Annotated in this window: 54 protein-coding genes and 11 pseudogenes; 43 read left to right on the forward strand and 22 right to left on the reverse strand. The window is 41.7% G+C overall.

All coding sequences use genetic code 11. The features are described 5' to 3' along the window. Positions 1-188 precede the first annotated feature (188 nt). From PN838_RS22175 to PN838_RS22230, 12 genes are all read left to right on the forward strand, one after another. Positions 189-467 carry a hypothetical protein gene (locus PN838_RS22175; RefSeq protein WP_272181994.1) on the forward strand — a complete coding sequence of 93 codons (279 nt, stop codon included), beginning with the start codon at positions 189-191 and terminating at the stop codon, positions 465-467. Next, positions 454-972 carry a TonB-dependent receptor plug domain-containing protein gene (locus PN838_RS22180; protein WP_334313552.1) on the forward strand — a complete coding sequence of 173 codons (519 nt, stop codon included), beginning with the start codon at positions 454-456 and terminating at the stop codon, positions 970-972. The genes PN838_RS22175 and PN838_RS22180 overlap by 14 nt, the downstream gene beginning before the upstream one ends. Positions 973-1,174: 202 nt before the next feature. Further along, positions 1,175-3,103: a TonB-dependent receptor domain-containing protein gene (locus PN838_RS22185; protein WP_272181996.1), complete on the forward strand. Its 1,929-nt coding sequence runs from the start codon at positions 1,175-1,177 to the stop codon at positions 3,101-3,103. Between the two features lie 46 nt (positions 3,104-3,149). Next, positions 3,150-4,325 (forward strand): hypothetical protein, encoded by a 1,176-nt coding sequence (locus PN838_RS22190; RefSeq protein ID WP_272181997.1) that lies wholly within the window; start codon positions 3,150-3,152, stop codon positions 4,323-4,325. Then, entirely contained in the window at positions 4,298-5,002 is a 705-nt protein-coding gene (locus tag PN838_RS22195) for a hypothetical protein (protein WP_272181998.1), read from the forward strand. Before PN838_RS22190 ends, PN838_RS22195 begins: the two co-directional genes overlap by 28 nt. A gap of 347 nt (positions 5,003-5,349) precedes the next feature. Then, positions 5,350-5,619 (forward strand): hypothetical protein, encoded by a 270-nt coding sequence (locus PN838_RS22200; RefSeq protein ID WP_272181999.1) that lies wholly within the window; start codon positions 5,350-5,352, stop codon positions 5,617-5,619. Positions 5,620-5,621: 2 nt separating this feature from the next. Next, a complete protein-coding gene (locus PN838_RS22205) occupies positions 5,622-5,990 on the forward strand; it encodes a hypothetical protein (protein ID WP_272182000.1) in 369 nt (122 codons plus the stop codon). Beyond that, positions 5,960-8,935 carry a pectinesterase family protein gene (locus tag PN838_RS22210; RefSeq protein WP_272182001.1) on the forward strand — a complete coding sequence of 992 codons (2,976 nt, stop codon included), beginning with the start codon at positions 5,960-5,962 and terminating at the stop codon, positions 8,933-8,935. The genes PN838_RS22205 and PN838_RS22210 overlap by 31 nt, the downstream gene beginning before the upstream one ends. Continuing rightward, complete coding sequence (locus tag PN838_RS22215; RefSeq protein ID WP_272182002.1) at positions 8,919-10,559, forward strand: pectate lyase family protein; 1,641 nt, start codon at positions 8,919-8,921, stop codon at positions 10,557-10,559. Before PN838_RS22210 ends, PN838_RS22215 begins: the two co-directional genes overlap by 17 nt. Next, entirely contained in the window at positions 10,513-10,857 is a 345-nt protein-coding gene (locus PN838_RS22220) for a hypothetical protein (RefSeq protein ID WP_272182003.1), read from the forward strand. Before PN838_RS22215 ends, PN838_RS22220 begins: the two co-directional genes overlap by 47 nt. A gap of 328 nt (positions 10,858-11,185) precedes the next feature. Then, complete coding sequence (locus PN838_RS22225; RefSeq protein WP_272182004.1) at positions 11,186-11,476, forward strand: ssr3402 family protein; 291 nt, start codon at positions 11,186-11,188, stop codon at positions 11,474-11,476. 168 nt (positions 11,477-11,644) lie between these two features. Continuing rightward, the gene (locus tag PN838_RS22230; protein WP_272182005.1) at positions 11,645-11,860 is read left to right on the forward strand and encodes a hypothetical protein; all 216 of its coding nucleotides are present in this window, start codon (positions 11,645-11,647) and stop codon (positions 11,858-11,860) included. Positions 11,861-12,104: 244 nt separating this feature from the next. Here PN838_RS22230 and PN838_RS22235 read toward each other — a convergent pair whose 3' ends face one another. The 3 genes from PN838_RS22235 to PN838_RS22245 all read right to left on the reverse strand — a co-directional run bounded on the left by PN838_RS22235 (position 12,105) and on the right by PN838_RS22245 (position 14,843). Then, entirely contained in the window at positions 12,105-12,851 is a 747-nt protein-coding gene (locus tag PN838_RS22235) for a TonB-dependent receptor domain-containing protein (RefSeq protein WP_334313553.1), read from the reverse strand. Beyond that, the gene (locus tag PN838_RS22240; protein WP_272182006.1) at positions 12,832-13,842 is read right to left on the reverse strand and encodes a TonB-dependent receptor domain-containing protein; all 1,011 of its coding nucleotides are present in this window, start codon (positions 13,840-13,842) and stop codon (positions 12,832-12,834) included. Before PN838_RS22240 ends, PN838_RS22235 begins: the two co-directional genes overlap by 20 nt. A gap of 89 nt (positions 13,843-13,931) precedes the next feature. Continuing rightward, complete coding sequence (locus tag PN838_RS22245; protein WP_272182007.1) at positions 13,932-14,843, reverse strand: TonB-dependent receptor plug domain-containing protein; 912 nt, start codon at positions 14,841-14,843, stop codon at positions 13,932-13,934. Between the two features lie 569 nt (positions 14,844-15,412). Here PN838_RS22245 and PN838_RS22250 point away from each other — a divergent pair. From PN838_RS22250 to PN838_RS22285, 8 genes and pseudogenes are all read left to right on the forward strand, one after another. After that, positions 15,413-16,879, forward strand: a complete 1,467-nt coding sequence (locus PN838_RS22250; RefSeq protein WP_272182008.1) for a glycoside hydrolase family 28 protein — start codon at positions 15,413-15,415, stop codon at positions 16,877-16,879. 34 nt (positions 16,880-16,913) lie between these two features. Next, a pseudogene (uxaC, locus tag PN838_RS22255) lies at positions 16,914-18,353 on the forward strand (glucuronate isomerase). Positions 18,354-18,471: 118 nt separating this feature from the next. Beyond that, positions 18,472-18,891 carry a DUF4861 family protein gene (locus PN838_RS22260; RefSeq protein WP_272182009.1) on the forward strand — a complete coding sequence of 140 codons (420 nt, stop codon included), beginning with the start codon at positions 18,472-18,474 and terminating at the stop codon, positions 18,889-18,891. Next, positions 18,879-20,393, forward strand: coding sequence for a DUF4861 family protein (locus tag PN838_RS22265; protein WP_272182010.1), 1,515 nt, complete (start codon positions 18,879-18,881; stop codon positions 20,391-20,393). Before PN838_RS22260 ends, PN838_RS22265 begins: the two co-directional genes overlap by 13 nt. Beyond that, positions 20,332-20,892 (forward strand): glycoside hydrolase family 88 protein, encoded by a 561-nt coding sequence (locus PN838_RS22270; RefSeq protein ID WP_272182011.1) that lies wholly within the window; start codon positions 20,332-20,334, stop codon positions 20,890-20,892. Before PN838_RS22265 ends, PN838_RS22270 begins: the two co-directional genes overlap by 62 nt. 117 nt (positions 20,893-21,009) lie before the next feature. Beyond that, entirely contained in the window at positions 21,010-21,486 is a 477-nt protein-coding gene (locus tag PN838_RS22275; RefSeq protein ID WP_272182012.1) for an alpha/beta hydrolase, read from the forward strand. A 190-nt stretch (positions 21,487-21,676) separates the two neighbouring features. Next, the gene (locus tag PN838_RS22280) at positions 21,677-21,922 is read left to right on the forward strand and encodes a hypothetical protein (RefSeq protein ID WP_272182013.1); all 246 of its coding nucleotides are present in this window, start codon (positions 21,677-21,679) and stop codon (positions 21,920-21,922) included. A 440-nt stretch (positions 21,923-22,362) separates the two neighbouring features. Then, entirely contained in the window at positions 22,363-23,169 is an 807-nt protein-coding gene (locus tag PN838_RS22285) for a transporter substrate-binding domain-containing protein (RefSeq protein ID WP_272182014.1), read from the forward strand. A gap of 58 nt (positions 23,170-23,227) precedes the next feature. On the opposite strand, the gene PN838_RS22290 is transcribed toward PN838_RS22285, so the two are convergent. The 10 genes and pseudogenes from PN838_RS22290 to kduD form a co-directional block, all read right to left on the reverse strand. Next, a complete protein-coding gene (locus PN838_RS22290; protein ID WP_272182015.1) occupies positions 23,228-24,190 on the reverse strand; it encodes a family 43 glycosylhydrolase in 963 nt (320 codons plus the stop codon). 9 nt (positions 24,191-24,199) lie between these two features. Further along, positions 24,200-24,568, reverse strand: a complete 369-nt coding sequence (locus tag PN838_RS22295; RefSeq protein ID WP_272182016.1) for an SGNH/GDSL hydrolase family protein — start codon at positions 24,566-24,568, stop codon at positions 24,200-24,202. Further along, entirely contained in the window at positions 24,568-24,729 is a 162-nt protein-coding gene (locus PN838_RS22300; RefSeq protein ID WP_272182017.1) for an SGNH/GDSL hydrolase family protein, read from the reverse strand. Before PN838_RS22300 ends, PN838_RS22295 begins: the two co-directional genes overlap by 1 nt. A gap of 54 nt (positions 24,730-24,783) precedes the next feature. Further along, positions 24,784-25,038, reverse strand: a complete 255-nt coding sequence (locus PN838_RS22305) for a hypothetical protein (RefSeq protein ID WP_272182018.1) — start codon at positions 25,036-25,038, stop codon at positions 24,784-24,786. Beyond that, positions 25,026-26,054: a LacI family DNA-binding transcriptional regulator gene (locus tag PN838_RS22310; protein ID WP_215965016.1), complete on the reverse strand. Its 1,029-nt coding sequence runs from the start codon at positions 26,052-26,054 to the stop codon at positions 25,026-25,028. The genes PN838_RS22305 and PN838_RS22310 overlap by 13 nt, the downstream gene beginning before the upstream one ends. Positions 26,055-26,124: 70 nt before the next feature. Then, positions 26,125-27,425, reverse strand: a pseudogene (locus tag PN838_RS22315) (TRAP transporter large permease). Beyond that, entirely contained in the window at positions 27,425-27,907 is a 483-nt protein-coding gene (locus PN838_RS22320) for a TRAP transporter small permease (protein ID WP_215965014.1), read from the reverse strand. Before PN838_RS22320 ends, PN838_RS22315 begins: the two are co-directional and overlap by 1 nt. A gap of 10 nt (positions 27,908-27,917) precedes the next feature. After that, positions 27,918-28,855 (reverse strand): annotated as a pseudogene (locus tag PN838_RS22325) (TRAP transporter substrate-binding protein). 40 nt (positions 28,856-28,895) lie between these two features. Then, entirely contained in the window at positions 28,896-29,741 is an 846-nt protein-coding gene (gene kduI, locus PN838_RS22330) for a 5-dehydro-4-deoxy-D-glucuronate isomerase (RefSeq protein ID WP_272182019.1), read from the reverse strand. Between the two features lie 46 nt (positions 29,742-29,787). Continuing rightward, positions 29,788-30,557 (reverse strand): annotated as a pseudogene (gene kduD / locus PN838_RS22335) (2-dehydro-3-deoxy-D-gluconate 5-dehydrogenase KduD). Between the two features lie 167 nt (positions 30,558-30,724). On the opposite strand from kduD, the gene PN838_RS22340 reads away from it, so the two are divergent. The 11 genes and pseudogenes from PN838_RS22340 (at position 30,725) to PN838_RS22390 (ending at position 38,596) form a co-directional block, all read left to right on the forward strand. Next, positions 30,725-31,522, forward strand: a complete 798-nt coding sequence (locus PN838_RS22340; RefSeq protein ID WP_272182020.1) for a tagaturonate reductase — start codon at positions 30,725-30,727, stop codon at positions 31,520-31,522. Continuing rightward, positions 31,501-32,181 carry a mannitol dehydrogenase family protein gene (locus PN838_RS22345; protein WP_272182021.1) on the forward strand — a complete coding sequence of 227 codons (681 nt, stop codon included), beginning with the start codon at positions 31,501-31,503 and terminating at the stop codon, positions 32,179-32,181. The genes PN838_RS22340 and PN838_RS22345 overlap by 22 nt, the downstream gene beginning before the upstream one ends. Before the next feature lie 44 nt (positions 32,182-32,225). Beyond that, the gene (locus PN838_RS22350) at positions 32,226-33,413 is read left to right on the forward strand and encodes a UxaA family hydrolase (protein WP_272182022.1); all 1,188 of its coding nucleotides are present in this window, start codon (positions 32,226-32,228) and stop codon (positions 33,411-33,413) included. Next, a complete protein-coding gene (locus tag PN838_RS22355; RefSeq protein WP_272182023.1) occupies positions 33,403-33,717 on the forward strand; it encodes a UxaA family hydrolase in 315 nt (104 codons plus the stop codon). The genes PN838_RS22350 and PN838_RS22355 overlap by 11 nt, the downstream gene beginning before the upstream one ends. Further along, positions 33,717-33,902, forward strand: coding sequence for a hypothetical protein (locus PN838_RS22360; protein ID WP_272182024.1), 186 nt, complete (start codon positions 33,717-33,719; stop codon positions 33,900-33,902). Before PN838_RS22355 ends, PN838_RS22360 begins: the two co-directional genes overlap by 1 nt. A 43-nt stretch (positions 33,903-33,945) precedes the next feature. Beyond that, a complete protein-coding gene (locus PN838_RS22365; RefSeq protein ID WP_272182025.1) occupies positions 33,946-34,536 on the forward strand; it encodes a sugar kinase in 591 nt (196 codons plus the stop codon). Continuing rightward, a complete protein-coding gene (locus PN838_RS22370; RefSeq protein ID WP_272182026.1) occupies positions 34,521-34,646 on the forward strand; it encodes a hypothetical protein in 126 nt (41 codons plus the stop codon). The genes PN838_RS22365 and PN838_RS22370 overlap by 16 nt, the downstream gene beginning before the upstream one ends. Positions 34,647-34,657: 11 nt before the next feature. Next, complete coding sequence (locus PN838_RS22375; protein WP_272182027.1) at positions 34,658-35,737, forward strand: pectinesterase family protein; 1,080 nt, start codon at positions 34,658-34,660, stop codon at positions 35,735-35,737. A 168-nt stretch (positions 35,738-35,905) separates the two neighbouring features. Further along, positions 35,906-36,522, forward strand: a pseudogene (gene eda / locus PN838_RS22380) (bifunctional 4-hydroxy-2-oxoglutarate aldolase/2-dehydro-3-deoxy-phosphogluconate aldolase). A 13-nt stretch (positions 36,523-36,535) separates the two neighbouring features. Next, positions 36,536-37,617 (forward strand): annotated as a pseudogene (gene fbaA, locus PN838_RS22385) (class II fructose-bisphosphate aldolase). Further along, a complete protein-coding gene (locus tag PN838_RS22390) occupies positions 37,586-38,596 on the forward strand; it encodes a class 1 fructose-bisphosphatase (protein ID WP_272182028.1) in 1,011 nt (336 codons plus the stop codon). Before fbaA ends, PN838_RS22390 begins: the two are co-directional and overlap by 32 nt. A gap of 161 nt (positions 38,597-38,757) precedes the next feature. Here the strand turns inward: PN838_RS22390 and PN838_RS22395 are convergent, their stop codons facing one another. From PN838_RS22395 to PN838_RS22420, 7 genes and pseudogenes are all read right to left on the reverse strand, one after another. Beyond that, positions 38,758-39,390 (reverse strand): RpiB/LacA/LacB family sugar-phosphate isomerase, encoded by a 633-nt coding sequence (locus PN838_RS22395; RefSeq protein ID WP_272182029.1) that lies wholly within the window; start codon positions 39,388-39,390, stop codon positions 38,758-38,760. 230 nt (positions 39,391-39,620) lie between these two features. Then, positions 39,621-39,773: pseudogene (locus PN838_RS26705) on the reverse strand (molybdopterin molybdotransferase MoeA); the annotation flags it as partial. After that, positions 39,767-40,876: a molybdopterin molybdotransferase MoeA gene (gene moeA, locus PN838_RS22400; RefSeq protein WP_334313429.1), complete on the reverse strand. Its 1,110-nt coding sequence runs from the start codon at positions 40,874-40,876 to the stop codon at positions 39,767-39,769. The pseudogene PN838_RS26705 and the gene moeA, both read right to left, overlap by 7 nt. 391 nt (positions 40,877-41,267) lie before the next feature. Then, a complete protein-coding gene (locus tag PN838_RS22405) occupies positions 41,268-42,071 on the reverse strand; it encodes a DUF1338 domain-containing protein (protein WP_272182030.1) in 804 nt (267 codons plus the stop codon). Positions 42,072-42,114: 43 nt separating this feature from the next. Then, a pseudogene (gene astD, locus PN838_RS22410) lies at positions 42,115-43,582 on the reverse strand (succinylglutamate-semialdehyde dehydrogenase). A gap of 32 nt (positions 43,583-43,614) precedes the next feature. Then, positions 43,615-44,663 (reverse strand): annotated as a pseudogene (astA, locus tag PN838_RS22415) (arginine N-succinyltransferase). A 29-nt stretch (positions 44,664-44,692) separates the two neighbouring features. Further along, positions 44,693-45,900 (reverse strand): annotated as a pseudogene (locus PN838_RS22420) (aspartate aminotransferase family protein). A 153-nt stretch (positions 45,901-46,053) separates the two neighbouring features. Between PN838_RS22420 and PN838_RS22425 the strand changes: the two are divergent. The 12 genes and pseudogenes from PN838_RS22425 to PN838_RS26710 all read left to right on the forward strand — a co-directional run bounded on the left by PN838_RS22425 (position 46,054) and on the right by PN838_RS26710 (position 56,057). Beyond that, positions 46,054-46,482, forward strand: a complete 429-nt coding sequence (locus tag PN838_RS22425) for an Lrp/AsnC family transcriptional regulator (RefSeq protein ID WP_215965154.1) — start codon at positions 46,054-46,056, stop codon at positions 46,480-46,482. Between the two features lie 166 nt (positions 46,483-46,648). Further along, positions 46,649-48,139 carry an ABC transporter substrate-binding protein gene (locus PN838_RS22430; protein ID WP_272182031.1) on the forward strand — a complete coding sequence of 497 codons (1,491 nt, stop codon included), beginning with the start codon at positions 46,649-46,651 and terminating at the stop codon, positions 48,137-48,139. 2 nt (positions 48,140-48,141) lie between these two features. Beyond that, positions 48,142-48,876: an ATP-binding protein gene (locus PN838_RS22435; protein WP_272182690.1), complete on the forward strand. Its 735-nt coding sequence runs from the start codon at positions 48,142-48,144 to the stop codon at positions 48,874-48,876. 41 nt (positions 48,877-48,917) lie between these two features. Beyond that, positions 48,918-49,172, forward strand: a complete 255-nt coding sequence (locus PN838_RS22440; protein WP_272182032.1) for a hypothetical protein — start codon at positions 48,918-48,920, stop codon at positions 49,170-49,172. A 371-nt stretch (positions 49,173-49,543) separates the two neighbouring features. Further along, positions 49,544-50,779: an NADH:flavin oxidoreductase/NADH oxidase family protein gene (locus PN838_RS22445; RefSeq protein ID WP_272182033.1), complete on the forward strand. Its 1,236-nt coding sequence runs from the start codon at positions 49,544-49,546 to the stop codon at positions 50,777-50,779. Between the two features lie 227 nt (positions 50,780-51,006). Beyond that, positions 51,007-51,813 (forward strand): putative hydro-lyase, encoded by an 807-nt coding sequence (locus PN838_RS22450; RefSeq protein ID WP_272182034.1) that lies wholly within the window; start codon positions 51,007-51,009, stop codon positions 51,811-51,813. Positions 51,814-51,819: 6 nt separating this feature from the next. Then, positions 51,820-52,566, forward strand: a complete 747-nt coding sequence (locus tag PN838_RS22455) for a 5-oxoprolinase subunit PxpA (protein WP_272182035.1) — start codon at positions 51,820-51,822, stop codon at positions 52,564-52,566. A gap of 206 nt (positions 52,567-52,772) precedes the next feature. Next, a pseudogene (locus PN838_RS22460) lies at positions 52,773-53,356 on the forward strand (5-oxoprolinase subunit B family protein). Further along, on the forward strand, positions 53,353-54,321 hold the full coding sequence (locus tag PN838_RS22465; RefSeq protein ID WP_272182036.1) for a 5-oxoprolinase subunit C family protein: 969 nt from the start codon (positions 53,353-53,355) through the stop codon (positions 54,319-54,321). The pseudogene PN838_RS22460 and the gene PN838_RS22465 overlap by 4 nt, the downstream one beginning before the upstream one ends. Positions 54,322-54,371: 50 nt before the next feature. Then, the gene (locus tag PN838_RS22470; protein WP_272182037.1) at positions 54,372-55,190 is read left to right on the forward strand and encodes a glutamate cyclase domain-containing protein; all 819 of its coding nucleotides are present in this window, start codon (positions 54,372-54,374) and stop codon (positions 55,188-55,190) included. Next, positions 55,187-55,834 carry an aminotransferase class IV gene (locus tag PN838_RS22475; RefSeq protein ID WP_334313430.1) on the forward strand — a complete coding sequence of 216 codons (648 nt, stop codon included), beginning with the start codon at positions 55,187-55,189 and terminating at the stop codon, positions 55,832-55,834. The genes PN838_RS22470 and PN838_RS22475 overlap by 4 nt, the downstream gene beginning before the upstream one ends. Beyond that, on the forward strand, positions 55,824-56,057 hold the full coding sequence (locus PN838_RS26710) for a hypothetical protein (RefSeq protein WP_334313431.1): 234 nt from the start codon (positions 55,824-55,826) through the stop codon (positions 56,055-56,057). The genes PN838_RS22475 and PN838_RS26710 overlap by 11 nt, the downstream gene beginning before the upstream one ends. 435 nt (positions 56,058-56,492) lie before the next feature. Here the strand turns inward: PN838_RS26710 and PN838_RS22480 are convergent, their stop codons facing one another. Next, on the reverse strand, positions 56,493-56,687 hold the full coding sequence (locus PN838_RS22480; RefSeq protein WP_272182038.1) for a hypothetical protein: 195 nt from the start codon (positions 56,685-56,687) through the stop codon (positions 56,493-56,495). 222 nt (positions 56,688-56,909) lie between these two features. Then, positions 56,910-57,143, reverse strand: a complete 234-nt coding sequence (locus PN838_RS22485; protein ID WP_272182039.1) for a hypothetical protein — start codon at positions 57,141-57,143, stop codon at positions 56,910-56,912. Positions 57,144-57,671 lie beyond the last annotated feature (528 nt).

The following is a 57,671-nucleotide window of genomic DNA, read 5'->3' on the forward strand; positions in this document are numbered from 1 at the left end:
TTATGAAACATAATGCTAGTTTTTTATGCCACCGGTGGCATAAAGTTAATTTAACACTTAATTAGTGGTCCACGGTGTAATAACTTTTATAAAAATAAAACAGCAAGTGGCGCTAGGATTTGAGTCACTTTTTCTAACAGGTAATCAATTTTTCGGACCTCATTAAGTCCGGATAACGGGGAGCAGGCATGGCTAACTTTCCTTACAGAACGGTAGCGTTGTGTATGGCAGCTGCATTACAAAGTAATGCATATGCGGATGAAGACAATACAACAAAAGCGCAAGAAGACGTTGAAGTTATTGAAGTTCAAGGCGTAAGACAAACGGACTTAAAAGCTCGAGAGCTTGAGCGATTGAAAAAGGGTCTGAGTTCAATAATCGCCAGTGACGATTTGGGTAACTTTGTCGATCAAAACGTAGCTGAATCGCTACGACGTTTGTTAAGGTGTCACACTGCAACGCAGTGAAGGTGAAGGCAAATTTGTTTCAGTACGTGGATTAGGCCCAGGTTTTGTGTCGGTCAATATCAATGGTTCAGAAGCATCTGGTAGCGGCGACGAACGTAAAATCGGATTAGATGCGTTGCCAGCAGATATGCTTGGCACAATCGAAGTTCTAAAAACTTTAACCGCAGATCAAGATCTAAACTCAATTGGTGGTACGGTTAATGTTAAAACAATTTCCGCGTTTGACCGTGGCAAAACCAGCGCAAAAATTAAAGTTCAAGATTCTTACTCTGATCTTCGCGGTGAACACTCACCAAAGATCAGTTTTGACGCAACCCAATTTCTATTCGATAAAACGGTAGGGATTGGTTTTGCGGTTTCTCACGAAGAGCGTAAAACCCAAGTCGATGAAGACCGCCACCACAGCACTGGTGAAATGAAATTTTTGACACAAGACGCTGATGTCGATCCAAATCTAACGGCGGAAGAGAAAAAGCCGAGCTTGCTTCAAGACCTGAGATATTAACGCCACGTCAGTTAGAAGTTCGACGCGAACTTGCGGGAAGAAAACGCTCTGCAGCTTCATTAAATTTAGAGTTTAAACCAAGTGTAGAGAATCTATTTTATTTTCGAGGCAACTACACGCGTTTTACCGATGACGATGTTGCGCTTAGGGAGTTTTTGACTTCCAAGATGCAGGTTCTGTAGGTAGTGGTGAAATCGCCGCGGTGAATCCAAATAACTTTGAATTTGCTTTGACCGATATCGACGTTTTCCACCAGTATTTTATTCAAGAAAGTGAAACGGTTCGAACGTCATTTAGTGTCGGTGGTGAAAACTTAATTGCCGATACGTTTAACATTGCCTATGAATATGCTGAATCAAAGAGCGAAGACGAATCACTTGGTGACCGCAGAGTTCAATTCCGTGAACGTGACCTTGTGGTATATGGGCGCGGTTCTCGTGATGAAATCGTAGGATATCCTATCACGCCCGACAAAGCGGCTGAACTTGGTGGCTACGCTTATACCGACGGAATGTACGGGACTTCGGCATCGGGCGACGCGACGGACCTAAACAACTTTGAATTTGACAACTTGTTTTTAGAGGGCGGTACACGCACCGATGACATCAAAACGGGTAAGTTGGATGTCACCGCTTGGCTTGACCTCGACTTTTTAAGTTACATTAAAGTTGGCGCAATGGTAACTGAACGAGTACATGCTCGTGACAAAAACCGTTGGAGTTTTGATCCATCAGCTGAAGACTGTAATGGCAACGAAGCGTGTATCACTGCGGTTAACTCAACTCATGCTGATTATGCCTCGAGTATTCCTGAAAACAGTAACTTTTTATTCCCATTTGTTTCACAACAAACCGTTGAAGATATTGTCAATGCAACACGTCAAACCGCGGCAGTGGCAACGAATGGTGAAGTCTCGATAGACAGTACAAAAGACGATTATACGATTACTGAAGATACCAAAGCAGTATATGTGATGGCTGAAATTCCAATCAATATTGATATGACACTAACCACTGGTGTCCGTTATGTTGAAACGGATTTCTCATCTACCGGCTTTTTATCTTTAGAAAACGATGACTTTGAATTTAATGGCGCTGGTGGCGGTAACTTAGATATTGCGGTTCCACTACCTGACTCGTCAATTAATTATTCAGAGTTTTACCCGAGTGCACACTTGCGGTGGGAACCAACCGACGAACTATTAGTACGTGCTGCAGTATGGACAAGCTTTACTCGTCCATCCTTCAAACAAGCTAGGGGATTCGCTAAATTCGATAGTGACATCGAGTTGTGCCCACCGCAAAGTGCCGACTGTGACGATGCGCAAGGAAGTGCGACATTATCACAGCTGCAGGATTATATTTTAGGGTCAAATAACTTACTTGATGTCGGTAACCCCAATTTGGTTGCTATGACGTCAATTAACTATGACTTATCGTTAAGTTATTACTTTGACGAAAATCTATTTTTAGAAGCGGCGTTATTTTACAAAGATATCGACAACTTTATTGTTGATGTTAGTGGTGTATCAAGATCGCTTGATGAACTGCCTTTATCTTTGCCAGTCTCACAAGTTACCTCGTTTGTTATTCCCCACGATTTAACCCTAAACCAAGTGAACATTACGCTAAACGGTGAAAAAGCCAAGGTATTTGGTGGTGAGTTTAGCTTTAATAAATACTTTGAAAATGGTTTGTTTGTTCAAAGTAATTTCACTGTTTTAGAAAGTGAAGCGCAACTTGACCCAACTATTCGACTAGACCCAGTGCCTTTGCCTGACCAAGCCGACTTAACTGCAAATTTAAGTTTTGGTTGGGAAAACGACGATATATCGGCACGTATTATCGCCAATTATCGTTCAGAAATTTTGGAAGAAGTCGGTTCGTGCCCTGAAGGGGTCAATGTCAACGATTATACCGAGTGTAAATTGTGGGCCGACCGTTACCAAGACGAACTATCGACAGTCGATTTCAAATTCAAATACCAAATCAACGGCGCTCTGTCTGTTTATTTCGATGCTATTAACCTCACTGAAAATCAAGACCTACGTTATTTCGAAGGTAATGAAAAAGTGGTGGGAACATTATGTATCAAAAAGAAAACTACGGCCGCACCTTCCAACTTGGTGTGACTTACAAGTTGTACTAGGCAGATAGACGCAAGTTAAAGGTTAAATTATGAATAATTTCAATAATAAAAATAGTAAACGAAATATGTTTATCAGCTTCCTGACTGCATCCGTATTATTCGGTTGTGGGGCGGAGAGCACTATAAATGTGAAAGAGCCGCCACCAAAGGCGCTTACCGGTAAGTTTGTCGACAGTCCAGTACAAGGTTTAACGTACAATTCGGATACTGTGGTCAATGGCACGACAAACGAAAATGGCGAATTTCCTTATTTCCGTGGAGAAATAATTACCTTCTCAATTGGCGACTTTGTCTTTCCATCGGTGCCAGTTGCATCGGTGATGACGCCACTTAATTTGTTTAATGCTGATACTGCATTTAGTCAGCCGGTGGTGAATACTTTAAGGTTATTACAATCACTCGATACTGATGGCGATGCCAGTAATGGAATAACAATTAGCGAAGATGCTGCGGCAGCGGCAACAATGACACTTGCGCCGGATCAAACGATTGAACAGTATTTCAATCGCCCAGCAGATGAATTTGCTGCGGATGTTGAAACTTGGTTACCAGCCGCTGGCGGTGCCGCAAGTTTAGTCAGTTATGATGTCGCTGTTGGCCATTTTGTCAGTTATTTAGAAACCGAATTTGGTACGTTATTTGGCAGTTCTTTTAACGTATCTGCGTTCACGGGTAGCGTATTTAACCCAGCGATTGTTGGTCAAGCTGCGGTATTAGCAAATTACAATTTTACCCCAGCTGATGATACTGGCTTGACTGGTTCATATACCTATACAGCGTCGGATTCAACTGAAGTATCGGGAACCTACCATTTTGAGTTTGGCCGCCGAGTACTGACCTTAACCGCTGGCGATGAAGTGACATACTTGGTATCGCGTTCATACAATACTGTTGATGACGTATACAGTTTATGTGTTGAATCAAAATCCGATAAAGGGTTGGCGTCGGTAGTTGCTGCTTGTGCAGAAAACGACGATGACAAGTTAAACTTACTCACATTTAGCCAAGCCCAAGCAGACGCAGAATTGGTTGGTTTGTTAGAGCGAGAAGACGAAGTTGGTTTTGAACTGATAGAAGAATTCAGCACTACAACCGCAGACTTTTTCACTTCTAGCTATCAATCGCTATCAAAAGAGTTAAGTGACAAACCCCTATATGTAAAAACGGGGGCAGCCCAGTGCTGGACTCTGACGCGGGGACATTAACGTTAGCTGGCGCACGTTTTTCAGTGGGCAATGCAGCAGAAGATTTACTTCGTCAAACTACCGAAAGCGATACATTTAGTACCGGTATTTACAATATTAGCGAAGGTTTTACCTTGAGCTTTGATGTAATCGCCCATAATGGCGCTGGTTCGTTGTCTCTTTACGTTGATAACAATACAACGGGTCAAGCCAACTCGGTTCATGGTGCGCCATCTAAGTTTTACGGTAAAGATATCAACGAGGATAACAACCCCGTTGGCCAAACTTTTACCTACACGTATGTCCCGGGACAAGATGTAGTTACTGGTACTGACCTGACGCACATTGATGCTCGAGGTGTTTTAGATACATCAATTACCAATTCATTTTTCCAATTTAGAACGGATAGTGCGGGTAGTATTACCATCGACAATTTGAAAATTGATACGGTAGCGACTGCGGTTGACCCTTCAGATAACTTTATTCCACCGTCAAAAATTGTATTTGAAGACACTGTTGATTTTACAACAGCGACGACGGAAAGCTTATTTAGCCCAGCGTTTTTATCCACAAGTGGTGCAGCTAGTGAAACCGATGATTTAGCATTATTTGTCCGAACTGGCGGCAATGTTGCCGTTGTTGATACAGGTATCGAGCTAAACGGTGGTCGCTTCACTATGGGTAATTATTTACCTTAGCACTGAAACCACAGCGGCTGATTTATTGGCAAGTGGTGTGCTTGATTTAAGCCGTCCATACCAAATTGTGATGGATATTGTGAGTGTCAGCGATGCCGAGGGGATAATACCTTTGAAGTGTATGTCGACAATAACACGAGCTCATCTGCAAATTCGATGCATGGCGAGACCTCACGAATTTTCAAATCTAATATTCTAGATTTAGCGGTTGGTGAACTGGTAATTCAGGTAACGATATTGGTACTGAAACGTCGTTTTTACAATTTAGAACCAGTAGTGACGGTATTGTCGTATTTAACAATTTACGTATTGAATACATCGTTGAAGCACCTGCAATTAAGGTCGCTTTGCCTTATTCAGTAGACTTCACTACGACCACCACAGCAAGTTTGTTCACGCCAGAATTTGCCGCTGTTGATGGTGATGTTGGTCTAACTGGCGACGATGTTGCAATGTTCGAACGCACAGGCGGCAATGTAGATGTTGTAGACCAAGGTGTGCTGTTAGATGCAGGGCGATTCACAATCGGTGATACCAAACCAGAAGTGGAAACTACGGCCGACGATACCTCGACTCGGGGGTATTTGACCTGTCTCGACCTTACAAAATTAAACTAAATGTGATTGCAGCTTCAAACTCTGTCGATGGAAAAACATTTCAAGTTTATGTCGATAACAATACTTCGAGCAGCAGTAAATCGATTCACGGTGGTAGCTCTAAATTCTATCAAGTTGTGCCATCAGAGTTGTCCACTGGCGAGCTTGTCATTGAAGGCATGATTGCAACGTCACAGTCGTTTTTACAGTTTAGAACGGAAACAGGTGCGTCTATAGAGTTCAACAACTTGAGCATCGAATATGACGATCCAAATGTATTTTATGAAGAAAGTTTTCCGGTCAGCGACAGTGGTTTTATACCCCTGAATACCGTGCACAGGCGAGTGATGATACTAAAGGAATGTACACTAAAACGGGCGGTACGGCTGTAGTAACAACCGAAGGCACCCTCCTTTTGGATAGCGCACGCTTTACGATAGGTGACGTTGCTCAAGGTGTAAGTAGCACAAACGCAGCCGATGTTGTCACAACAGGTTCGTTTGACTTCAGCAAACCGTATAAAATCGTTATGGACGTATTAAGTGTGAGTGAGCCTGTCGCCGAAGATCAGGGCAACAGTTTCATCATTTATATGGACAATAATACCAGTAGCAGTGGCAGTTCAATTCATGGTGGTAGTTCCAAGTTCTTTAGTGTCAAACTCGCTGAATTAACCCATGGAGAGTTGGAAGTTGAAGGCTTTATTGGAACACCAACGTCCTTCTTACAACTTCGCACTGAAAGCGGTGGTGTTGTTGAAATTGACAACTTGCGATTCGAATACATCCCAACAAATCTTATTGTTAGTGAAGATTTCAATACAACAATAGAAGAATTGTTTACGCCGGCTTATTTAGCACAACCGATTGATAATTCAATCGCGATGTACAACGTCACCGGCGGTGGCAGCGGGTTAACCATTACAGACGGTCAACTGACATTAGATAGTGCACGTTTTAGTATTGGCCACAGCACACCAGATGTTGAAACAACGGGTACGGATGTTTTAACTACCGGTGTGTTTGATTTAAGTGTGCCTTATAAAATTATCATGGATATTGTGAGCGTCAGCGAACCTATCGAAACAGATCAGGGCAACAGCTTTATCGTTTATGTAGATAACAGTTCGAGTAGCAGCAGTAAGTCGATACATGGTGGAGCATCGAAATTCTATAGCCAAAAAATTGCTGAAATGGCAACGGGCCAACTTGAAATAGACGGCATGTTAGCGACTCAAAGCTCATTTTTACAATTACGCACGGAAAGCGGCGGTGTAGTAACAATCGACAATCTGCGTATTGAGTATTTAGAAGCGCCAGATACATCAGAAGTCGCGCCAAAAACGTTAGATTGCACAGAGCGTACAGACTTATATTTTTGTGACGACTTTACCTCTGGCACGCTGGATAACTGGGACATTAACGCGGCTGTTGGCAATTTAGATGGACCGGAAGGAAGCTTTGCTGTTGTTGATTTAGATGGCAACGCGGTAATGCAATATACCGCAGGGAGTGTAGGGGGTGTTTTGGCAACCCTGAAGACGTCGGCAATGACGTCTGTTCCTGCAGCTGATTACTTTGTGGAAGCAAAGATCAGGCCGCGACAAAATGGCACAACAGCCAACAAACAGTTGTTCTTGTTAGGTCGATATGTTGATGATCAAAACTGGTACGGAGGTGGCATTAACCTGCAAAATTCACCGTCTTCGACTCAAGCTGAAGTTGCAGTTAACCTAGCGGACGCATTAAGTCGTCCCGTCCAAGTAAAACAGCCGTTTTACTTAGGTGAGCGCGATGGAACAGATGATGGTGTTTGGTATCGTGTTCGTTTTGAAATGGTCGCCGGTGATTTGAGTCTGTACATAAACGGTGAACTTAAAGGAAGCTTTAACGACACGAACTTAACAGCTCAAGGTCTTGCGGGTATTTTTACTTACAACCGCTCATTTGAACTAGATGACTTTATGATTGGTGATGTAGCCAATAAACCTATTCAGCTCACAACCGATTATACGGAAGCGAGTTGGTCAGGTGCGGCTGGTGGCGTGCCGCTCGTGCTAAATGTGTCGGCATTGTTAGGGGATGGTGTTACAGCAGATAAAGTTACCGCCATCACGGCAGATGGTGATATCGCAACAGTATTTGTCTTAGGTTCGACTGTCACAATAAGTCCCGTAGCTGAAGGCACGACGACGGTAACATTAGTTTCTCATGCCGATGCGACGATTACCCAAACCCTAGAAATTGAAGTAGGTGCGTCTTTCATCGAATCGATGACGGATTACGGGAATATATCGACGAAATTAAGCCCATTACCTGCTAGTTTCAGCCAACATGTTGACACAAATCTAGTGATTGAATTCGACACCGCGCCGACGTTGGGTACTGTAGGCCAAGTTCGTATATTTGATTCGGCAACGGATGAATTGGTTGATGAATTGTTGTTAGCCGGAGACGTTAATACATTGGGGTTAACGTCTGATAAAACACGTGTTGTTAAATATCATCCAATGCGGGTTGAAGGGAACAAGCTTGTCTTAACACCTAGTTCAGGCGCACTTGATTACAACAAAGAATACTATGTCGTGATCGGCAACGACGTGGCTAACGATACAACACTTAACGGCATAGATTTTGACGGATTAGGTAAAGAGGCGGGATGGACATTTTCAACACGTTCAACTCAACCTTCTGGTACCGAATTAGTGGTTGATGACGACGGTGCAGCTGACTTTAGAACACTTCAAGGCGCGTTAGATTACGCCATGACGGATAAAGATACGCCGATGACAATTACCATCAAAGATGGTGTTTATAATGAAATGTTGTTTTTGAGAAACAAAAACAATCTTACTATTCAAGGTGAAAGCCGTGAAAATACGATTGTTCAGTATGACAACTTTGATGGCTTCAATGGTGGCTCAAGCGGCCGTCCAGTGTTCTTAGTTGAAAGTGCTGACATGTTAGTTCTTAATAACTTTACGCTGAAAAACACCCATATGCGTCAAGGCTCTGGTGACCAAGCGGAAACAATTTATTTCAATAGTAGTTATCGTTTGGTGGCTAACAACATGAACTTTATCAGTGAGCAAGATACCTTGTTGATGAAAGGTTATGCTTGGTTCTATAACTGTTTAGTTGCCGGTAATGTTGACTTCATCTGGGGTTATCCAGTAGCGACACTATTTGAAAACAGTGAAATTCGCACTATTGGTGATTCAAAAGATGCGCCGGCTGACAGTGGCGGTGATTACATTCTGCAAGCCCGTGTTGCAAATGTTGATGATCCGGGTTTTGTGTTCTTAAACAATACATTTACGAGTGGCCCATGGTCCTAAAGGTAACAACGTATTAGACGACTCAATCTACTTTGCGCGAAGTGCCGGTAAGACCGATGCGTTTGATAATATTGTATTGATTAACAACCGATTGGGTGCCCATATAAGTACTAAAGGTTGGTACACAAATCCAATGCCAAATCCGTCTGATGCGTCAGCGGTTGCCGGTTGGCGAGAATACGGCAGCATGGACTTAGAAGGTAACTCGTTAGATATCTCTGGTCGTGAAGCAAACGTGGCATTTGAATTGTCTGCTCCAGAAGCGGCTCCATACTCAGATCGCGCCTCAGTATTTGCATCTTACAATGGCGGTGCAGGATGGGAACCAACACCACTTGACGCACCGGTTATAGCAGATGTTGTTGTTACTACGCCAGATGGTGATGGCGGATTTGGTGGTCACTTAATGGAAGTGACCGGTGGTGCTGGTGGTACTGTTGTCACGGTCGACAACGGTGTGGCGTTGCAAAACGCCCTTGCTTCGGCAAAATCTGCGGGCACTCCAGTAATTATCTATGTTGATGGTACGATTACTCCAGCCAATAGCGGTAACTTGACCGGTAACATTAATATTAAAGATCTTAGCAATGTATCAATTATTGGTGTCGCGAGTCGCGGAGAGTTCGCTGGTATCGGTATCTCAATGCGCCGGACGAGCAACGTTATTATTCAAAACTTAAAAATTCATGATGTACCAGCTTCGTTTGGAGATGCGATTGGAATTGAAGGTGATGACAACGTTGCAACGGGGAATATCTGGGTTGACCACAATGAGTTACATGGCAACTTAAACGTTGGGAAAGACGACTACGACGGGTTATTTGATACCAAAGCCGGGGCAACTCACGTGACGTTTTCTCACAACTATGTTCACGACCATTACAAAAGCATGTTAAATGGCTCAAGTGATGACGACAGTGGCGAACGATTTATAACATACCGTCATAACTACTTTAATAATTTAGAGTCTCGTGTACCGCTGTTCAGATATGGTTTTGGTCATCTGTATAACAACGTATTTTCAAACATTAATTCAAGTGGCATTAACTCTCGAATGGGGGCTGAATTGTTAATTGAAGCGAATGTATTTGAAAATGTGCAAAATCCAATTGTGTCGTTTTATTCAAGAGAAATTGGTTTTTGGAACGTCCGTGATAATGCGTTTACTAACGTGACTTACACCACGCCAGATACAGGAGATGCGGTTTATTCTCCTGCGGATGGTTCAACATCGACCTATGAAGTTCCATACGACTACGATACCTATTTATTGCCAGTCGCCGACGTCAAAGATTATGTGCTAGCGAATGTTGGCGTAGGAATTGTGGACCAGTCTGAATTAGACATTCCTGATGTTGCAGACCCAATCGTGGATGGTGGCAATGATGACCCAGTCGTTTATGCTGTGTTACCAATCACCGAAGATTTTGAAGTTGCTAGCGCAGACATTTTATTTAGCAATGCCTATAAAAACCTATCCGGTAGCGCCGGTTCAGGCACAGCGATGTATCATAAAGTGACGGGGACCGTGTCGGTTGCTGACGGTCAGTTAACGATAACTGGTGCTCGAGTGAGTATTGGCAATACAACACCTGAGCATCAATACAACTGCAGCAGATACTGAAACAACCGGTATTTTTGACTTAAGTAAGCCGTACCAAGTCACCTTTACGGTGGCGAGTGTTGCTGACGATACCTCACGTAATTTCCAACTTTATGTTGATAACACAACATCAAGCAGTGGCAGTAGCATTCATGGTGGAAGCTCTAAGTTCTACTCTGTGGCCCTGAGTGACTTTGTGGCAGGCCAAACCTATACAATTGATGGATTAGTTGCTACATCAACTTCCTTCATTACATTGCGTTCTGAAGGCGGTGCGACCATCAGTTTAGAAGATATCTCCATTACCTATAAAGATTAGGTTGTGAAGTAAAGAAGTTGTAAAAGAAACTGGAAGTTGTTGTTGTGATAAAAAGGAGCGATAAGGATATCGCTCCTTTTTTTGCCTGCTCGAAAGTCTATGCAGCGAAGCATGAAGGGTTATTTTGTAAAACTTGATAAGTAGGATATCGATTATATACTTTGGTAAAAATATAAGGGGTCTTCAAACAGAGTATTTTTCTCTGGTTAAGATATCGAGCTATTAAAATCGAATGTAGTTTATTTTTACATTACCGCTAAGTTTATTATGCAAAGAACTATCCCTTTTTAGCCGAGTTGGGCGTTAATCTAAACTCACAGAGGTAACGATGACAAAACTCATACTGACATTAATGGTTTTATTGTTTTCACAATATTCATTTTCAGCCTTAGCACCAAAATATCAAAACATGAAAAACTTTGATGTAATGATAAAATTTATCAAACAACATGAAAAAGTAATGTCGACGCTCAAAACCGTAGACTTTGAAAACTATAGCATCTATTTTGGCGCTGATTGCAAAGTTACCTTTGAAAGAAAAGATATTCCAAAACCTTCTGGGTGGGCAGGTCCTGCCGATCCTCTCGTGTTCAAAGCATCGAGTTGTCGTTTGAACTGATCATTAAATACAAACCATTGGGTTACGACATTAACTCTCTAAAACATTAAATTAGTGTAAAGTAACCCATGTATCTCAATCGAACGGTTGCATGGGCCCTACATGTTCACCGATAATGACTAAAGATTAAGTATTTTCGATATATGAATGAAACAACGAGGTTTACTAATGGCAAAGTTTGATGAAAGAGTAGAAGCGTTACTGGCAAAGCATCCCAGCTTATCGAAGGATGAAGCAATTAAAATAGTAACTGATAAAAACGAACGTAAAAAGAGTAGGAGAGAAGAGAGAAACAACAGAAAAAATGCAGAAATCGTAGCGGAAACGACTGTTGAAAGTGAAGTCGAAGGTGATGTCGACGGCGATGTTGAAACGACAGAATAACTATAGAGCAAAATATTATCCAAACTTGCACACCATTTAAGGTGTGCATTGAAAGCTTAAAGAACGGCATAAAAAATGGGGCTTAACCCAAATTCAAAGTCCTTGTCATTTTCCTAAACTTCCCTGTTCGTTGACATTTTATTTCGAACTTTAAAATTCTCAGCACTTAGTTTGTGGCTCCAAATTTCATCCAATAAAAAAGCCGCTATAAAAGCGGCCTTCTAAAGGGAGATCGTTTTGCGAGTTACATCACGTAACGTGCGCCAAAGAAGTACGTTGTACCCGTATGATTATACTCACGCATTAGGTCAAGAGTACCGTCACCCGTCGTATACAAACGTTCGTATTCGTCTGTTAAGTTCAACACTTCTAATGTAAACGTTAGGTTTTCATTGAAGTTGTAGAATGCAGAAACATCTACGTGTGTCGGTCCAGTTGTGCCATGTTCAAGGTTACCATTGCTGCCCGTGAAGTCAGTAATGTAGTCATCACGTTTGTTCATAGAAACACGTGCTCCGTAACTTTCTTGCTCATAGTACAAGGTAAAGTTGTAAGAGTTTTTAGACATACCCTCAATTAGCTCAGCATCAACAGACGTATAGTTCGCTAAGATACCTAGGCCATTAAATGGTGCTGGTAAAAACGATAAAGGCTGTTGGTATGCAATCTCAAAACCAGTGACTTCATTTGTGCCTTTGTTAAACGGGATACTATGAATATAAGGCGTTGTGAACGGATTTTGTGAAATTCCAGCTTCGTATTGGTCATCAGAATTAATAAAGTCGTAGTATGCTGGATCTACAAGTTTTTCTTCTGTTTTACTTTCAATAAAGCCATCAAGTTCTTTAGAAAAATACGTTGCTGCAATTAACGCTTCTTCAGCAAAATACCATTCAAAACCTAAGTCCATGTTGTTCGATGTAAATGGGTCAAGACCTGGGTTACCCGTACTTACTGTCCCGTTGATGTAGTCAAAACTTGGAGTTCTCAGGGTTTAGTGACCCTAGGCTAGGACGTGTCATCGACTGAGATAAGTTAAAGCGAACAACTAACTCATCTGTCGCATCTAGCGCTAAGTTTAATGCCGGTAAGAAGTTATTATAACTTTCTGAAATTGTAATAGTATCTACGCCTGCAGCTGTTGGTACATAACCAGTTGCCGTTGTTGTTGTTTCAACAAAACGACCACCAACATTAGCGCGTAAAATCATATCGCCAACTTCAAATTCAGAATTCGCTTCTACATAAGCTGCTGTCGTTTCTTCTTGAACTTGCCAGCTTGAACCAATTCGAACATCCCATTGAATGCCCGCACCATTATTCATGGTATCTAACAGTTGAGTCTGAATTTTCGAGAAATCAGCTACAATAAAGGCGTCTAAAGGACCATCAAATCCTTTACCAAAGTCTGAATATGGGAAAGGTGTACTAAAGCCATCCGCTGAGGCTTGATCGTCGAAGTTTTTAATTTCAGTCTCATAGTAGTCAATCACGCGGTCATTCATTGCGATACCCGAAACAATAGTGAAATCGTCCATTTCATAAGTTAGGTCGAGTTTCATCGTATCGTTTTCACGCAATGTATCGCCCGCTCTTAGACGACCGTCAGTCAGATTGTATTTACTATCGTCGTTTACGTCATAACCAAAAGACGTTTTTGGCGCATTCGCGTTATCGCTAAAGTCGAAACTATACGTGTGTGAGTCTAAGCTTGTCATATTGTAACGATATTGCTCAGAACGTGCGTCAGACTTAGCCGTACCAACCATTGCATTAAGTGTTAACGCATCTGAAATATTGTACTTACCAGATAACACATATTGGCTGAACTCAGTCGTTGATAGCTGTTGTCTACTTTCAATTCTTGAATGAATACCTTCGTAAGTACCGGCAACGACTTGCTTGCCATTTTCATGCACTTTAATTGCTGTTGGTGTAATTTGGTCAAATGTACTGCGGAATTGTTCAAAGAAGTTGTACATAGTACGTTCATTGTCTAACGTCGACTGTAAGGTATCAAACGTAATCTCGATGTCGTCAGTTGGACGCCATTGAATCGAACCGGTAATACCTAAACGGTCTTGAACATTACCAAAAAGTCAGGACGAGGCAGGCGTGGTGTCCAAAGACAGTTGACCGGATGTGTTGCGTTGCCATCACCATCGGCACAGGCCGCAGGTGTTGCACCGGTCATGACTATATTGTCAGGGTCAACATATGAACGATTGCCATCTTTAACAGGAGTTGTCCAACGTACAGTACCGTAACCTTCTTGACGCACGGTTCGAGTTGATTGCGCTAGAGAGAATAATACGCCGACCGTATCGTCTGCAAAAGTATTGCTGATCATAAAGGCTAAACGGGGGTCAGCTTCGCCCGTTACGTCGTTGTAACCCGCTTGGCCAGACGCCATAACTTTAAAACCAGGATTATCAAACGGTTTTGCTGAATATAGGTCTACAGTACCCGCTATACCGCCTTCTTCCATTCCGGCTGTTGGGGCCTTTTGAATGTCGATTCGATTAAATAATTCTGAAGCAAATACGTTGAAGTCAAACCCGCGACCGTTGTTTACACCGCCGCCGGAGTCCGTACCATCAGTACTAGACGGTACTTCCATTCCGTTTAAGGTAGTGCGAGTAAATGACGGGCTTAGGCCACGTAAAGTGATTGCACGGCCTTCACCACCTTCACGGGAAATTGCAACACCTGTTACACGCTGCAAAGACTCAGTAAGGTTTAAATCTGGGAATTTACCCAAATCTTCACTCATGATGGTTTCTTTAGAGTTTATTGTTTCGCGTTTCTCAAAAAGGGCGCGGGACAAAGAGCCTCTAAAGCCTTTAACTTCGATAACTTCGACGTCTGACTTGTTTGTTTCTGCATCTGACTCATCTGCGGCGATAGCAGTGAGTGAAGTTGTTAAGCCTCCTGCCAGTATCATTGATGTCATTAACCTGTTGAGTTTGTAATTTGACTTCACGATGGTCTCCTCGTGTTTTTATAATTATTGTTAAGCTAAATTTCTAAATTGTTTGTGCTGTTTTTATACGCTTCATGTTTATTCTGATTTTAATGTATCTCCGGTTTCAATATTCTATTTTTGAAAATGCCACCGGTGGCACAAGATTCATTTAAGCTTAATTTTTTAGTGCTTGTCAATAGTCTAGTTTAAAAAATGTTCATATATTTTTTTGTTTGAAATTTAATGATTTATTGCATATTACGATCTAAGAAAAATTAATGTAAATAAATATTTTTAATAAATACAATTGTTTAGGATGTTTTTTAGATAAAGGAAACTAAAATGTTTGAAAGTAGGGTTTGACACCATACCCCATTTCTTGCCAATATTGACAGTTGTTGCCACCGGTGGCAAAATAAATCAATGCACAGTGAGTAAATCGTTCAACAAATTGGCATGTATATGTTTGTAATTGCTCAATAATACATGACTAATTTAGGTTGCTCGGTAGGAAAATTTAAACAATACGGTTAGTTTAAATAATTATATAAAGCTCTCTTTTGTCTAATTTTAGGAGCATTTTTTGAATGACAAAAATTTCATCTTCAGGGTTAAAGCGCCGTAATTTGATTAAAGCTGCAGCCGCCACATCGGTTTTTTCGGCCCTCGCCACTAACCAAGCGCTTGCATCTTGGTTATTTAAGCCACTGCAATCACAGGATGATTGGTTAAAAGCGGCGGAAATACGCGCCAATACCGTAGTGCCTAAGTTTAGCGATCAAATTTTTAAACTTGCTGATTATAAGTTGGCAAGTGATTTAGATGACGAACTTTCATTTCACCGCGCGATACAGGCGTGTCACAAGGCCGGTGGCGGACGGGTTGATGTTGTCAGTGGGCAATATATAACTGGCCCTATCCATCTGTTATCTAACGTAGAGCTGCATTTACAAAAAGGGGCAGTAGTAAATTTTGTTACCGATCCTAAGCGTTACTTACCGGCCGTTATTACGCGTTGGGAAGGTATGGAGTTGATGGGGTATTCGCCACTAATTTATGCTTATCAGCAAACAAACATCGCGATTACAGGTAAAGGCACACTAAATGGTGGTGGCAATAATTCAACGTGGTGGCCGTGGAAAGGGCCTCATAAAGAAGGACATTGGGATCTAATTGCAGGTGAAGATCAAAAACCTGCACGGATGAAATTAATGGCTGATGTAGAGGCTGGCGTCCCGGTATCTCAACGATTGTACGCGGATGGCGCATATCTAAGGCCACCATTTATCCAACCTTATTTATGCCAAAATATTCTTATTGAAGATGTCACGATTACCAAGTCGCCATTTTGGTTGGTTAACCCTGTCTTGTGTCAAAACGTGACAGTACGGGGCGTTAACTTTTTCAGCCACGGCCCTAACTCAGACGGCTGTGACCCAGAATCATGCGATCACGTTGTAATTGAAGATTGCTTGTTTGATACCGGTGATGACTGTATTGCGATTAAATCGGGTCGAAATGCTGACGGGCGCAGAATAGGCGTACCGAGTCAAAATATCGTAGTACGTAATTGTTTGATGAAAGAAGGGCATGGTGGAGTTGTCATCGGTAGTGAGATTTCCGGCGGGGTAAACAATGTTTTTGTTGAAGACTGCCAAATGGACAGTCCACACCTTGAACGCGCAATCCGCATTAAAACAAACTCCATTCGCGGCGGTGTTATCGAACACCTCAGATATCGCAATATCAATGTAGGCAAAGTTAAAAACGCCATTGTTGTTAACTTTTATTATGAAGAAGGCGATGCGGGTTCTTTCGACCCAACCGTGCGTGATGTTGTAATTGAAAATCTTAAATGCGGCGAAATTCTAAATCAACCGCTTAATTTACAAGGGTTTGAGCGCAAGCCCATAAGCGATTTTCATCTTAAAAATTGTGAATTTAACAATGCTAAAAAATCTTCCGTTGTCCGAAATATTGATAATTTCACATTAGACAACGTCAAGATTAATGGCCAAATAGTTAACCAAGCTACGTTATTAAACGTCGGCTAATTCCCGATTGGGATAGGCAGTACAGGATAAATGAATGAGTAACCAACGCCAAAAATTAACATTGCACCCTGATAGATTGTTTTCGAGTGATGACAAGGTCATTGCTGTTGCAAGAGAGCTTTATGCAGCAATAAAAGATCTGCCTATCATCAGCCCACATGGTCATACGGACCCCAAATGGTTTGCTCAAAATAGCAATTTTGAAAACGCAACAGACTTGTTGATCCGCCCCGATCACTATGTTTTTCGCATGTTGTTTAGCCAAGGGGTCAGTTTAGAATCCCTTGGTATCCCGCAACAGGGTGAAAAAGGTGATTTAGATGCATCTCGACATGTTGATCCAAAAGCAACCTAGCAATTATTAGCGGACAATATGCATTTGTTTGCAGGCACGCCGTCGGGCTATTGGTTAGATGATACGTTCGCTAATGTATTTGGTTTTACCGAAAAACTGTGTAGCGACAATGCACTTGAATATTATGACGAAATTAACAAACAATTAGCGACACCTGAATTTACGCCGTTGGCGCTAATGGACCGATTTAATATCGAACTTATTGCGACGACTGAGGGGCATTAGATCAATTGCCACACCACGTTGCGCTAAAAGGTACAGCGTTTGAAAGCCGCGTGATTACGTCTTTTCGTCCTGACGACGTCGTAGATGCGAGTCGCGAAGACTTTAAACAAAACGTCCAACGACTTGCTGAAATGACAGGTGAAGATACAACACTATGGACGGGTTACTTAGCGGCGATTCGTAAACGTCGTGCCTATTTTAAAGAACATGGCCGTGCGACGGCGACAGATCATGGTCATCCAACAGCCCTCACTGCCAATTTATCTGCAAGTGAATGTCAGGCATTGCTTGATAAAACCCTCGCGGGGAGGCGGATGAAGGTGAACAAGAGTTATTCCGAGCTCAATGTTTAACGGAACTTGCCGGAATGAGTATTGAAGATGGGCTTGTTATGCAAATTCATCCGGGTGCCCATCGCAATCACAATCAACAGTTATTTGACCGCTATGGTCGAGACAAAGGTGCTGATATCCCTAGCCAAACGGAATATGTGAACGCATTAAAGCCTTTGTTAACAAAATTTGGCAATAATCCAGAGCTGAATATAATTTTATTTACCCTCGATGAAACGACTTATAGTCGGGAGCTTGCGCCATTGGCAGGTCATTACCCAAGCTTAAAATTAGGTCCAGCTTGGTGGTTCCATGACAGTCCGGCTGGTATGTTACGTTTTCGTCAACAAGTGACTGAAACAGCAGGTTTTTACAATACGGTTGGTTTTAATGATGACACGCGCGCGTTTTGTCTATTCCAGCTCGCCATGATGTGGCTCGCAGAGTAGATTGTCGTTATTTAGCTGAGCTGGTAACTAATCACCAGATCACAATCGACGATGCCCATAAGTTAGCTTACGAACTGACTTACGGCTTAGTTAAAAAAGCATACAAATTATAATAATCAATAAAGTTGCTGGTTAGGAAGTGAATGATATGACATTAGAAAAAGAAGCAAAATGTCGCTTATGGGTATTTCAACACTCACATTGTTAATGGGGTGCAGCGGAAATTCATCTATGGAAAATTCCGAAAAACATGATGACTCTAAAGTGGCGACCGCAGAAGTACATAACCCTTCAACATTCGACCGTCCTGATGAGTCAATTTATTTTAGTTATTACGATTTGGGATTGCCTGTCAAATTTAATAAGGCTATGGTTTTTAAACGAAATGACCAAGTTTTAAATACTCAGGCGATCGATTCTGATTTTGACGGAAGCTTAGATGGTGTTGTTGTTTTAACATCGATGGCAAGTCGCGAAACATTTCAGCTTGACGCTTTTGTTACGAGCAATCCGCACATAACTGCTCAAAATAAACGTACTCAAGCTGAAATCTCTCAAAAAGAGGGGGCAAATGGCAGCCTCATTCTCGTTATCCAAATAGTAAATACCAAGAATACGTTGGTGGTGATTTTGTCAATGTGGATTCGGTAACCTTGCCACCAAGCTACAATGATCATTCATTTTGGTTGCGCTATGAGGGCTCAGGTATTGAGTCTGATAAAGTAGGTTATCGGGTTTATCTCGATTGGCGTAATGGCTTTGACATTTTTGGCAAATTAACAGAACAACCGATATTACAAAATGTTGGTTTAGATGGCTACGACTCTTACCATGAGAAACAAAGTTGGGGCATGGACATCCTGAAAGTGGGAGATTCTTTAGGTAGTGGTGGTTTTGGCTTATGGCACGATAATAGTGTTGAGCGCATTACTAAAGCGGATACCCGCGGCGTGACTATCGATGCTAATGGCGATGTTTATTCTGCATTTACGATAAATTATGGTGGATGGCAAAGTGCCGTTGGCAAGCAAGACTTAGCGGCAAATATTTCTATGTCTGCCGGCAGTCACTTAGCCAACGTTACGTTAAATTTTGAAACTCCAATTGCGACAATGGCCGCGGGCATCGTTAAGCATAAAAATACAGAACTCATTACAGGTGATATGGATATCACAGGCAAAGCATATACCTATATTGCAAGTTGGGGACCGCAGTCGCTCGATGGCAGTAACTTGGGCATGGCAGTATTTTTCCGTAAAGAAATGTTGAAAGAGGTTACGACAGATAAGCACAATTACCTTGCGATTTTGACTCCCAAAGGAAATTCGATTCCATATAATAAAAATACGCAACAACTTGATTATTCGTTTGCAGCGTTATGGCAACCTGAAAGTGGCATCGCAACAAAGCAAGCGTTTGAAGTTTATTTAAAGCAACAGGCGGAACGTCTAACCGTTAAACCACGAATTAGACTAAAAACAAAATTAAGTGATACGGCAAAACAATCACCTATCGATGCCGAAGTTGCTCTATCATGGGCGAAAAAACTGGCCGATAGTGAACTTAACCGTAAATCATATACTTATGAATATGACGGTTGGGATGTTAACCGACGACGTTTACCTAAATTTGAATACGATATTGTTGGTTTATACCCGCATACCTTAAATAAAATCACGGAAATAACAGGTGATAAAAAGTATCAACAAGCGCTACATCGTATTACAGGCTCATTTATCGACGCCGATGGTGGCATAAAACGCTATAAAATATCAAACTACAATATCGATGCCGTCGCCCCTAGGCGTGCTGTCTTGAAGTTGTACCAACTCACTAAAGACGAAAAGTATAAAAAGGCCGCGGCGTTAATTCGTCAACAATTAGTTGAACATCCTAAAACAGTTGAAGGGGCTTTTTGGCACAAGAAAAAATACACTTCTCAACTTTGGTTAGATGGCGTTTATATGGGCATGCCATTTTTAGCGGAATATTCAAACATGTTTGAAGATGGTCACAGTTTAGATGAAGTCATTAAAGAGTTTACGTTAACCTATAAATATCTCCGCGACGCTACTACAGGTAATTATTACCATGCCTTGGGACGAACAAAAGCAGCAAGACTGGGCAGACAAAAACACTGGATTGTCTCCTGAATTCTGGGCTCGAGGTATGGGATGGTTAGCAATGGCTCTAGTCGACGTACTTGATTTGATTGATGAGTCTGAAACCGAATTGCGCGCTCCTCTAGTTGCAATTTCTAACGATTTAGCAAAAACCTTAAAATCAAATCAAGACGCAACAGGTACGTGGTGGCAAGTTATCGATAAAGCTGGGCAAGTTGGTAACTATCGAGAGTCGAGTGCATCGGCCATGTTTACGTATTTTTTAGCCAAGGCAATTGATAAAAACATCATCAGTAATCAATATCTACCGATGACAAAACTTGCCTATGAAGGGTTAACAAATGAGTTTATTTTAGTCCATGACAATGGCGAAATAAGTTTAACAAATATTTGTTATGTTGCTGGACTTGGTTTTGGTCGCGATGGCAGTTATCAATATTATATGAATGAGCCAGTTGCCAAAAACGATCCAAAAGGAACAGTACCGTTTATGTTAGCGTCGTTAGCGATGTATGAATTATTAAAATAAACGGGCGATAATGACTAATAACGTTATCAATCCAATAACGATATACGGCACAAAAATAAGCATAAAGAAGTCCAGGTCTCCTGGGCTTTTTTATTGGCGTTCTTACTGACAATATCGATGTTTCAAGCTAGTTCGTTTGGGGCTACTATTGCAATTGATGATGGTTATACGGTTTCAAAGCGGTTTGAAAAATATAAAAAATTGGACCCATCAATTTCCTTGCCTGTCATCGAGTTCGCCGCAAAGCAGCGCGTACAATTTAATTTAAGATATGCTGTTGTTGATGACCGCGAATTGCATCTCGACCTCTTCCACCGTGTAACTACGCTGCCAGAAAAAGGACTTATTGTGCTGATCCATGGCGGTGGTTGGCGAGCGGGTAATAAATCTCACTTTCATCCACTGGCGACGCTATTAGCACAACAAGGTTTTGACGTTGCCACGCCTGAATATCGGTTATCCATCGAAGCGCCTTACCCAGCAGCAACTGATGACATAAAAGTTGCTATGGACTGGTTGGTCAATAATAAAGAACTGTTAGGCATTAATACGCAAACAGTCACGATTGGAGGGGGTCTTCAGGCGGGCATTTAGCGGCTTTAGTTGGTTTTAAAACTAATCACGACAATATTAACAGTAAAACTTCCAGCCCATATGAGGTTAACGCAGTTATTAGCTTGGATGGTTTACTTTCAACGACAACGGAACTTGCACTTAAATACGAAGATAAAAAGGACACAAGTCCGCTCTTTCAATGTGGTTAGGCGGTGAATATGCCAAGCGAATGAATAAATGGCTTGAAGTATCCCCCGTCGAATACGTCTCTGATAAAAGCCCAAAGTTACTCGTCATCAGCAGTGGTCAACACAGATTTACTGCTGGCCGTGAAGTAATTAAAGGCAAGATTGAAACGCATAATGGCGTTTTTCAGTTAATAGAGTATCCAAAAATTATCCATACATTTTGGTTATTCGACCCCTACTTAACAGCGGTATCTAAGCAAATTACTTCGTTTCTAGCGACAAAATAAGTTCCTAACGAGGGACAATTGCCCACCAAATTTCCAATTTCCCACAATTCAGCTAGGCTTTAGGAAATACCACTGAGCATATTTTATGGTTTTTTAGCGACAATTAGGGACGAGACAGCAATGTGATAATTGCACCCAATTACATTTATGGAGGGAATTACATCTTTAGCTTGACCCTCTCACTTTATGCTGTTTGGATTTGACTAATTAAATACAAAAAATGGTATAGTACCGCGCTAACTAAATAGAGTTGTATTATTCTTTATAAATCAAAGGTTAAGGTTTTATGATAGACTTTTTAAAATGTTACAACGGGAGATGCGCTTGTTTCGTTTAGGTATTTTTGCGCTTGTAATATTGCTCACATGTGCCAGTTTTAATGGCTTAGCGTGTGAACTGGATCTGCGTAGTAAAAAGTAAAACTCTACTTCCCACCCAAAATGGATACCAAGCAAGCTGAATTGGATTACGCATACCAACTTTTACATAAAGTATTAGAAGTGTCCGAAGCTCGTTACGGCCCCTGTGAGTTAGAATTGGTCAACAATGCATTATCTTTGAAACGCATTGAACATTTACTCGAACAAGGTGAAGAGTTACATGTAGGGTCATTTACCGTTACTCAGGAAAGGGATAAGCGTTTCGAAGCGGTTCCTATTCCTATCTCGTATGGCCTGCGCGGGTATCGATTGTTGCTAATTAAGAAAGGTAATCAATCAAAGTTTGAAGGTATAAAGGATTTACAGCAATTATCAACGTTCACCGCTGGACAGGGCGATGGATGGGCCGATAGCTCAATATTGCAATATAATAAATTGCCAGTTGTCGAAGCAGGAAGTATTAGTACAATTATCGATATGTTGACATACAATCGTTTTGATTATTTCCCACGAGGGGCGTTGGAAACGGTCACTGAGCTAAATAAATATATCGATAAACCTGTGCAATTAGAGGCGGGCTTGGTCTTAATTTATCCTAGTTTGAGCGTATTTTATGTTAATAAAGCGAATGAAAAACTAAAAGAACGATTGGCATTTGGGCTAAATATATTGTTTGAATCCGGCCAATTTAGACAATTTTTTGAAAACAACCAAACGGCTAAATCAGCACTAGATATACTCGATTTGAACAACCGGACTTCGCTTTTTCTATGTAATCCATACTTACCAGACTGGGTACCGCTTAATAAGCAGGAGTATTGGTTACAGCCTTGGCCGGACTATGTGAACGACAATAAATGTCTTTGAAAATCGCTTAGGCACTGCGCTGTTAAGTCGAGTGCCTAGCCATTGATGACAGACTTTGTTAATCAGTGCGCTGTACTTTGTTAATCGTACCGTCTGCATTAAATGTTATCGGCTCCATCGCAGTCACTCGTTGTCGTTTATGACACGAGCTACCAGAGACATTTATCCATCGGTGATAAAACAACACCCATTGACCTTTAAACTGCACAATTGAATGGTGATTATTGGCATTATGTTCTTGGTCCATAAAGGTACCTTTATATTCCCAAGGGCCGGTAGGTGATTTTGCCATATAATAAGTAAGTACTCGGTTATTCTCCGGCATTGTGAAGTAATAATTATCCCCGCGCTTAAATACCCACGGACCTTCCATTTTTGGTGTATAACCGCCCATATCCATTTTGATAAATTCACCGTCAACGCTTAACAAGTCATCATTCATTTTGACCACATGATAATCATATCCTTTCGCGTGGAAATACAGGTAAGCCTGTCCGTCATCGTCGATAAATAAACTTGGATCATTGGTATAAGGTTTGGTCCAAAGCGGTTTACCTATGGCATCTTTAAATGGACCGGTCGGGGAATCACTTACCGCCATACCTAGACCCATCCATTTGGTGCTTTTTTCTGGGTTTATGCGATCTTTAAAACCGGTGCCAACAGGCAGAACGGCGTAATATTTACCATTTTTATATGCCGCATCGGGGGCCCAGGCGTAATTGTCGGCCCAACTAAAATCGTCAAGGGACATAAACGGTCCGTGATTGGTCCATTGCTCTAGATCGTCAGACGAATAAACCAACCAATCTTTCATATGAAAGTCTTCTTGGCATTCAATGTCGTGGCTGACATAGACGTACATTCTGCCGTCTTTCCATACGTGTCCAGATGGATCAGCGGTCAGTACATTTGGGCCAAAATCGAGTATTTTTGCATTCAGTGTGGTACTCGTCATTAACCCGATAAATGCTAATTTTATTAATGAACATAAAGATATTTTATTATTATTATTTTTCATGGTTATGCCTTAAAAACCTTTGTAATGATACTTCAAATGTTTCGGATCTGGTGTTCGTAATTGTTGTATTAAAGGGTGATTAATTGCCCGTAGATTGGTTAATAGTAGTTGTGCAACTTCCCGTGCGCCTAGCTGATTTAAGTGGGTATTATCGGTAATGCCATTTGGGTAATTGGGGTGCAGATTGGGTTTTATATGCATAAACCTAAGAGCGGAAAGGGTTTTACCTTGAGACTGAAAATGCTGACGAGTCAATGATTCCATGTCAACAAAAGTCACATCGGTATCCTCGGCAATCTCTCTCACAATTTTCGCGTATGGATGGGTTAACTTCAGGATATTTTTGTCATCAAAGTGACGACGGGTTATTGGGGTCATCAAGATGACGTTTCCGCCTTTTGTTGAGTGATTTGGATCATATTGCGAATGTTGGCTTCGTACTGCGCTGGTGTCGTGTAGCGGTCTGTTTTATGCGTTGATTGGTCGTTGTGACCAAACTGAATAAAAACATAATCACTAAGGCGACAAATTATCTTCAATGTTTTGCCATAAACCTTCAGTGATAAAGGTACGTGTACTGCGACCATTCTTAGCTAAGTTAACTGTGTTAATACCCGGACCAAAAAAGTTGCAAATGGCACGCCCCATCCAGTTTCGGGGTAGTCTTTGGGGTCTTTTATAGACATTGTAGAGTCACCAGCCATAAAGATATTGATGGCTTGAATCGCTGGTTTTTTTGATGGTTCAGATGGGGATGGTGTTAGCTGCGCTTGATTGGCAAAGGCACAGCTTGTGATGAAAGTAATAAGTAGTAAAGGTAAAAGAATAAGTTGCGTTAGGTTGGACATTGTTTGGTTGACTCCCGAGTTATTAGGTATGGCTTCACCACTATTTTTTCCTTTTCTACACTTTGATCCGGCGAAATCGATTGGATTAGTTTTTTGGTGGCAAGGCTCGCAATTTTTTCTACTGGACGACGAATAGTGGTCAAAGATGGAATGATCCGAGATGCAATTATGTTGTCATCGAATCCAGCAATAGATAGATCGTTAGGGATCTTTAGCCCAAGATCTGTTGATGCTCGAACGGCACCGGCAGCCATTTCATCATTGTTGGCAAAAATAGCAGTCGGGCGTGGATCTTGTTTCAATAATGCCGTTGCACATTCAATACCGCTTTCGTAAGAGTTTTCACCTTCAAGTATGTGGCTTTGTGGTAATTCGATATTTCGTTTTTGCAGGGCGTTTCGAAATCCTTCAAAACGTTCCTGTGATGAACAAAAGGTCATGGGACCGGTGATCATTGCAATATTGCTATGGCCAAGGTCGACCAAATGATCGGCAATATCTGTCATCGCAGCTCGGTCATCAGTGATGACTATGTTGTCGCTATCTTCTAAGTCAGTTGACGCAATACGGATATAAGGCAACTTAATGGACTTGAACGTTTGCGCCAATAAGTCACTTTCTGAAACCGGTGGAATGATAATGACACCATCTACTCGAGAGCGACCTATGAAATTGAGACAATCGTCAATAAAGTCTTCACTTTGCCACTGACAAGGATGAACAACGAGCTCAAAGCCAAGAGATGAACATATATCTAACGCACCACGCTGAACTTGGTCGATGTAAAGGGCATCTGGGTTATCGTAAATGAGTCCCAGTAAATAGGAACGATTTGAGGCTAAACCGCGGGCTTGTTTGTCTGGCTGAAACTTAACTTCTTTAATGATTTCTTCAACACGCTCACGAGTGGCTTTTCCGACCATCGGCGAACCATTGATAACACGGGACACTGTTCGTTTAGACACACCAGCGATTCGTGCGACATCATTAATTGTAACGTTGGTTTTGCTTTCCATTTTTTATTCCAATTTGAATTTGCCAATTATGACTAATTGACAAACCTACATTTCAGTATTAGTTTCAGAATTAAAGTAGTCCCAGCATTCTTGGTAGCGTTTCACTTATAGCAGGGACGTAAGTCACCAACATAAGGACGATAAACATCACAAAATAAAGCGGTATCATCGGCTTTATAATTTTATGAATTGATGTTTTTGCTACAGCACAAGATACAAAAAGGACGCTGCCGACGGGTGGTGAGACCAACCCAATTGACAAGTTTAATACCATCATAATACCAAATTGTATAGGGCCCATGCCAAGTTCTGCTGCCACCGGTAGAAATATCGGGGTAAATATTAACACGGCAGGGGTCATATCAATGAACGCACCAACTAAAATCAAGATCAAATTAATCATTAATAATATAACGATTGGGTTATCACTAAACTGCAGAAAGAAGTCGCTTATACCCTGTGGTATGTGGGCATATGACAATAACCACGACATCGCAGATGAGGCACCAATAATTAGCATAACTATTGCTGTTGTTTCACAGGCTTTTAGAAATAAAGCCGGTAACGATTGGGTGGAAATTTCTTTGTAAATAAATACCGATAACCCAAGGGCATATAATACGGCAACAGCACCAGCTTCAGTGGCTGTAAAAACACCAGCAATGATGCCGCCGATTACGATAAATACTAATAATAAGCTCGGCAACGCGGCAAACACTTTTTGCGCAACAACGTTTAAAGGTAATCGCGCTGACACCGGGTATTTTTTCTTGATGGCATACAACATACATACCGTCATAAGTGCCAAACCAACAAGTATGCCTATGGTACGTAGCCGGCCACAAATAACGCTGCAATCGACACACCACCACTTGCGATGGCATAGATGATAAGAATGTTACTTGGTGGAATTAGCATTCCCGTAGTGGCTGCTGAAGCGGTAACGGCTGCGGCAAAGTTTTCGTCGTATCCGTGTTTTTTCATTTCAGGGACCATAAAGCTACCAATTGCAGATGTTGCTGCAACAGCTGAACCAGAAATTGCCCCAAACATCATGCATGACATAACGTTTACTAAAGCGAGACCACCGGGTAATGCCCCAATCAACGCCATTGCACATTCAATCAATCTTTTTGCAATACCGCCCTAGCCCATGATTAAGCCTGATAAGATGAAAAATGGGATGGCCAATAATGCAAAACTATCAATACCGCCAGCCATTTGTTGGGCGATGGTTGTCGTCGCTGGTGTAAAGTCGATGTGCATTAAAAGCGACACCAAAGTGGCTAAACCAATACAGATCGAAATAGGCACATTAAAAAACAACATGGTAAAAAATACGAGCAGTAAAATTAGGGCTGTAATGTCCATTATTTACTCTCCTTATCATTAATGATTGAGTGAAGATTGGTGACGGCATATAGCGTGATGAGTACACCAGATAAAGGAATGACGGAATAAACCCAGCCCATTTGCAACCCTAAGGCCGCTGACGTTTGTTTGAGTTCTAACGTTAATGCAACCAAGTTGACACCACCGTAGATCATGACACAGGTGGCAAAAATAATGACCAGCACTTCGATCAATAGCCGGGCGTAGGTTTTAATATGTGTTGGCAATTTTTCAACAAACAAGTCGAGTCCAAGATGCGCTTTGGTTTTGTAAGCGTAAGCTGCGCCGAGTATGCCAATCCAAATCAGCAGGTAACGGGAGAGCTCTTCTGTAAAAGAACTCGGAGATTGCAGAATAAAACGAGAGAACACTTGCCAGCTAACAGTGACAACAATAGCCAGCATCATTAACATTAGCAGGCGTTCAAGTGCATAGTTGATTTTTGAGATTAGAGAATTCATCAGCGGCGCCTTACATCTTTTTAATTTTTTTGATTTGTTCGGCAACTGGGCTGTTGTCAAACGTGGCGTGAAACGGGGCAACTTTTTGTTGGAATGCCACTTTATCTGGATAAACCACTTCCACTCCTGCTTTTATTACCGCGGCTAATGCGTCATCTGACGCTTTTTGCCATAACGATTTTTGATACTCAATAGAGTCGCGCATCGCTTGTGATAACCAGCCTTGTTGCTCCATCGATAAGGAATGCCAAACTGGCAGGCTGGCTAAAATAATGTCAGGCACAAAAGTATGTTCATCTAAGCTGTAATATTTTGCTATCTCATAGTGGCGCGACAAGTAATAACTCGGTGGGTTGTTTTCAGCACCGTCAACTACGCCTTGTTGCAGTGCCGCATATAATTCACCCTATAAGCAATTGGCGCCGCGGCGCCACCTAACGCTTTGACCATAGCCATAGCGGTTGGGCTATTTAAAACCCGAATTTTTTTACCGAGGAGGTCGTCAGGTTTACGAATTGGTGCGTCCGAGGTATAAAAACTGCGACTTCCAGCATCGTAATACCCCATTCCTTTAAGTCTAGCTATGGCGGTTTTATCTAATAAAGATTGGCCAATTTCGCCATCTAAAACGCGCCAAAAATGCTCTCGATCGCGAATTAAATAAGGGATACTGAATAGCTTCATTTCAGGTACGAAGCCTTCAAGCGGACTGGCGGATACTTTTGTCATAGACAAACTGCCAATTTGCAGCAACTCGATCATTTCTCGTTCTGAGCCCAGTTGACCACCGGGATAAATAACCAGCTCCATTTGACCATCAGAGTAATGCTGTAAGCGCTCCCCCATATATTCCATAGCAAGGTGCACAACATGACGTGTGTCCAATGTGTGGCCTAATGTTAGACGAGTCTTACCCTGTTTTTCACCGCAACTTGCTAAAGTGAACATCGCGATGATTATTATTAGAATTCGCATGTTTTTACCTTGGTTATCTTAATGTGTCTGGGGCATGGAAATCCATGTCACTGTAATCGAGGTTTTCACCTGCCATACCCCAAATAAAACTGTAATTTTGAGTGCCGCAGCCTGAATGAATAGACCAAGGTGGAGAAATCACCGCCTGTTCGTTATGAACCCAGATGTGCCTTGTTTCGGTTGGCTCACCCATGAAGTGACAAATAGCCTGTTCTGGTTGTACTTCAAAATAGAAATACACTTCATTGCGTCTGTCATGTTGGTGCGCTGGCATCGTATTCCATACACTGCCTTCTTTTAAGCAGGTTATGCCCATTTGTAGCTGACAAGTTTCAACTACAGAGTTGATCATAGATTGATTAATGTCGCGCTCATTACTGGTTTTTAAACTGCCCATTTGGAGTTGTTTTCCACCACCAAATTCGACCTTTTTATTAGAGTAAGAATGATGGGCTGGTGCGGAGTTTAAATAAAATCGAGCAGGATTCGCGGCATCCGAACTTTGAAACGTAACGTGCCTATTACCACTGCCCAAATAAAGTGAGTCTTTGTAATTTAATTCAAAGGCTTCGCCATCGGCGGTTACCGTCCCTTTGCCGCCAACATTAATAATGCCCAGTTCGCGACGGGACAAGAAAAACTCCGCCTTCAGCGCATCTAATGTTGCTAACGTTAGTGTCTCGTTAACAGGCACTGCTCCACCCACCATAAAGCGTTCATAGTGAGTATAAATCCAATTGACGGTGTCGTTTTGCATTAAATTTGCGGCCAAAAAGGCATCACGTAATTGCGCGGTATCAAAACCTTTTACTTCATTTGGACCAATGGCATAACGGTTTTCAAATTTTGTTTGTGTCATGTCTAAACCTTTTCTGTTGCGTATTCGTATGTATAACGATGTTGATTTAGCGGGCCAACCAACCACCATCTACTGCGAGAATATGACCATTTACATAGTTACTGGCATCAGAGGATAAAAAGACCGCAGCCCCCACTAAATCTTCAGGGTTGCCCCAGCGGCCTGCAGGGATCCGATTCTCAATTTCTTTGTTACGTACCGGATCGTCCTGTATCGCTTGTGTATTGTCAGTTCTAAAATAACCCGGCGCTATTGCGTTGACCTGAATGTTGTTAATCCCCCACTCATTGGCTAACGCTTTTGTTAGCCCTGCAACCGCGTGTTTGCTGGCAGTGTAAGCAGGGACGGTAATACCACCTGAGTAAGATAACATTGACGCAATATTCACTATTTTACCAATCCCTTTTTCATCATAGCTGGGGCAAGTTCCTGGGCTAATAGAAAACTCGCATCTAAGTTGACGGCCATCACTTTATGCCATTCTGACAATGGATAATCGACAGCAGGGCTACGAAATATCGTGCCACCAACGTTAACTAAAATGTCGACGTTAGTCGCGTGTTCTAATGCCTGTTTTGCTAAACCTTTTACCGATTGGCTATCTGATAAATCGGCACTAATTTCATATGCTTGTTGGCCAGTTTGAATGATCTGGTTAACTGTTTCGGCACAACCACCTTGGCGACTGCTACTGCAAATAACGTTTGCACCATGCTGTGCAAGTCCTATTGCAATTTGCTGACCCAGTCCACGGCTTGCACCTGTGACGAGGGCGGTTTTACCTGCTAAGCTAAAAACGAATTGACCATCTGACACCTACATATTGTTCGTTAATAAAGGAGCAAGGTTTATAATGAGACATTGCTCTTAAAATTGATGAATTAGTATTCTTTGCTACCGGTGGCAAAATGTCAATTAAAAAGTTGCCACCGGTGGCAAAATATCGTAATGTTAGAAAAAATACGTAACAAATCGGACAAATAATGAAACAGTTAAATCGACAAAACCACGCTTCTAAGCGCTATCCAACCAAAATTATGCAGTTTGGCGAAGGCAATTTTTTAAGGGCTTTTATCGACTGGCAAATTAACCACTTAAACAAAGAAAGTGGGCTAAACGCTGGGATCAGCATTATTCGTCCAATCGATTACGATGCTTTGCCTCTTCTTAACACTCAAGATGGACTTTACACCACGCTTGTTCGCGGCATTGATGAGTCGGGTGAAGCCACCGAACAAGTTGATATTATTGAATGCGTAAATGAAGAAATTCCGGTTTATAAAGAATTCGATAAATATATGGCGCTGGCGGAATGTGAAACGTTAAACGTTATTTTTTCAAATACAACTGAAGCTGGTATCGAATTTATTGATACAGACAAGCTTGGCGATGCACCAGCAAAAGCATTCCCTGGAAAATTAACACAGTGGTTGTACAAACGATTTAATCACTTTAACGGTTCAGCCGATGCTGGCTTGATGATCATCCCATGTGAATTAATTGACTATAATGGTGAAAAACTAAAAGAAATTGTAATGCAATATTGTCAGTTATGGCAGTTAGACGAGCAGTTTATCGCCTGGATTAACGATTCTAACCATTTTTGCTCCACGTTGGTTGACCGAATTGTTACTGGCTTTCCACGCTCTGAACACGACGCACTACAGACAAAACTTGGTTATCTAGACAACTTTATGGTGACGTCTGAGTACTTTCACTTTTTCGTGATCCAAGGTCCAAAAGAGTTAGAAGATGTTTTGTGTTTAAAAACACCAGTCTGAACATCAAAGTGGTCGACGATATTTACCCGTACAAACAACGTAAAGTTGCTATTTTAAACGGGGCGCATACGGCACTAGTGCCACTTGCCTATATGGCAGGAATTGAAGCCGTTGGCGAAGCAATGGATGATAAGTTGTTTACCCAATATGTCGAAAAATTGATGTTTGACGAAATCATACCGACACTGAATTTACCTAAAGATGAATTGGTACAATTTGCTAACGACGTGATTAAACGTTTCCGCAATCCGTATATCCATCATTTGTTGCTGTCGATCTCTCTTAACAGTATGACCAAATTCCATACCCGAATTTTGCCGCAGTTACTGACATTTGTAGAAAAACATCAACAAGTACCGACTTTGATGGCTCAGGCGATTGCCGCACAGATATTAATGTATCGCGGGACGCGTGACGGTCAAGCAATTGAATTAAGCGACTCACCACAGTGGATGGCGTTATTTGCTGATGTTTGGCAACAACACTCCGAAGGGACGATGACAACGCAACAGGTGGTAGAAAGTGTCCTAGGTGCAAGTTGGCACTGGGAGCAAAACCTAAACGACGTGGAAGGGTTAACACTCGCTGTCACGTCAAGTTTAGCAGCATTTTTAAACAGCGGAGTCCGTGTAGAGCTAATGCGTACTCTGCAGGCGTAAGCCGGTTTTTAAACGTTTTAACACGTGATTTGGAAGTAGAACAAATGAAACATATTATCCGTTTGCACGCGACTGACACAGTCGCAATAGCGTTGGCCCCGTTGGTTAAGGGCCAAACGTATCATGATGGCGAGACATCAGTAACGCCAATTAGCGATATTGAAAAAGGCCACAAAGTTGCACTTATCGATATCGCCGTTGATGAAGCCGTTATTAAATATGGCGCACCAATAGGTCATGCAATATCACCAATAGCGGCAGGTCAGTGGGTTCACACGGATAATGTGAAAACAAATTTAAAAGATGAATTGGAATATCGATACCAGCCTGAAAACATCACCTCAAACTTTGCTGCTGACGACTCGCCAGAAGTGCAAATTTATCGTCGTGCCAATGGCGATGTCGCCATAAGAAATGAGCTATGGCTTATCCCTACCGTCGGCTGTGTTAATGGCATGACCGCCCAAATGGTGAAAGAATTTACCCGTCGGCACAAAGATTTGGCAATCGACGGGGTGTTTGCATTTCCACATCAATTTGGTTGTTCGCAACTCGGTGATGACTTAGAAACAACTCGGGTATTGCTGCAAAATATGGCAAAACACCCCAATTGCGGTGGCGCATTAGTCGTAGGCCTTGGCTGTGAAAACAATCAGGTTGTGGTTTTCGAAGATGGACTTGGTGATTATGACAAAGACCGGGTGAAATTTTTGGTTACCCAAATGGTGGAAGACGAAGTGGAAGCTGGCGTCGCAATGATGGAACAGATTTATCTTAAAATGCAGCACGATAAACGTGAAAAAGGACGTTTATCAGAAGTTAAATTTGGACTCGAATGTGGCGGCAGTGATGGGCTATCGGGCATCACAGCAAATCCATTGTTAGGTCAGTTTTCGGACTTTTTAATTACCCGCGGCGGCACAACCGTATTAACCGAAGTACCAGAAATGTTTGGTGCAGAAACCATTTTAATGTCGCGCTGCAAAGACGAAGAAACCTTCAATGACTTAGTTGGAATGGTGAATGGCTTTAAACGGTATTACAAAGATCACAATCAACCTATTTATGAAAACCCGTCACCGGGCAATAAAAATGGCGGTATAACCACGTTAGAAGATAAGTCTTTGGGTTGTACTCAAAAAGCGGGCTTAAGTCCGGTTCAAGCCGTTTTAAAATATGGCGAGATCATGACTCAACCAGGTTTAAACCTACTTGATGCCTATGAGCAATGATGCTATCGCAACGAGTGCTTTAGCAGCGAGTGGTTGTCATATGGTGTTGTTTACCACAGGTCGCGGCACACCTTATGGTGGTTGGGTTCCTACCTTAAAAATTGCAACAAACAGTGAAATGGCAACCAAAAAACGCCACTGGATTGACTTTGACGCCGGCCGCTTAGTTACCGATACCAGTATGGAAGATTTGTTAGCTGAATTTATCGACCTGTTAGTTAGAGCTTGTAATGGCGAGCAGGTGAAAAACGAACTTAATGAAATACGCGAAGTTGCTATTTGGAAGAAAGGAGTGACGCTGTAATGAGCGAGTTTAAACTTGCCATTGTCGGTGAATGTATGGCTGAAATATCCGGCCGTGCATTAGGTACAATGCAACAAAGTTTTGGCGGCGATACGCTCAATACCGCGTTATACCTAAAGACAATTTTACCAAATACTGGCTTAGTGAGTTATGTCACAGCAATGGGCGAAGATGGGTTAAGCTAAGGCGATTATTGGCCGCTGGCAAGATGTTGGCATCGATACCACTTTGGTATTGATTGACCCAAAGCGTCAAGTTGGTTTGTACATGATTGAAAACGACAACAGTGGCGAGCGTACATTCCAATATTGGCGTAACGACTCCGCTGCTCGGTATTTGATGCGACACAAAGACTTAACGGCCGTTTTCGAAAAGCTAAGTGAATATGACACGCTATTTTTGTCTGGGATATCTTTAGCGATATTGCCAGACAAAGACAAATTTCAACTCATAGATGCTCTTAAAGCATTAAAACAACAAGGTGCCAAAATAATTTTTGACGGCAATTACCGACCAAAGCTCTGGGCCGATAAACAAACCGCTCAAATGTTTTATAACCTCGTTTACCCTATTGCTGATTTGGCTTTAATTACCTTCGACGATGAGCAATTGTTATGGGGTGATGCCAATATTGAAGTTTGTCGTGAACGCCTATTAACCCATCAAATTCCACATTTAGTGTTAAAAGACGGTGCTAATGGCTGTTATCACACGCATAAACGAGAAACCCTACATATCCCGACAACGCCAATTGAAAATGTGATTGACACCACCGCAGCTGGAGATTCGTTTAATGCGGGTTTTTGGCTGGTTGGTTAACTAATAAACCTGTTGGGCGATGTGGTGAATTAGGCAATAAAGTGGCTGGCCAAGTCATTCAACAAAAAGGCGCAATAGTGCCACTTAATTTAACCCAACTTGCGTTATAAAGAGGTTGGTGATGAATAAAGTTATAGTGACAGTCACGTATCTTTTGCTGTTTAGTATTGGCTTATTTTCCTCACTTGCAGCGTCAACGCCTTATGGTTCTGAGCCATTATCTGGTGACACTGAATTGTTGATAGTGGGTAAGAACCAAGCTTATCAAAGTATTCAAAGCGCAATAGATGACAGTTCAAAAGCCCTTCAAACTGTGATCTTTATTGAAGATGGCATTTACAACGAACGGATTTTTATAACCCGAAATAAGATAGCTTTAGTTGGGCAGTCAGCAAAAAATACCATAATAAAAACCTCTGTTTTACGTTCAACGTGGCGCGAAACACACCCATCTGATTGGGGGGCGGCGACGGTCAATATAAACGCCTCTGACGTCACGTTAGTGAACTTATCGATTATTAATGAATATGGTTTAGTCACAGGTGATCATGAACATCAATTTGCGGTTCGAGGTTTTGAACTTAGCGACAGGATCATAACGCATAACTGCAATATTATCACCGGTGGAGCCGACACCTTGAGTCTGTGGAATAAACATGGTCAATATTATCACTCCCACTGTTATTTTGAAGGTCATGTGGATTTTGTCTGTCCGCGCGGAACGGCGCTTATTGAAAATTCAACATTTTATAATCAAAAACAAGCCGCCACGATTTGGCATGACGGAGAACTAGACCCCAATTACAAGCTTGTTGTGAGCGACAGTAAGTTTGACGGCATCCCTGGCTTTTGGTTAGCTCGACATCATTATGATGCCCAGTTTTATTTACTAAATTCGACGTTTTCAAAAAACATGGCAGACAAACCAATATTTAGAAAACGATATAACAACAAAAATAAAGAGCGTGCGAATCTCTATGGTCAACGTTACTTTTTTGAAAACAATACGTCTGACAATGACTATCCATGGCTAGAGTCAAACTTTAGAACCAGCGATGTATTAACAGAAGAACATCCGACATTGGCGTCATGGGTTTTTAATAATAAATGGCAGCCAAAGCAAAGTTTAGAAAGCTTGTCTGATTATTTAAAGCAACATCTTAAATCCCATGAGTTTGACAAGTTTAAGGTCAATCAATAACTAGGAAGCATTTGTTGATAGTTCTTTAGCTCGATGATTCTTCAGCTCAATCGCTCTGGGCTTTTCGACTCATCAATGATTACCGACCTGCCTAGATTGGCAAGTCAAACAGTGAAAGCTGAAACACAATCACACACACAAAACACACACAAAAAAACAGGTACACACATGAGATCATTTCGTTCATTAATGGCTGAGCAAGTGCTTTTGCCTATTATTCAAGCCGAAACAGTAGAACAAGGCGTCCAAGTAGCAAAAGCGATGCGCGCAGGCGGCATCCATCTGGTCGAGGTTGTTCTTCGCACAGAAGCGTCACTGCAAGCAATGATTGCAATAAAAAAGCGTTTCCAGACATGATTGTCGGGGCGGGAACCGTTGTTTGCACTGACTCACTAAAAAGAGCAATTAATGCTGGAGCAGACTTTATTGTGACGCCGGCGATTACACCGAGTTTAGGTGCTCAATTAGCTGAATGTGGTGTACCCGTGTTGCCCGGCGTGGCAAATGTAGCCGACATTCTCACTGCACGAGAGTTTGGCTTCAAAGAGCTTAAGTTGTTTCCCGCTTCGTTGGCCGGTGGCGCTAAATTTATCGCAGCGATGTCGGGATTGTTTTCAGACACTTATTTTTGCCCAACTGGTGGTGTTAACCAAGCTAACAAAGCTGACTACTTGTCGCTTGGCAATTGCTTTGCAGTGGGCGGAACTTGGGTTGCTGACACAAAGTGGGTTGTTGCAAATGAATGGCATAAAGTCACTCAAGCCTGCCAACAAGTTGGTGTCTAGAGGAGGTGATATTATGGCAAAAGAACACATACCCAACATTCCAGCAGGGGTAGTTTTTGGCAAAAACGTATCGCAATTATTTGCCGACGCAAAACAAAACCGATACGCCATCCCAGCCGTCAATGTGACCGGAACCAATTCGATAAATGCGACGTTAGAAACGGCAGCTAACGTAAGTTCGCCGGTAATCGTGCAACTCTCGCACGGCGGGGCGAGTTTTTTTGTGGCAAAGGGATTGGATTAGAAGGGCATCAACCTTCAATCATAGGTGCAATCGCCGCCGCCCATTATGTTCAGCAAGTTGCCCCGTTATATGGTGTACCTGTCATTTTGCATACCGACCATGCAGCTCGCAATTTATTGCCCTGGATAGATGGATTACTCGATGCAGGTGAACGACATTTTGAACAAACCGGCAAGCCGCTGTTTAGCTCACACATGATCGATTTATCTGAAGAATCACTCGAAGACAATATCGACACTTGCCAACGATATTTAAAACGCATGAGCGCAATCGGTATGACGCTAGAAATTGAACTCGGTTGTACCGGCGGTGAGGAAGACGGCGTTGATAACTCATCGTTAGATGTTTCTGATTTATACACGCAACCGCAAGATGTGGCCTACGCCTATAAAAAACTCAGTGCAATATCGGACAACTTTATTATTGCCGCGTCATTTGGCAATGTGCATGGAGTTTATAAACCCGGTAACGTTAAGCTCACGCCTAAAATTCTTCGCGACTCACAATCCTTTGTAGAACATGAATACAACTTAGCACACAACCCGCTCAATTTTGTATTCCATGGTGGCTCAGGATCTGAGCCGGAGTTAATTGCTGAGTCGATTGAGTATGGCGTAGTGAAAATGAATATTGATACAGATACTCAATGGGCGGCTTGGATGGGTATTCTCAATTATTATCAGCAATATGAAGAATATTTACAAAGCCAAATTGGCAACCCTGATGGGGATGATAAACCGAATAAAAAATACTACGATCCTAGGCAATGGTTACGCCGCGTTGAGCAAAGTATGACAACTCGACTTGAGCAAAGCTTTGTTGACCTTAATTGTCTCAATAGGTGGCAATAAACATGGAAAGACTGATCCCTACATTAAAAAAGACGGAGTTGAACTCGACCTTATTTTACTTATCCGCACGATATTAGCGGCAACCAAAGAAATTGCATTTCGCGTGAGCCAAGGCGAATTATCTGGCGTATTAGGTTCGACCTTGGATGAAAATATTCAAGGTGAGGTACAGAAAAAGCTCGATGTATTGGCAAACCAATTATTAAAGGACATGTTAAGCGACGATGATTCAGTGCGGTCAATTGCGTCGGAAGAAGAAGAATTTGTAGTGCCTGTTCATTCGACCGCTCCTTATATTGTCGCCTTTGACCCATTAGATGGGTCGTCAAATATCGATATAAATGGTCAAATAGGCACCATATTTACCATCTATAGGGCGAGGGATGATGTTGCGGCAAACAGTCCAGAGCAATTTGCGCAATTAGGCACTGAACAGGTTTGTGCGGGCTATGTTTTGTATGGCCCTTCAACCTATCTGATGATGACAACGGGAGGCCCGACAAGAGGTTATACGCTGGATCTAACCCATGGTGGATACTTACTTACGGTGCCAGAAGTGACGTTGTCGCAAGATAGCATGGAGTTTTCCGCAAACATGGCTAACTACCGTTATTGGCAGGAAGGTGTGCAACACTACTTTGACCAAGTTTTGTATTCGTCAGAAGACTATAAAGACGTGACTATGAGGTACAACGGCGCCATGGTCGGAGACATTAACCGAATTTTGATAAAAGGTGGTGTTTTTCATTATCCAAGCGATGCCCGTGCTGGCAATGAGAACGGAAAGATCCGTTTATTATATGAAGCAAACCCGCTTGCAATGTTAATTGAAAAAGCTGGCGGTAAAGCAACGGCCCACGGTAAACGGATAATGGCATTACCACCGACAAGCTTGCATCAGCGAGTCCCTGTCGTGATGGGGTCAAATAACCTTGTTGATGAATTTGATAAAGCCATTTTTAGTAATTCAAATGTTTAACTGAGCAAAAAAAGGAGAGGAATTACCTAAGTAATTTTCTCTCCTTAAAGGATTAGCCATTGAGTTATGTCATAACAAATGCAGACTTGAAGGTCGGCAATACCACAACAAAAACACCAACAACATCATCAGGGTATCGTTACATGTAAACTTGCTGGTAGTTACAGTCTCGCTTGAACAAATTGCGCTATTTGCTCATCTTTACAGTTTTCAAAGAAACACGCTTGGAAACGAGGTCCGCCAATCGCTTGTTTAATTAGCTCAGGGTCAATGGCTTCTAGTGCATCAAGGTAATCTTTTGCAACGGCAGATTTAAGCTGAGACAAAATTCCAGCATTGGCCACTTGAGACTCTTTCCGCTCAGCAGGGTAACCTTGACCTTTTTCGCCAGAAAACGCTTTTTCAAAAATGTATTTAATATTAAGTTCAGCACCCCATCCAAATCCTTTAGCAAAAGGCAGGGCAAGGGCATTGCCGTTATTAATTTGGGCAAAAAGATACGCATCTGAAGGGTCAATGCAATATCCACACGCCACACCTGTAAATGCGTTTGTTGCCATTAGGGCACCTTGACCTGTACCACAACCGGTCACGACAAAGTCTACGGCTTTACTGTTTAACAATAAGCTGGCAATGATACCAAGGTGAATGTAAGTCAATCTGTGGTCGTTATCGCCGTCCATACCAACGTTAAATACTTGATGGTTTTGTAGTTGTGCGACTTCTTCAAGTTGCGTTAGTACTATAGGGTTCTTTGCCGCTTGGCTAAATTCATTCATTAAAGCGATTTTCATAGAGGGCTCCAATCTGATAATTAAAATTATGGCCGGATTTTAACGTAAACTTAACTCAATTGCCACCGGTGGCATTAAGTTTTTTTGATCAAATTAAGCGCAGTTTATAGACATAATTTTCAGCAATTAATGTTTAGTTATCTTTAGCGAAAAACCGGCATTGAATGCCGATTTAAGCCAGTGATTTGACTTAGTGCTTAGTTGGTAATGTCGCTAAACTTATTTTTTAGCTAGGCGAGTAGGGAATTAAACATCCTGATCTTCACCTGTGCACCAGCTTCGATTCGGCCGTCATTTTGAGTTAGCAAAATGTAGCAATTAGCATTACACATAGACGATAAAATACCGGAACCCTGTGAATTTAGCGCCGTGACTTCTAGTTGACCTTGTTGATTAACTGACGCGACTCCGCGTTGGAAGTCAGCTCGGCTAGGGCGTTTTTTAGCGCCGTAAGTGTGGTTGCGGTGAGCTCCATATTAGGGGTTGGCAAGGCCCCCATCATTTTGATAATGGTCGGCGCAACTAGGATATCAAAGGTGACGGTGGCGGAAACGGGGTTGCCCGGTAAGCCAAAAAATACGCTGTTTGGTAACAGGCCAAAGGCAAATGGTTTACCTGGTTTCATTGCGACTTTCCAAAAGTTGATGTCGCCAATTTCAGATAAAACATCTTTGGTAAAATCCGCGTCGCCAACGGATACGCCACCCGAGCTAATAATAGCGTCGGCGTCCTGATCGGCCTTGATAAAGGCATTTTTAATCGCCTCAACATTGTCAGGAATAACACCAAGGTCAATAACGTCGACATTTAAACGTTTGAGCATGGCTTTTATGGTTTGTCTATTTGAGTCGTATATATCGCCGACATTCAACGTTTCGCCAAGTAATTTGAGTTCATCACCAGTGGAAAATACCGCAACGGTTAACGGTTGAAAAACAGTCACGTTGGCAATTCCGAGTGAGGCCATCATACCAATGTCGACACTGCGAATTTTATGGCGGGCAGAAAATAGCGTTTCGCCGGTTTTAATGTCTTCGCCACAAAAGCGAATGTTGCCGTGTAAAACAGGTACTTTTGAAAGCGTTATAACATCATCTTGGCGAACGACATTTTCCTGCATAACGACTGCATTACACTCAGTAGGTACCGGCGCGCCCGTCATTATTCGGATGCATTCGCCTTTATTTATCCGCCCGGTATAAGGTTTTCCCGCCATTGCTGCACCCACAACTACTAAGTTTATGTTGCTGGAATGTTTTGGTTTGTCAGAGCTTAAGTCAACTAAGTTTACCGCATATCCATCCATTGCGGAGTTGTTTACCGGAGGGACATTAACGGTGGCAACAACATCTTCACTTAATATTCTGCCGTCGCTGTCATCAATATTGATTTTAATAGTTGAGGTTACCGACTGAACTGCGGATTGTAATTTAGCTAAGGCATCATTAACGGGGAGCAAACTTGGCGCGCTGCAACTGTCTAACATTGGATTTCCATTTTGGGCAAAGGTCGAATATGGCAGAGCCAAATATTTGAACTTGGCTCACAATTTAACGTATTGTCTGGCTTTATGTGCAAATGCGCAAATGGATTTTGTTTCTAGCGAATGCCAATCCAGTTAACAGCCAAATTTTTTGACGTTTATTAGGCTCAAGATAAATTGTTTTCTTTGCCTGAAATGCATTTTTGTGGAATAGGTTTAGGCTTTTAAGAAAACCAATTAAAAAAGCCATTTAATAAACAACTGCTTGAATAAAAAGGGCTGTCCTAAAAAAGGCTGCTTGAAAAAGAGGGGAACAAAAAATAAGGCTTCGAACAACAAAACACGATGCCATAAGTTAAATCGGACTTTACAAGGTAAAGTCCGTTTAATCATTCTAGCGTGCGTTTGTACTTTCAAATATTTTGTCAGCAGAAGCTGCAACAAAACCGGTATAAAGTTTACCGTTTGGCATTTCATATCGCAGTGCAAATTCGTAGAAACAACTCGGAATGGTTTTGTTACCGTCGGTAAATTCAACAGTAGCGTCATCCGCAAGCGTGGCTGATTGTTCCAATAACACCTCAGCAGAACCTTTTATTTCACCACCCGTTGTATTCAGTGGGAAACCAGCGGCCTTCAATTTGTCGTTGACCGATTCAAGAGTATCGAAGTCCTTTAGGGTATTTACGTTCACCGTAAAGTGATTTGCACGGTAACCCCAAGCAGCGGTCCAAGCAGCATATTCACTTTCTTCTAACAGCATATCGTAAGTTGTAGAATCTAGCTCCCAATGGCGGCCCGAATATAAGAAGTTATCGGCGGTGACAGCTGACGCATCAATGTTATCTACAAGCGTTTTTATCACTTGTTGCAAAGGCGTTGAGAACTTTTCTACGAGCAGTTCAGAGATGAATACTTTTGGTTGGTTTGGATCTGAGTGTTCAAAGTGCTTAGCGTATAAACATTTTGCGTCGAAATGGTATTCACCGCATTCTTTATAGCCTACAGCTTCAAAGTGTGCCGCGAGTTTATCTAAACCAACTTTAGGTAGGTTAAACGTACGTAACGCAATATGGTCATTAACAATGTCGTCTTGCTGTGTTGAACCAAGTAATTGATGAATTTTATTGGCTGAAGGTGTAACGGTTAGGTAGTTCTGCCACAAATTGTCAAAGAGTTCGTTCACGTTGTTATGCATGTGTGTGTCCTTAAATCCGGAAATATTAATTAGCTAAATTAGGTTAAATAGATAAGCCTGACGACAAGGTTGCCGGTAAACTCACTTCTGTTGCTTCTACCGATGCGACTGGGTAGGCACAGTAGTCAGCAGCGTAGTAAGCACTCGCTCTGTGGTTGCCACTGGCACCTATACCACCAAATGGCGCTGCACTTGACGCACCTGTGGTCGGTTTATTCCAATTTACAATACCAGCTCGAATGTGTTTGAAAAACAGATCGTAATCATCTTGCGAATCACCAATAAAACCGGCTGACAATCCAAACGACGTATTATTCGCTTCATTAATGGCTTGGTCAAATTGAGTATAACGATAGACTTTTAAAAGTGGTCCAAAGTGTTCTACATCTGGCAGTGGATTGGCATGTGTAACGTCGATGATCCCCGGGGTTACAAAGCCGGTATCCGTATTTGTGTGCTGCAATTCAACTAATACTTTACCACCAAGTTCAACAATTTTCTGCTGGGCAATTGCCATCCCTGCAGCGGCTTGTTTTGAAATCATTGAACCAAAAAAGGTTGATGTTCGGCGAATGGGTCGTCAATTTTGATGTTATTTGTAGCGTCAATTAGCTTGGCTAAAATCGCATCGCCATTGGCACTTTTTTCAACAAACAATCTGCGAGCACAGGTACAGCGCTGTCCCGTCGTAACAAATGCCGATTGAATAATGTCATGAACGGCAGCGTCGATGTTTTTCACATCTTTAACGATAAGCGGGTTATTGCCACCCATTTCCAATGCCAAAATTTTACCTAGGTTGCCCGCAAACTGCTCGTGTAACAAATGTCCAGTGGCTGAGCTGCCGGTAAAAAACAAGCCGTCGATACCGATATGAGACGCCAAAGCCTTTCCGGTTTCGACCTTGCCCTGCACAAGATTTAGTACACCTGCAGGTAGCCCCGCTTGTTGCCACAGGCGAACGGTTTCTTCGGCAACTAACGGTGTTAAGTCCGATGGCTTAAATACTACGGTATTGCCGGCAATAAGCGCTGGCACAATATGTCCATTTGGTAGGTGGCTCAGAAATTATAAGGACCAAAAATCGCTACGACACCATGTGGTTTGTGACGTAATTTTGCGGTTGCCCCCGGAATGTCATTGGTCACTGAACCCGTACGTTCATTGTAGGCCTTGACCGAAATGGCAATTTTACCCACCATTGCACCGATTTCAGTTTTACTTTCCCACAGTGCTTTACCCGTTTCCTGAGCAATAATTGCAGCGAGGTGATCGGTATTCTCTTTTAACAATTCAGCGAAGCGGGTAATGATAGAAATACGTGCGTCGAAGGTCATATCTGACCAATCTAAAAATGCATGGCGTGCCGACTTAACAGCGACATCAATTAAGTCTGCACATGCTGAAGCACCTTGCCATATGCGAATATCATTGGCGGGGTTAATCGAATTGAAAATAGGGCCGGTGCCCGCTTGCCACTCACCATTAATGTATTGAATTGCTTCTGTCATTGTATTTCCTAACTTCATTGTGATGGGGTTATTTACAGCACCAAAATACGTAAAGAGTCACCTTGTTGCACGGCCAACGCGTCAGCCATCGTTTGTGAAATCAATACCAGTGTATGGTCAGCTTCGGTATGTAAAATTATTTGCTGGGTAAACGTGGCTCTAAATTGCTCAACATGAAGGTTACTAAGTCCGTAAGTTTTTGCATTTGGATCAATATTGGTTGGGAGTTGATCGTCTGCACAAATAGTGACGGTGGCCAAAAAGCTGTTTTTTACCGATTTAATCTGCGGTAATTTAGCTTCAACGGTGGGGCCTGCGTCAAACAAGTCCACGTAGCCTCTAGGTTCAAACCCTTCTTTTGTTAACAAACCTAAAGCGGGTTTGGTTTTGTCATGAACTCGACCAATAACTGCCTGCGCTTCAGGGCTTAACATACTTGAGTAGATTGGGTGTTTGGGCATCAGCTCAGAAATAAATCCCTTGTTTCCTAAGCCAATTAAATGATCAGCCATAGAAAAATCGATACCAAAAAAGTGTTCTTGTAACCATTGCCAAAACGGTGAATTACCCTGTTCGTCAGACACGCCACGCATCTCAGCAATAATAGTGTTAGAAAAACGCTCAGTGTGATCCGCCATAAACATAAACCGCACTTTTGATAATAATCGTCCGGCACGGGTTTTACGGTAAGCTTGCTCTAAAAACAGTGTGCATATTTCAGTTGCACCGGTGTAATCGTTACATACGGCTAACGTATCTAAGCTTTTATAGATACCAAGTTGTTTAGAGTGGTGAACAATTTTACTCTGACGGTAGTGGTACAGGGGCACACTTAAGCCAACAGAGGCTTCGATGCCCGTTGTTCCAACAATTTTTCCAGTCTCGGTATCTTCGAGAACAAACAAATAACTTTCTTCTGCACGTTGGGTAAAAGGGGCGTTAATGCTATTTACCGCCCGTTCTATTTTTTCCATCAGACGCGCATCGTCAACTGGTAATGAGGTAAACCCATAACCTGAATTGATGGCAATTTGCTTCAGGCCATCAAAGTCAGTTTTTGAATTGGTCGAACAATTAACATATGAGTTACCTATTTTCGCGATATACGTATTAGCTATTTACTATGTTTGCAACAGCTTGCTCAAATCGTTCTAGTCCTAATTGAATATCTTCAAGTTCGATGACTAACGACGGCGTAAAACGGATCACATTTGGTCCTGCAATTAAGCACATCATTCCGTTGTCAGCGGCCGCCATCAAAAACTCTTTTGCTCGGCCTTGGTATTTTTCGTTCAGTGCCGCGCCAAGCAATAACCCTTTGCCACGAATTTCGCTAAAAATATCAAATTTGGCATTTATCGCGTTTAGGCCTTCACGAATAACGTGTTCTCGTTGTGAAACACCATCTAATACGGCTTTTGTGTTAACAGTATCAAGTGCTGCTTCAGCTACTGCACAGGCTAGGGCATTACCACCGTAGGTTGAACCATGTGTGCCAATTTTGAGGTGTTTTGCAATCTCAGTGGTGGTCAACATCGCAGCGATTGGGAATCCACCACCTAATGCTTTTGCCGTTGTCAAAATATCAGGTGTCACACCTAAATCTTGATACGCATATAAGTGACCTGTGCGGCCTACACCGGTTTGCACTTCATCAAAGATCATTAACGCATTGTGTTTGTCACACAGTGCACGAACACCTTTAATAAATTCTTGTGTTGGTGAAATGACACCACCTTCACCTTGCAATGGTTCTAACATTACAGCACATGTCTTGTCTGAAATTAGTGCTTCTAGAGAAGCTAAATTGTTGTACTCAGCGTGTGAAATACCACCTATGGTTTTGGCCCAAACCCGTCAGAATAAGCCGCTTGACCACCAACAGTAACAGTGAAAAATGTACGACCATGGAAGGCTTTATCAAACGCGATGATTTGATCTTTTTCTGCACCGTAGTTATCTAAGGCAAAACGACGTGCTAATTTTAATGCGGCCTCATTTGCTTCGGCGCCAGAATTGGCGAAATAGACTTTTTCGGCAAAAGTCGCTGCACATAGTTTTGAGGCTAAACGAAGAGCGGGTTCGTTAGTCATCACATTAGACAGATGCCAAATTTTTTCACTTTGTGTTTGCAGCGCATTTACCAAATTAGGATGACAATGACCTAAACAACTCACCGCGATACCACCGGCAAAATCGACATATTCTTTGCCATTTTGGTCCCATACACGAGAACCTTTGCCTGATACTGGAATTATGGCCGCTGGGGCATAATTTGGGACCATAACCTGGTCGAATAAATCTCTTGAAACCTTCATGTAATTCCCCTTGAACCAAGGCTGTATAGCCGTTGTTTGTTATTCAGTCTTATTGATATTTGTCTATTATGTGGATTAGTGATGTTAAAATGCAGCGTCAAATGGTTAAATGTGATCATTATTTTAGTCAAATTAACGGGTTTAGTTGTCAAAATGCTAAGTGAACAAGAGAGAAAGCTATTATTACTGCTGCGTGAAAACGCTAGAATGAGTGTGTCTGACTTGGCAAGGGCATTAAATTTGTCTCGCACAACTGTGCAAAATAGGATCACTAAGCTAGAAGAAACAGGGGTGATAAAAGGGTATTCCGTCGAATATGGTAGCGACTTTTTATCAGACCAAGTTATGGCCCACGTGCATATCAAAGTAAAACAACAATTGACTACTAAAACGTACATTGCTTTAAAGCAGTTTTCTATGGTTGCTGAGTTATACGCGATAAGCGGTGAATACGACTTAATCGCTGTCGTACAAGCAGAGTCGCTAAGTCAGTTAAATCAAACCTTGGACAATATTGGTAATCTCAGTGGCATTGAGCGCACTAACTCTTCCGTTATTTTAGAGACTAAATTTAAGCGTTAGTGTGACCAGACTGTCATCGAATTAAAATGTGTTAAATCATTAATTTTTAACTAAGCTTATGTAAATTGGTAGTTTACGCCACGTAAATGTGGCTAATTCACTTTGAGTCGAGATGAGTTAATGAAGTTTTTTCTATCCTCGTAGTTTTGATTTTTGCGCCCCTTTGGTGGCTAAAGAAAAAGTAACATTACAACTAAAATGGTTTCATCAATTTCAGTTTGCTGGTTATTACGCAGCACTTGAGCAAGGCTATTACGATGAAGTTGGATTGGATGTTGAAATACGAGAACGAGACCGAAATACGTCACCGATAGATGATGTTATTAAGGGTAAAGCAAACTATGGAATATCAGACTCGAGCATTGTTGTTCAGCGTATGGCAGGCAAACCTGTAGTCATTGCATCCACTATTTTTCAAGCAAGCCCGTTAATATTTATGTCATTGGCTGATAAAGGCATTACAAGCCCTTACGATCTGGCCGGTAAACGCATTATGTTTCAACGAAGTGTTGATGACGCGCCTCTTCTTGCTCTTTTAAAAATGTTTGGGATCCAAGCAACTGATTATCAATTTGTTAAACACAATTTTAACGATGAATCTCTCATTAATGGCACCACAGATGTTATGTCTGGTTATCGGTCAAATCAACCGGTTAAATACAAAGAGCTTGGCCATGAAATTAATATAATAGACCCGAGCAGCTACGGTGTAGATTTTTATGGTGATCTTATATTCACTACAGAAGACGAAGTTAAAAACCACAAAGGTAGAGTGAAAAAATTTGTTTCAGCGTCAAGGTTGGGATGGATATATGCGCTGGAACATCAAGAGGAAATTGCAGATTTAATTATTAACAAATATGGTTCTAAAACGGCAAAACCACTATTACTTCAAGAAGCAAATGAAACTGCAAACTTGGTTAAACATAAATTTGTAGAGTTAGGCACGGCATTCCCAAACCGATTTAACAGTATCGCTGAAACCTATAAAGATTTAGGCATGGTTGGCAAAAGCAGTACGATAGATGGCTTGTTTTTATCCGAATATGAATTTTCTTCGTTTAAAGTTGATAATCGCTATTTATATCTTTTGATCTCAATTTTGATAGCGGTGCTTGCGTATTCTTATCATCAAAAGACGTTTAACAGACGACTTAAACGATTGGTAGAAGAGCAAACGATTGAGCTTGAGCAGAACAATAATAAATTGCAGGAAAATTTAACCTTATTGGAATATAGCAATCGTGAACTGGCGCTAGCAAAGCAAGCAGCAGATAAGGCGAGTAGTGCTAAGTCGTTGTTTTTAGCAAACATGAGCCACGAAATAAGAACACCGATGAACGGCATTTTAGGTACCTTACAATTACTCAAGCAACAACCTCAAAATGATGAAAGTAGCCAACTACTCAGTGATGCGTCATTGTCATCCAGAGCATTGCTAACCATCATTAATGACATTTTGGATTTCTCTAAAATTGAGGCTGGCAAATTAAGTATTGAAAATGTGCCATTTGATTTAAATGCCATTTTACAAAGTGTTGAAAGCTCCCTTAAACCAGATATTGAAGAAAAAGGTTTACAGTTTAATATCGAGAAAAAGACAGTTACCTTCGCTATTGGTCGGGAGATTCAGTTCGAGTTAAGCAGATATTACTAAATATTGTTTCCAATGCGGTCAAATTTACTGAACAAGGCGCAGTAAATATTACATTGGCTAAGTCGGTCCAAAATTATTTAGAAATTAAAATATCCGATTCGGGTATTGGAATGTCTGACCAACATCTACATAATTTATTTAGTCGCTTTGAGCAAGCAGACAAATCGACCACTCGAAAATTTGGTGGTACCGGTTTAGGGATGGCCATTACCAAGAGTTTGGTTGACATTATGAATGGCACAATAGATGTTAAAAGTGAGTTAGGGAAGGGGACCGTATTTACTATTTTATTGCCACTTAAACATGTTGAACAACATGAGATAGGTGCAAAACATGAACCCAAACTAACCTTGCCTAAGCTAGAAAAGCTCACTGCAATTCTTGCTGAAGATAACAAAATAAATCAGACCATATTCTTGTCCATGATGAAAGGCACTGGGATCCAAATACGCGTTGCAAATAATGGTCAAGAAGCCGTTGATTTGGTCGCTGACAGTGTTCCTGATGTGATTTTTATGGATATTCAAATGCCGATAATGGATGGTATGGAGGCGTGTACAATCATTAAAAAGTCACACCCAGAAATTAAAGTTATTGCTGTAACTGCTAACGTTATGGATGAAGATATCGAAATGTATTTCGCGGGGGACTTTGATTACTATTTAGCAAAACCTATCGAACTTTCTCAGTTATACCAAGTATGTAATGAATTAAATAATGAGCTTGATGTTAGATAAGTTGGCAATAATATTTAAGTTAAACTTACGGGACTTAAATTATGAAAACTCCTAAAAATGTAGGACTGAACGATACTTTTATTACGTTAGTCCAAGTCGCAAAAGAAGATCCCACGGTTCAAGCAACGCTGGTGAGAATATTGTCATTACAACCAGAGCTTAGGCAGACTGCGATAAAACAGCTTGTTGGCCAACTTGAAGCAAGTCAAGCTCCAAAAGAATTTGTCGTTGCATTGGCATATTTACAAGACGATGACATTGCTAATGCACTTTTTGTCGAGCTTTCAAAAATCTGACAGATCCTAAACGAGAAGTTGATTAAACTCGCAGTCGTTGTTGACTGATATACCTCACTTGCTCAACTGTTAAACATTCACCGTTAGCTTATGTAGCACTTAATGTATTTTTGGACGTTAAGCATGTTGTTTTTCTGTCGCTTGATTTGCGCTATCATGTCGCCTTGAAAGCGTCGAGTTGAGCCGTTATGTCAGTTGCTTTCCACTAAATAAAGCCAGTTTGTCGTAATAACGAAAAGCAGACGTTGCGACACTTGATAATTTGGATAGCTCCCCAATCTTCATAGTTTACCCAACAATATGTTGAATCTAAAGTTAGCTTTAACTTTAAAAAATTCATCAATCAATTATTCACTTTAAAGAGTCTATTTATGCCCAACCGAGTTGATCTATTTTCGTCGTTTACGTTACCAAGCGGTTTAACGTTAAAAAATCGAGCCGTTAAAGCCTCGATGGAGGAAGGGCTAGGAAATGGACAGCAATTACCAGACAGTGAAATATTCAAATTGTATCAGACATGGAGTGAAGGTGGCGTAGGCACGATTTTAACCGGAAATGTGATGGTAGACCGTCTAGCGATGACCGGCCCAGGCGGGATCGCCCTAGAACATAATACTGACCTACGTCCTTTTGTAGAATGGGCACACAAGGGTAAACTGAATGGTGCCCGACTAATCATGCAAATTAATCATCCGGGTCGTCAAGTATTCGCTAACATGGAAGGTAAAGTATTGTCACCGTCCGATGTGGCGTTAGATCTAGGCAAACACAGTAAATTGTTTGGTCAACCCAAAGCAATGACCGAAGAAGAGATTACCGACGTGATCAATCGCTTTGTTACGACCTCAAAACGTGCATATGATGCTGGGTTTGATGGGGTTGAAATTCATGCCGCACATGGATACTTGATTGCCCAGTTTTTGTCTCCACTTACCAACAAACGGCATGATAAGTGGGGCGGAGAAATTGAAAATCGAGCTCGTCTTTTATTCGTCATTATCGAACAAGTTAAAGAAGCTGTGCCGTCACACTTTAGCGTCTCAGTAAAACTTAATTCAGCCGACTTTCAACGTGGCGGTTTTGATGTTGACGACGCCGAGTGGGTTGTTAAAAAGCTGTCAATGTTAGGCCTTGACTTTGTCGAACTTTCCGGTGGTAGCTACGAATCACCTGCGATGCAGGGTAAAACTGCAGATGGTCGTACCTTGCAAAGAGAGGCATACTTTTTGGAATTTGCAGCGAAAATTGCTAAAGTGACAGACCTGCCAATTATGACAACGGGCGGGATTAAACGGTTGCCAGTTGCTCGACATGTTGTCAATTCAGGACCGCAGTTAGTCGGAATTGCAAGTGCATTCGCCTTTGTTCCAAACTTAGTCGATAGATGGCAATTAGATTCTCAATTTGTTGCACAAACAAAAGTTGTTCGTTGGCACGACAAAACATTAAGCGGTTTAGCAAATATGGCATTAGTGACAAGTCAACTGCGTCGTATAGGTAACGGCAAGAAGCCGAAAACCAATGCATCTGGGATTTGGGCGTTACTTATTGATCAAATTAGAAAACGCGCATTAACAAAACGTTATATTGCTAATAAATCTGAATAATGGCTGTATCGATATATCTACGGAATATAGTTAACAATATGTTTTGTTAAGCCTTAAATAACTAATTTTCAGTAGGCAAATTATTGTCTTAGTCTTAATATAGCCTTAAGCGGTTATATGAACTGTCGCAACAGCCTCCCAAAAGACGAATGAATAGTGTAGAGGTTTGTTTTTCGTGTTTTTTAGTTCTTTGTAACTAGGAAATTAAGTTAATAGGTAATAAAACGATGGCTAGCTCAATAAATATGGACCAACTTCATCCTGCACAAATCCGGAAAATGATCCGTGATGGTGAATGGCAAACACATACTTCTGGTTTAGCGAATGGCTATGTTCAATGTAATTTGGTGATATTGCCTGAATCAGACGCTAACTTTTTCCTGCGTTTTTGCCAGCGTAATCCAAAATCCTGTCCAATAATTGCTATGTCGTCTGAAGTCGGTTCTCCATTTGTTGATGTTGGTGGTGAAGAACCAATCGATATTCGCACAGATTTACCTATGTTTAAGATATTCGAGAAGGGCGTCGTTGTCGATGAGGTCCCTGACATCAGGTCGGTATGGCGAGATGATTTAGTCGTCTTTTTGTTAGGGTGCTCATTTTCGTTTGAAGAAGCTTTATTGGCTGATGGCATCGAAATTAGAAACATTACCGAGCAAGTAAATGTACCAATGTACAACACTAACATTGCCAATAGTGCTGTTGGGCCTTTAGGAGGTCAATTGGTTGTTAGTATGCGACCTATGTTAGCGGCTGATGCAATTCGGTCTGTTCAGATCTGTAGCCGTTTTCCGAGTGTTCACGGTGCGCCTGTTCATTTTGGTGACCCAAGCTTGATTGGAATAAAGGACATTGGAACACCTGATTATGGTGATGCGGTAACGATTAAAAAGAATGAAGTTCCGGTGTTTTGGGCATGCGGTGTCACACCTCAAAATGTTGTACGAGAAGCCAAACTCGATTTTTGTATCACTCATAGTCCGGGCTGCATGCTGATAACGGATATTCCTAATAGCAAACTTTCGGTTTTATAAATAAACATGACAACAAAATTAAAATTAAATTGTGATTTAGGTGAGAGCTTTGGTTCATGGACAATGGGACTAGACGACGCTGTCATGCCGCATATCGATATGGCTAATATTGCCTGTGGTTTCCATGCAGGTGATCCAGACGTGATGTTTAATACCCTGTTGTTGGCAAAGAAATACAATACAGTTATAGGTGCGCATCCCTCGTATCCAGACCTGCAAGGGTTTGGTCGGCGCTCGCTAAATTGCAGTAAGCAAGAAATTACCAACATGGTTGTTTATCAAGTAAGTGCTTTGATTGGGATGGCTTCGACGCTCGGTTTGACAGTAGATTATGTCAAACCTCACGGTGCTTTATATAACGACATGATGAAGGACAGCGCAATTCAAGACGCAATATGTTGTGCCATAAAATTGTTAAATCAGTCGGGACATTCGTTAAAACTCATGATGTTAGCAACCAAAGATAACGCTAAGCATGCAGACACGGCCGCACAACAAGGTGTGTCTTTACTATTTGAATCTTTTGCAGACCGTCGTTATACCGATGAAGGCACTTTACAACCTAGAAGTGAAAAAGGTTCAGTGTTGGATAAGGACGAAATTCTCGTCCAAGTGCGACAATTATTGAACGCTCAGGTAACCACTGCAACGGGTAATCAACTCGCTGTCAATTCAGATACAATTTGTGTACATGGCGATAATGAAGCCGGTGTGAGTTTAATCGCTGACATTCATAAACTATGTAATAGCTAAGTCGTTTATATTGTTCCAACTTTACTTTACAAACACAGAAAAGCAGGGCACTTAAATAAAATGTCTGACAATTTAATTCGAGTTGAAGTCGCGTCTGAACGCGCGTTGATAGTTTATTTTGAGCAAGAACTATCAACTAAACTGGCCGCTATTATTAGCCTTTTTGCCAGCAATTAGATCAACATCGTGGTGCGTTAACCTTAGAGGTGATCCCATCTTATACCTCTGTGCTTGTCCAATATTCACCATTTGAAACAGATCATTTTGCCATCCAAAAGTTAATATCCAACGTGTTCGAACAATTAGAGACGCAACTAGGCGATACGTTAAACTCGAGTCCAACAGATTTGGCTGAAAATAAAGCCGCAAATGTTGTAGAGTTGCCAGTATACTATGGCGATGAAGTCGCGTTGGACCTAGAACGTATTGCGCTTCATCATAACTTGTCGAAAGAACAGGTGATTGATATTCACTGCAAACAGTTGTATCGAGTTTTTGCCATCGGTTTTGCCCTGGATTTGGATACTTAGGTGAAGTCGACAGCCGTATTGCAATGCCTCGGTTAGAAACCCCACGGATGACAGTACCAAAAGGCGCTGTAGCGATAGCCGATAGGCAAACAGCCATTTATCCAGCGGTTTCCATAAGTGGTTGGAATATTATTGGACGTTGCCCAATTGCTATGTTTAATCCTGCAACTGTACCCCATATGCCTTTTTCGGTTGGTGATAGCGTTAAGTTTAAAGCCATAGATAAAGTGCAGTTTGTGGAACTAGGAGGCGAATTATGACAGCAGTTATTGCCAACGGATTTGTTGTAAAACAACCGGGCATGTTAAGCCTTATCCAAGACGCAGGACGTTTTGGTCAACACCATTTAGGATTAACTGAGGGTGGACCGGCTGATAAAAACGCATTTGATTGGTGTCATCGGCTTTTAGAAAACGTAAATAACGAAACTGCAATTGAAGTCTCAATTGGTGGTTTGATTTTGCAAAGTCACTGCCATACAACCGGTTGTATAACTGGGGCGAATAATGTTGTGAAGAAAAATGGCAAAGTGCTACCACTTTGGCAAACATTTGAAATTGTCCCTAACGATGTTATTGAGTTTGGTTACGCTACAACTGGTGTTCGCAATTATTTTTCTGTCGCTGGTGGTTTTCAAATGCAACCTCAATTTGGCAGTTGCGCAACGGTTGTCCGAGAAGGTATCGGTGGCATAAATGGCAAAGCACTCACCGCAGGCGATAATTTAGCGACAATGAGTAATAAAAATAAACGGGTTTGTTCTTTGGCAAAATCCAAACAACCTGAGTATTTAGATGCGGTTCAGTTACGTATTGTTTTAGGCTATCAACTTGACTGGTTTACAAACCATCAAGTTCAACGATTTTTAAACGCCAGTTATGAAGTTAGTAAACAATGGGACCGTATGGGCTATCGGTTATCGGGGGCAAAGATTTCCGCTAATAAAACCGCCATGTACTCTGAGGGCATAGCACTAGGCAGCGTGCAAATTCCGGCAGATGGTCAACCAATTATTTTATTGCACGATAGGCAAACCATAGGCGGGTATCCTAAAATTGGAACCGTTTTATCTTTAGACTTAGACCGACTCACTCAATGTAGGCAAGGCGCCAAAATAACATTTGAGTCGATTTCTATCGAGCAAGCGCACAATGCCTTACATTTGGCGAAATTCAATTTTGAAAATACGTCGGTGGTGAAAGCTAACGATGTAGCGGGTAGTTAGATTATGAAAAAACGTCGAAACAAATTAGTTGTGAGATTGAAGATAGGCTAGTGGCCCTAGATGTTAGGGGAATGCAGTTTGCTCAGCGTTGTTTGTCAGAAGGGTATTATTACCGGGCGGCTAAATTACTGAACAAAGTAAATGGCACAGTGTTAATTGGCACTGGCTTTCCAATTGATGACACCTATGAAACCGATGGGCCGGTTGAGGCGATAGTGCTTTATCAAGCACTTAAATCCTGCGGCATGTCGCCGATTATTGTTTGTGGAGACCCCCTATATTCCGCATTGGAACCTGACTTCGACTGTCTAAAATTACGAGTTGATGATGATATAAACGCTAAGTTTGTAGCGCAATCAGCATTGGCAGACATTGAACCTGATTTGATCATCTCCATTGAACGCCCCAGTAGTACGGCGGATGGCACCTACCGCAATATGTTTGGGCTCGACATTTCATCAAGATGCGCCAGATTTGATGATTTTATTCTGTATGCTTCTTGCCCTACAATTGGTATAGGCGATGGGGGTAATGAAATTGGCATGGGGAATATTGCCAAGAAGCTGGCTAAGCTAGACATTCATGCGTCGACCACTCGATGTGATGAATTGTTAGTGGCAGATGTTTCTAATTGGGCTGCATACGGTTTATTAGGAATGTTGGGAGTAATTCGCCACCAAGATTATTTGGCGAATGTAAATCCAAAGGCAATCTTGCAATACTTATCAGACCGTGGAAGTGTCGACGGCGTAACAAAGCAAAATACATTAACCGAAGATAGTTTAAGTTACACAGAAGGGTTGTCGGTGATAGCTGACATTCGCGCCTTATGTGGCAATATTGAAAATAAAGCTCAGGAAACAATATGAATATCGTATTTTTAAATGGTGAATATATGGCGCCAAGCGAAGCAAAAATATCCCCGATGGATCGTGGCTTTTTGTTTGGCGATGGCATTTACGAAGTTATCCCGAGTTACGGTGGTAAGTTTGTTGGTCTGGAATTGCATTTACAACGCATGTTCCAAGGATTAGCGCATATTGATTTGGAGCACCATTTCACTATTGAAGAGTTTAATGGCATTTGTGAACACTTGGCAATGCAAAATGGCGCTGGCAACTTAGGGATCTATATTCAAATATCTCGAGGCACTTCACCTGTTCGCCAGCACGGATTTACGGATGACTTAGTACCAACCGTATTTGCGTATGCTTTCGAAATTCCGCCAATGCCAGATGCAGATGATAAAAATCGTCATTTTTATAAAGTGAATACGCAAGTTGATGCGCGTTGGCAAAAACGTCATATAAAATCGACGTCTTTATTAGGCAACGTTTTACATTATCAAAATAGTAAAGACGCTGGATTTGACGAAACGTTGTTATTTAACGATGCAAATGAGCTTACCGAAGCGGCTGCTTGTAATGTCTTTATTGTAAAAGACAATGTTATCTATACACCATTGCTTGATAACCAAAAGCTTCCTGAGTATAACCCGCGCAATGATCATTAATATTGTTAAACAATATAGTGATATTTCATTGGTTGAAGGCGTTATTACCCGTTCAGAAGTAGAAGCTGCGGATGAAATTTGGATAACAAGCTCGTCAAAACAAATTGCGCCAGTTTGTCAGCTTGACTCAGCACCAGTTGGCAATGGCAGCGATTATCCGGTTTGGTATCAAGTACAGACGTTGTTTTCGCAGCATATGTTTGACGATACAAGTGTAAGTTAGGTGTAGTAACACGGTATTTTAAGGAAAAACGTCATTCCAATTAAACGGAATGGCGTCATCCCAAAAGAGCCACAGCGATATTAGGGATCTCCAACCAAGTGCAGAGGAAGTTCATAATTCGCCCTAAATTGACTCATAATTTCAGAACAAAAACGTCATTCCAAAAGAGCCTAAGCGATATTTGGAACCTCCAACCAAGTGCAGAGGAATGTCATATTTCGCCCTAAATTGACTCATAATTTCAGAACAAAAAACGTCATTCCAAAAGAGCCTAAGCGATATTTGGGATCTCCAACCAAGTGCAGAGGAAGTCCATAATTCGCCCTAAATTGACTCATAATTTCAGAACAAAAAACGTCATTCCAAAAGAGCCTAAGCGATATTTGGAACCTCCAACCGAGTGCAGAGGAATGTCATATTTCGCCCTAAATTGACTCATAATTTCAGAACAAAAAACGTCATTCCAAAAGAGCCTAAGCGATATTTGGAACCTCCAACCGATTGCAGAGGAAGTTCATAATTCGCCTTGCAGGCTGCGGCTTTCTTTGCCCTGCGGGCGGCTATTTCGCCTAAAGGCGAGTCACTTTTCTCAACAGCTAGAAAAGTAACCAAAGAGCCGCTTTCGGCCAAATCCCTAATCCTTAATTGATATTTATATTATCGTCGAAGACGGAATGTACGCACATCCCTATGCACATTCCTTGCAACGGCGTCCCTGCCGTTCACTTCGAGATATAAATCTCAACTAAGGGGGATTTAGACGAAGTAATCTGTAGCCTGAACTTTAAGTGTAATAGTACGTTGTTTTGAATAAAACCGTCATCCCTAATAAACAGAAAAAACCGTCATCCCCTAGCTTGTAATATGAGTCGAGCCTAAGCGATATTTGGGATCTCCAACCGAGTGCAGAGGAATGTCATATTTCGCCCTAAATTGACTCATAATTTCAGAACAAAAAAACGTCATTCCAAAAGAGCCTAAGCGATATTTGGGATCTCCAACCAAGTGCAGAGGAATGTCATATTTCGCCTTGCAGGCTGCGCCTTTCTTTGCCCTGCGGGCGGCTATTTCGACTGCGTCGACCATACTTTTGCAACAGCCGCTCTTTGTATCTAAGATCATGTAGGCAAAAAGGCCGCTTTCGACCAAATCCCTAATCCTTAATTGATATTTATATTATCGTCGAAGACGGAATGTACGCACATCCCTATGCACATTCCTTGCAACGGCGTCCCTGCCGTTCACTTCGAGATATAAATCTCAACTAAGGGGATTTAGACGAAGTAATCTGTAGCCTGAACTTTAAGTGTAATAGTACGTTGTTTTGAATAAAACCGTCATCCCCTAGCTTGTAATATGAGTCGAGTCACAGCGATATTAGGGATCTCCAACCAAGTGCAGAGGAAGTTCATGATTCACATTAAATTGGCTCATAATTTCAGAACAAAAAACTTCATCCCAAAAGAGCCACAGCGATATTAGGGATCTCCAACCGAGTGCAGAGGAAGTAATAAAATCAGCGACTCTGACCCCACTGGTCGGTTTTATTAACGTTGGTAAGTGGCAATGAATTAAATAATTTGCTACTAATATAATCATTGTTAAAAGAGGAAA

The organism is Psychrosphaera algicola, from assembly GCF_028401425.1.
Lineage (GTDB): Bacteria > Pseudomonadota > Gammaproteobacteria > Enterobacterales > Alteromonadaceae > Psychrosphaera > Psychrosphaera algicola.

Bases quoted from the DNA above. Each gene is read 5' to 3' on its own strand.
- PN838_RS22175 (WP_272181994.1), top strand. From the start codon at position 189: ATGGCTAACTTTCCTTACAGAACGGTAGCGTTGTGTATGGCAGCTGCA.
- PN838_RS22190 (WP_272181997.1), top strand. From the start codon at position 3,150: ATGAATAATTTCAATAATAAAAATAGTAAACGAAATATGTTTATCAGC.
- PN838_RS22210 (WP_272182001.1), top strand. From the start codon at position 5,960: ATGTACACTAAAACGGGCGGTACGGCTGTAGTAACAACCGAAGGCACC.
- PN838_RS22225 (WP_272182004.1), top strand. From the start codon at position 11,186: ATGACAAAACTCATACTGACATTAATGGTTTTATTGTTTTCACAATAT.
- PN838_RS22230 (WP_272182005.1), top strand. From the start codon at position 11,645: ATGGCAAAGTTTGATGAAAGAGTAGAAGCGTTACTGGCAAAGCATCCC.
- PN838_RS22240 (WP_272182006.1), bottom strand. From the start codon at position 13,842: ATGTACAACTTCTTTGAACAATTCCGCAGTACATTTGACCAAATTACA.
- PN838_RS22250 (WP_272182008.1), top strand. From the start codon at position 15,413: ATGACAAAAATTTCATCTTCAGGGTTAAAGCGCCGTAATTTGATTAAA.
- PN838_RS22260 (WP_272182009.1), top strand. From the start codon at position 18,472: ATGGAAAATTCCGAAAAACATGATGACTCTAAAGTGGCGACCGCAGAA.
- PN838_RS22270 (WP_272182011.1), top strand. From the start codon at position 20,332: ATGCCTTGGGACGAACAAAAGCAGCAAGACTGGGCAGACAAAAACACT.
- PN838_RS22275 (WP_272182012.1), top strand. From the start codon at position 21,010: ATGTTTCAAGCTAGTTCGTTTGGGGCTACTATTGCAATTGATGATGGT.
- PN838_RS22280 (WP_272182013.1), top strand. From the start codon at position 21,677: ATGAATAAATGGCTTGAAGTATCCCCCGTCGAATACGTCTCTGATAAA.
- PN838_RS22285 (WP_272182014.1), top strand. From the start codon at position 22,363: ATGGATACCAAGCAAGCTGAATTGGATTACGCATACCAACTTTTACAT.
- PN838_RS22290 (WP_272182015.1), bottom strand. From the start codon at position 24,190: ATGAAAAATAATAATAATAAAATATCTTTATGTTCATTAATAAAATTA.
- PN838_RS22295 (WP_272182016.1), bottom strand. From the start codon at position 24,568: ATGACCCCAATAACCCGTCGTCACTTTGATGACAAAAATATCCTGAAG.
- PN838_RS22305 (WP_272182018.1), bottom strand. From the start codon at position 25,038: ATGTCCAACCTAACGCAACTTATTCTTTTACCTTTACTACTTATTACT.
- PN838_RS22310 (WP_215965016.1), bottom strand. From the start codon at position 26,054: ATGGAAAGCAAAACCAACGTTACAATTAATGATGTCGCACGAATCGCT.
- PN838_RS22320 (WP_215965014.1), bottom strand. From the start codon at position 27,907: ATGAATTCTCTAATCTCAAAAATCAACTATGCACTTGAACGCCTGCTA.
- kduI (WP_272182019.1), bottom strand. From the start codon at position 29,741: ATGACACAAACAAAATTTGAAAACCGTTATGCCATTGGTCCAAATGAA.
- PN838_RS22340 (WP_272182020.1), top strand. From the start codon at position 30,725: ATGAAACAGTTAAATCGACAAAACCACGCTTCTAAGCGCTATCCAACC.
- PN838_RS22350 (WP_272182022.1), top strand. From the start codon at position 32,226: ATGAAACATATTATCCGTTTGCACGCGACTGACACAGTCGCAATAGCG.
- PN838_RS22355 (WP_272182023.1), top strand. From the start codon at position 33,403: ATGAGCAATGATGCTATCGCAACGAGTGCTTTAGCAGCGAGTGGTTGT.
- PN838_RS22360 (WP_272182024.1), top strand. From the start codon at position 33,717: ATGAGCGAGTTTAAACTTGCCATTGTCGGTGAATGTATGGCTGAAATA.
- PN838_RS22375 (WP_272182027.1), top strand. From the start codon at position 34,658: ATGAATAAAGTTATAGTGACAGTCACGTATCTTTTGCTGTTTAGTATT.
- PN838_RS22395 (WP_272182029.1), bottom strand. From the start codon at position 39,390: ATGAAAATCGCTTTAATGAATGAATTTAGCCAAGCGGCAAAGAACCCT.
- moeA (WP_334313429.1), bottom strand. From the start codon at position 40,876: ATGTTAGACAGTTGCAGCGCGCCAAGTTTGCTCCCCGTTAATGATGCC.
- PN838_RS22405 (WP_272182030.1), bottom strand. From the start codon at position 42,071: ATGCATAACAACGTGAACGAACTCTTTGACAATTTGTGGCAGAACTAC.
- PN838_RS22425 (WP_215965154.1), top strand. From the start codon at position 46,054: ATGCTAAGTGAACAAGAGAGAAAGCTATTATTACTGCTGCGTGAAAAC.
- PN838_RS22440 (WP_272182032.1), top strand. From the start codon at position 48,918: ATGAAAACTCCTAAAAATGTAGGACTGAACGATACTTTTATTACGTTA.
- PN838_RS22445 (WP_272182033.1), top strand. From the start codon at position 49,544: ATGCCCAACCGAGTTGATCTATTTTCGTCGTTTACGTTACCAAGCGGT.
- PN838_RS22450 (WP_272182034.1), top strand. From the start codon at position 51,007: ATGGCTAGCTCAATAAATATGGACCAACTTCATCCTGCACAAATCCGG.
- PN838_RS22455 (WP_272182035.1), top strand. From the start codon at position 51,820: ATGACAACAAAATTAAAATTAAATTGTGATTTAGGTGAGAGCTTTGGT.
- PN838_RS22465 (WP_272182036.1), top strand. From the start codon at position 53,353: ATGACAGCAGTTATTGCCAACGGATTTGTTGTAAAACAACCGGGCATG.
- PN838_RS22475 (WP_334313430.1), top strand. From the start codon at position 55,187: ATGAATATCGTATTTTTAAATGGTGAATATATGGCGCCAAGCGAAGCA.
- PN838_RS26710 (WP_334313431.1), top strand. From the start codon at position 55,824: ATGATCATTAATATTGTTAAACAATATAGTGATATTTCATTGGTTGAA.
- PN838_RS22485 (WP_272182039.1), bottom strand. From the start codon at position 57,143: ATGGTCGACGCAGTCGAAATAGCCGCCCGCAGGGCAAAGAAAGGCGCA.